Annotated in this window: 50 protein-coding genes, 18 tRNA genes, 1 rRNA gene and 1 riboswitch (1 of these 70 running past the window's edge); of the genes, 49 read left to right on the plus strand and 20 right to left on the minus strand. The window is 43.4% G+C overall.

Going from position 1 to position 57,671, the window contains the following annotated elements; translation table 11 throughout:
• Window positions 1-213: 213 nt before the first annotated feature.
• The 20 genes from rrf (at window position 214) to HDC33_RS13855 (ending at window position 2,716) form a co-directional block, all read left to right on the plus strand.
• Window positions 214-329, plus strand: a 5S ribosomal RNA gene (rrf, locus tag HDC33_RS13760).
• Window positions 330-374: 45 nt separating this feature from the next.
• A tRNA-Asn gene (locus tag HDC33_RS13765) sits at window positions 375-449 on the plus strand.
• 4 nt (window positions 450-453) lie between these two features.
• Window positions 454-545: transfer RNA gene (locus HDC33_RS13770), tRNA-Ser, on the plus strand.
• Between the two features lie 22 nt (window positions 546-567).
• Window positions 568-642 (plus strand) — tRNA-Glu (locus HDC33_RS13775).
• A gap of 54 nt (window positions 643-696) precedes the next feature.
• Window positions 697-772, plus strand: a tRNA-Val gene (locus tag HDC33_RS13780).
• A 24-nt stretch (window positions 773-796) separates the two neighbouring features.
• Window positions 797-871 (plus strand) — tRNA-Met (locus HDC33_RS13785).
• Window positions 872-956: 85 nt separating this feature from the next.
• Window positions 957-1,031: transfer RNA gene (locus HDC33_RS13790), tRNA-Met, on the plus strand.
• A 3-nt stretch (window positions 1,032-1,034) separates the two neighbouring features.
• Window positions 1,035-1,110, plus strand: a tRNA-Asp gene (locus tag HDC33_RS13795).
• 15 nt (window positions 1,111-1,125) lie between these two features.
• A tRNA-Phe gene (locus HDC33_RS13800) sits at window positions 1,126-1,201 on the plus strand.
• A 13-nt stretch (window positions 1,202-1,214) separates the two neighbouring features.
• Window positions 1,215-1,290 (plus strand) — tRNA-Thr (locus tag HDC33_RS13805).
• 10 nt (window positions 1,291-1,300) lie between these two features.
• Window positions 1,301-1,385: transfer RNA gene (locus tag HDC33_RS13810), tRNA-Tyr, on the plus strand.
• Between the two features lie 5 nt (window positions 1,386-1,390).
• Window positions 1,391-1,464 (plus strand) — tRNA-Trp (locus HDC33_RS13815).
• A gap of 25 nt (window positions 1,465-1,489) precedes the next feature.
• Window positions 1,490-1,565 (plus strand) — tRNA-His (locus tag HDC33_RS13820).
• Between the two features lie 34 nt (window positions 1,566-1,599).
• Window positions 1,600-1,675: transfer RNA gene (locus HDC33_RS13825), tRNA-His, on the plus strand.
• Between the two features lie 29 nt (window positions 1,676-1,704).
• Window positions 1,705-1,780, plus strand: a tRNA-His gene (locus HDC33_RS13830).
• 10 nt (window positions 1,781-1,790) lie between these two features.
• A tRNA-Gln gene (locus tag HDC33_RS13835) sits at window positions 1,791-1,862 on the plus strand.
• 4 nt (window positions 1,863-1,866) lie between these two features.
• Window positions 1,867-1,941 (plus strand) — tRNA-Gly (locus tag HDC33_RS13840).
• A gap of 8 nt (window positions 1,942-1,949) precedes the next feature.
• Window positions 1,950-2,023 (plus strand) — tRNA-Cys (locus HDC33_RS13845).
• Between the two features lie 38 nt (window positions 2,024-2,061).
• Window positions 2,062-2,142: transfer RNA gene (locus tag HDC33_RS13850), tRNA-Leu, on the plus strand.
• Between the two features lie 106 nt (window positions 2,143-2,248).
• Complete coding sequence (locus tag HDC33_RS13855) at window positions 2,249-2,716, plus strand: SRPBCC family protein (RefSeq protein ID WP_179393161.1); 468 nt, start codon at window positions 2,249-2,251, stop codon at window positions 2,714-2,716.
• A 1,595-nt stretch (window positions 2,717-4,311) separates the two neighbouring features.
• On the opposite strand, the gene HDC33_RS13860 is transcribed toward HDC33_RS13855, so the two are convergent.
• Together HDC33_RS13860 and HDC33_RS13865 are read right to left on the minus strand one after the other, a co-directional pair.
• A complete protein-coding gene (locus tag HDC33_RS13860; RefSeq protein WP_179393162.1) occupies window positions 4,312-4,827 on the minus strand; it encodes a hypothetical protein in 516 nt (171 codons plus the stop codon).
• A gap of 29 nt (window positions 4,828-4,856) precedes the next feature.
• Window positions 4,857-5,549 carry a B3/B4 domain-containing protein gene (locus HDC33_RS13865; RefSeq protein ID WP_370457479.1) on the minus strand — a complete coding sequence of 231 codons (693 nt, stop codon included), beginning with the start codon at window positions 5,547-5,549 and terminating at the stop codon, window positions 4,857-4,859.
• A gap of 56 nt (window positions 5,550-5,605) precedes the next feature.
• Between HDC33_RS13865 and queG the strand changes: the two genes are divergently transcribed.
• From queG to HDC33_RS13880, 3 genes are all read left to right on the plus strand, one after another.
• On the plus strand, window positions 5,606-6,745 hold the full coding sequence (gene queG, locus HDC33_RS13870; RefSeq protein WP_179393163.1) for a tRNA epoxyqueuosine(34) reductase QueG: 1,140 nt from the start codon (window positions 5,606-5,608) through the stop codon (window positions 6,743-6,745).
• Window positions 6,746-6,762: 17 nt separating this feature from the next.
• A complete protein-coding gene (trmL, locus tag HDC33_RS13875) occupies window positions 6,763-7,236 on the plus strand; it encodes a tRNA (uridine(34)/cytosine(34)/5-carboxymethylaminomethyluridine(34)-2'-O)-methyltransferase TrmL (RefSeq protein WP_179393164.1) in 474 nt (157 codons plus the stop codon).
• Window positions 7,237-7,556: 320 nt separating this feature from the next.
• Complete coding sequence (locus HDC33_RS13880) at window positions 7,557-7,859, plus strand: hypothetical protein (RefSeq protein ID WP_179393165.1); 303 nt, start codon at window positions 7,557-7,559, stop codon at window positions 7,857-7,859.
• An 88-nt stretch (window positions 7,860-7,947) separates the two neighbouring features.
• Here HDC33_RS13880 and HDC33_RS13885 read toward each other — a convergent pair whose 3' ends face one another.
• Window positions 7,948-9,249: an NCS2 family permease gene (locus tag HDC33_RS13885; protein WP_179393166.1), complete on the minus strand. Its 1,302-nt coding sequence runs from the start codon at window positions 9,247-9,249 to the stop codon at window positions 7,948-7,950.
• Window positions 9,250-9,405: 156 nt separating this feature from the next.
• On the opposite strand from HDC33_RS13885, the gene HDC33_RS13890 reads away from it, so the two are divergent.
• Complete coding sequence (locus HDC33_RS13890) at window positions 9,406-10,230, plus strand: aldo/keto reductase (RefSeq protein WP_179393167.1); 825 nt, start codon at window positions 9,406-9,408, stop codon at window positions 10,228-10,230.
• Between the two features lie 640 nt (window positions 10,231-10,870).
• Here HDC33_RS13890 and HDC33_RS13895 read toward each other — a convergent pair.
• From HDC33_RS13895 to HDC33_RS13905, 3 genes are read right to left on the minus strand one after another with little or no spacing between them, the layout of a single operon-like run.
• Window positions 10,871-11,716, minus strand: coding sequence for an RluA family pseudouridine synthase (locus HDC33_RS13895; RefSeq protein ID WP_179393168.1), 846 nt, complete (start codon window positions 11,714-11,716; stop codon window positions 10,871-10,873).
• A gap of 29 nt (window positions 11,717-11,745) precedes the next feature.
• A complete protein-coding gene (locus HDC33_RS13900; RefSeq protein WP_179393169.1) occupies window positions 11,746-12,225 on the minus strand; it encodes a thioredoxin family protein in 480 nt (159 codons plus the stop codon).
• A gap of 1 nt (window position 12,226) precedes the next feature.
• Window positions 12,227-12,652 (minus strand): disulfide oxidoreductase, encoded by a 426-nt coding sequence (locus HDC33_RS13905; protein WP_179393170.1) that lies wholly within the window; start codon window positions 12,650-12,652, stop codon window positions 12,227-12,229.
• A gap of 131 nt (window positions 12,653-12,783) precedes the next feature.
• On the opposite strand from HDC33_RS13905, the gene HDC33_RS13910 reads away from it, so the two are divergent.
• Window positions 12,784-14,328, plus strand: coding sequence for a bifunctional GNAT family N-acetyltransferase/carbon-nitrogen hydrolase family protein (locus tag HDC33_RS13910; protein WP_179393171.1), 1,545 nt, complete (start codon window positions 12,784-12,786; stop codon window positions 14,326-14,328).
• 58 nt (window positions 14,329-14,386) lie between these two features.
• On the opposite strand, the gene rsgA is transcribed toward HDC33_RS13910, so the two are convergent.
• Window positions 14,387-15,466: a ribosome small subunit-dependent GTPase A gene (gene rsgA, locus HDC33_RS13915; protein ID WP_370457487.1), complete on the minus strand. Its 1,080-nt coding sequence runs from the start codon at window positions 15,464-15,466 to the stop codon at window positions 14,387-14,389.
• A gap of 408 nt (window positions 15,467-15,874) precedes the next feature.
• On the minus strand, window positions 15,875-17,194 hold the full coding sequence (locus HDC33_RS13920; RefSeq protein ID WP_255457436.1) for a hemolysin family protein: 1,320 nt from the start codon (window positions 17,192-17,194) through the stop codon (window positions 15,875-15,877).
• Window positions 17,195-17,376: 182 nt separating this feature from the next.
• Here HDC33_RS13920 and chrA point away from each other — a divergent pair, with 182 nt between their 5' ends.
• The 3 genes from chrA (at window position 17,377) to HDC33_RS13935 (ending at window position 22,655) form a co-directional block, all read left to right on the plus strand.
• The gene (gene chrA, locus HDC33_RS13925; protein WP_255457437.1) at window positions 17,377-18,558 is read left to right on the plus strand and encodes a chromate efflux transporter; all 1,182 of its coding nucleotides are present in this window, start codon (window positions 17,377-17,379) and stop codon (window positions 18,556-18,558) included.
• Window positions 18,559-19,156: 598 nt separating this feature from the next.
• Window positions 19,157-20,896, plus strand: coding sequence for an ABC transporter ATP-binding protein (locus HDC33_RS13930; protein WP_179393174.1), 1,740 nt, complete (start codon window positions 19,157-19,159; stop codon window positions 20,894-20,896).
• A 1-nt stretch (window position 20,897) separates the two neighbouring features.
• Window positions 20,898-22,655: an ABC transporter ATP-binding protein gene (locus HDC33_RS13935; RefSeq protein WP_179393175.1), complete on the plus strand. Its 1,758-nt coding sequence runs from the start codon at window positions 20,898-20,900 to the stop codon at window positions 22,653-22,655.
• Window positions 22,656-22,772: 117 nt separating this feature from the next.
• Here the strand turns inward: HDC33_RS13935 and HDC33_RS13940 are convergent, their stop codons facing one another.
• Window positions 22,773-23,600 (minus strand): carbonic anhydrase, encoded by an 828-nt coding sequence (locus tag HDC33_RS13940; protein WP_179393176.1) that lies wholly within the window; start codon window positions 23,598-23,600, stop codon window positions 22,773-22,775.
• A 359-nt stretch (window positions 23,601-23,959) separates the two neighbouring features.
• Entirely contained in the window at window positions 23,960-25,342 is a 1,383-nt protein-coding gene (gene pdxR, locus HDC33_RS13945; protein ID WP_179393177.1) for a MocR-like pyridoxine biosynthesis transcription factor PdxR, read from the minus strand.
• 132 nt (window positions 25,343-25,474) lie between these two features.
• On the opposite strand from pdxR, the gene HDC33_RS13950 reads away from it, so the two are divergent.
• The 3 genes from HDC33_RS13950 (at window position 25,475) to HDC33_RS13960 (ending at window position 27,924) form a co-directional block, all read left to right on the plus strand.
• The gene (locus HDC33_RS13950; protein WP_179393178.1) at window positions 25,475-26,101 is read left to right on the plus strand and encodes a LysE family translocator; all 627 of its coding nucleotides are present in this window, start codon (window positions 25,475-25,477) and stop codon (window positions 26,099-26,101) included.
• Window positions 26,102-26,176: 75 nt separating this feature from the next.
• Window positions 26,177-26,800: an FMN-binding negative transcriptional regulator gene (locus HDC33_RS13955; protein WP_179393179.1), complete on the plus strand. Its 624-nt coding sequence runs from the start codon at window positions 26,177-26,179 to the stop codon at window positions 26,798-26,800.
• A gap of 186 nt (window positions 26,801-26,986) precedes the next feature.
• Window positions 26,987-27,070: riboswitch (cyclic di-GMP riboswitch) on the plus strand.
• 17 nt (window positions 27,071-27,087) lie between these two features.
• The gene (locus tag HDC33_RS13960; RefSeq protein WP_179393180.1) at window positions 27,088-27,924 is read left to right on the plus strand and encodes a GGDEF domain-containing protein; all 837 of its coding nucleotides are present in this window, start codon (window positions 27,088-27,090) and stop codon (window positions 27,922-27,924) included.
• A 202-nt stretch (window positions 27,925-28,126) separates the two neighbouring features.
• Here HDC33_RS13960 and HDC33_RS13965 read toward each other — a convergent pair whose 3' ends face one another.
• Together HDC33_RS13965 and HDC33_RS13970 are read right to left on the minus strand one after the other, a co-directional pair.
• A complete protein-coding gene (locus HDC33_RS13965; protein WP_179393181.1) occupies window positions 28,127-28,279 on the minus strand; it encodes a hypothetical protein in 153 nt (50 codons plus the stop codon).
• 52 nt (window positions 28,280-28,331) lie between these two features.
• Window positions 28,332-28,535: a YheE family protein gene (locus HDC33_RS13970; protein ID WP_179393182.1), complete on the minus strand. Its 204-nt coding sequence runs from the start codon at window positions 28,533-28,535 to the stop codon at window positions 28,332-28,334.
• Window positions 28,536-28,612: 77 nt separating this feature from the next.
• On the opposite strand from HDC33_RS13970, the gene HDC33_RS13975 reads away from it, so the two are divergent.
• From HDC33_RS13975 to HDC33_RS13995, 5 genes are all read left to right on the plus strand, one after another.
• The gene (locus HDC33_RS13975) at window positions 28,613-28,996 is read left to right on the plus strand and encodes a ferritin-like domain-containing protein (protein WP_370457480.1); all 384 of its coding nucleotides are present in this window, start codon (window positions 28,613-28,615) and stop codon (window positions 28,994-28,996) included.
• 68 nt (window positions 28,997-29,064) lie between these two features.
• Window positions 29,065-30,222 carry a DUF445 domain-containing protein gene (locus HDC33_RS13980; RefSeq protein WP_370457481.1) on the plus strand — a complete coding sequence of 386 codons (1,158 nt, stop codon included), beginning with the start codon at window positions 29,065-29,067 and terminating at the stop codon, window positions 30,220-30,222.
• A gap of 11 nt (window positions 30,223-30,233) precedes the next feature.
• Window positions 30,234-30,581 (plus strand): YlbF/YmcA family competence regulator, encoded by a 348-nt coding sequence (locus HDC33_RS13985; RefSeq protein WP_179393184.1) that lies wholly within the window; start codon window positions 30,234-30,236, stop codon window positions 30,579-30,581.
• Between the two features lie 114 nt (window positions 30,582-30,695).
• Entirely contained in the window at window positions 30,696-32,204 is a 1,509-nt protein-coding gene (locus HDC33_RS13990; RefSeq protein ID WP_179393185.1) for a coproporphyrinogen III oxidase, read from the plus strand.
• A gap of 69 nt (window positions 32,205-32,273) precedes the next feature.
• A complete protein-coding gene (locus HDC33_RS13995; RefSeq protein WP_179393186.1) occupies window positions 32,274-33,053 on the plus strand; it encodes an enoyl-CoA hydratase in 780 nt (259 codons plus the stop codon).
• A gap of 801 nt (window positions 33,054-33,854) precedes the next feature.
• Here HDC33_RS13995 and mgsA read toward each other — a convergent pair.
• Together mgsA and HDC33_RS14005 are read right to left on the minus strand one after the other, a co-directional pair.
• Window positions 33,855-34,259, minus strand: a complete 405-nt coding sequence (gene mgsA, locus HDC33_RS14000) for a methylglyoxal synthase (protein WP_179393187.1) — start codon at window positions 34,257-34,259, stop codon at window positions 33,855-33,857.
• Between the two features lie 74 nt (window positions 34,260-34,333).
• Entirely contained in the window at window positions 34,334-34,519 is a 186-nt protein-coding gene (locus HDC33_RS14005) for a YhzD family protein (protein WP_179393188.1), read from the minus strand.
• Window positions 34,520-34,699: 180 nt separating this feature from the next.
• On the opposite strand from HDC33_RS14005, the gene HDC33_RS14010 reads away from it, so the two are divergent.
• The 6 genes from HDC33_RS14010 to HDC33_RS16405 all read left to right on the plus strand — a co-directional run bounded on the left by HDC33_RS14010 (window position 34,700) and on the right by HDC33_RS16405 (window position 44,186).
• On the plus strand, window positions 34,700-35,599 hold the full coding sequence (locus HDC33_RS14010; protein ID WP_179393189.1) for an ABC transporter ATP-binding protein: 900 nt from the start codon (window positions 34,700-34,702) through the stop codon (window positions 35,597-35,599).
• Window positions 35,592-36,857: an ABC transporter permease gene (locus HDC33_RS14015; protein WP_179393190.1), complete on the plus strand. Its 1,266-nt coding sequence runs from the start codon at window positions 35,592-35,594 to the stop codon at window positions 36,855-36,857. Before HDC33_RS14010 ends, HDC33_RS14015 begins: the two co-directional genes overlap by 8 nt.
• Window positions 36,858-36,951: 94 nt before the next feature.
• Window positions 36,952-38,172, plus strand: coding sequence for a metallophosphoesterase family protein (locus HDC33_RS14020; protein ID WP_179393191.1), 1,221 nt, complete (start codon window positions 36,952-36,954; stop codon window positions 38,170-38,172).
• 9 nt (window positions 38,173-38,181) lie between these two features.
• Window positions 38,182-41,082 carry an ATP-binding protein gene (locus HDC33_RS14025; protein WP_179393192.1) on the plus strand — a complete coding sequence of 967 codons (2,901 nt, stop codon included), beginning with the start codon at window positions 38,182-38,184 and terminating at the stop codon, window positions 41,080-41,082.
• Window positions 41,079-42,017, plus strand: a complete 939-nt coding sequence (gene yhaM / locus HDC33_RS14030) for a 3'-5' exoribonuclease YhaM (protein ID WP_179393193.1) — start codon at window positions 41,079-41,081, stop codon at window positions 42,015-42,017. The genes HDC33_RS14025 and yhaM overlap by 4 nt, the downstream gene beginning before the upstream one ends.
• 2,013 nt (window positions 42,018-44,030) lie before the next feature.
• The gene (locus HDC33_RS16405) at window positions 44,031-44,186 is read left to right on the plus strand and encodes a hypothetical protein (protein WP_218843289.1); all 156 of its coding nucleotides are present in this window, start codon (window positions 44,031-44,033) and stop codon (window positions 44,184-44,186) included.
• A gap of 950 nt (window positions 44,187-45,136) precedes the next feature.
• Here the strand turns inward: HDC33_RS16405 and HDC33_RS14035 are convergent.
• Window positions 45,137-46,018 carry a peptidylprolyl isomerase gene (locus HDC33_RS14035; RefSeq protein WP_179393194.1) on the minus strand — a complete coding sequence of 294 codons (882 nt, stop codon included), beginning with the start codon at window positions 46,016-46,018 and terminating at the stop codon, window positions 45,137-45,139.
• Between the two features lie 145 nt (window positions 46,019-46,163).
• Between HDC33_RS14035 and HDC33_RS14040 the strand changes: the two genes are divergently transcribed.
• A complete protein-coding gene (locus HDC33_RS14040) occupies window positions 46,164-46,256 on the plus strand; it encodes a YjcZ family sporulation protein (protein ID WP_179393195.1) in 93 nt (30 codons plus the stop codon).
• Window positions 46,257-46,338: 82 nt separating this feature from the next.
• Here the strand turns inward: HDC33_RS14040 and HDC33_RS14045 are convergent, their stop codons facing one another.
• From HDC33_RS14045 to HDC33_RS14065, 5 genes are all read right to left on the minus strand, one after another.
• Window positions 46,339-46,524: a hypothetical protein gene (locus tag HDC33_RS14045; RefSeq protein ID WP_179393196.1), complete on the minus strand. Its 186-nt coding sequence runs from the start codon at window positions 46,522-46,524 to the stop codon at window positions 46,339-46,341.
• A gap of 60 nt (window positions 46,525-46,584) precedes the next feature.
• Entirely contained in the window at window positions 46,585-47,193 is a 609-nt protein-coding gene (locus HDC33_RS14050) for an HTH-type transcriptional regulator Hpr (protein ID WP_179393197.1), read from the minus strand.
• A 366-nt stretch (window positions 47,194-47,559) separates the two neighbouring features.
• Window positions 47,560-47,922, minus strand: coding sequence for a YtxH domain-containing protein (locus HDC33_RS14055; protein ID WP_179393198.1), 363 nt, complete (start codon window positions 47,920-47,922; stop codon window positions 47,560-47,562).
• A 124-nt stretch (window positions 47,923-48,046) separates the two neighbouring features.
• On the minus strand, window positions 48,047-48,571 hold the full coding sequence (locus tag HDC33_RS14060) for a tryptophan transporter (RefSeq protein WP_179393199.1): 525 nt from the start codon (window positions 48,569-48,571) through the stop codon (window positions 48,047-48,049).
• 113 nt (window positions 48,572-48,684) lie between these two features.
• Window positions 48,685-49,110 (minus strand): HIT family protein, encoded by a 426-nt coding sequence (locus HDC33_RS14065; protein WP_179393200.1) that lies wholly within the window; start codon window positions 49,108-49,110, stop codon window positions 48,685-48,687.
• A gap of 168 nt (window positions 49,111-49,278) precedes the next feature.
• Between HDC33_RS14065 and HDC33_RS14070 the strand changes: the two genes are divergently transcribed.
• From HDC33_RS14070 to HDC33_RS14095, 6 genes are all read left to right on the plus strand, one after another.
• Window positions 49,279-50,028, plus strand: coding sequence for an ABC transporter ATP-binding protein (locus HDC33_RS14070; protein ID WP_179393201.1), 750 nt, complete (start codon window positions 49,279-49,281; stop codon window positions 50,026-50,028).
• A complete protein-coding gene (locus HDC33_RS14075) occupies window positions 50,012-51,223 on the plus strand; it encodes an ABC transporter permease (protein WP_179393202.1) in 1,212 nt (403 codons plus the stop codon). The genes HDC33_RS14070 and HDC33_RS14075 overlap by 17 nt, the downstream gene beginning before the upstream one ends.
• Window positions 51,224-51,362: 139 nt before the next feature.
• On the plus strand, window positions 51,363-51,599 hold the full coding sequence (locus HDC33_RS14080; protein WP_179393203.1) for an IDEAL domain-containing protein: 237 nt from the start codon (window positions 51,363-51,365) through the stop codon (window positions 51,597-51,599).
• A gap of 255 nt (window positions 51,600-51,854) precedes the next feature.
• Complete coding sequence (gene uvrB / locus HDC33_RS14085; protein ID WP_179393204.1) at window positions 51,855-53,837, plus strand: excinuclease ABC subunit UvrB; 1,983 nt, start codon at window positions 51,855-51,857, stop codon at window positions 53,835-53,837.
• Window positions 53,838-53,843: 6 nt separating this feature from the next.
• A complete protein-coding gene (gene uvrA / locus HDC33_RS14090; protein WP_179393205.1) occupies window positions 53,844-56,717 on the plus strand; it encodes an excinuclease ABC subunit UvrA in 2,874 nt (957 codons plus the stop codon).
• 85 nt (window positions 56,718-56,802) lie between these two features.
• A protein-coding gene (locus tag HDC33_RS14095) for a DUF4097 family beta strand repeat-containing protein (protein WP_179393206.1) crosses the window boundary here: on the plus strand, window positions 56,803-57,671 show its 5' portion. Its footprint extends 334 nt past the window's final position; the window shows 869 of its 1,203 coding nt (coding positions 1-869); it begins with the start codon at window positions 56,803-56,805; the stop codon falls past the right edge of the window.

Genomic DNA, 57,671 nt, shown 5'->3' on the forward strand with positions numbered 1-57,671 from the left:
GATAGGTCTGGGGTGGAAGCACGGCGACGTGTGGAGCTGACGGATACTAATCGATCGAGGACTTAACCATATTTGAAAAGGGCTTGATTACCCTGATTCATGCAGCACAATGTCTGTTTCATTCAGTTTTGAGCGAACAAAATTAATTATTTTGAAAAAACGCTTGCAATATTCAACGGACATGATATAATAGTTATTGTCTTGTGAAGATAGTCCAGTGACGATGGCGAAGAGGTCACACCCGTTCCCATACCGAACACGGAAGTTAAGCTCTTCAGCGCCGATGGTAGTTGGGGGTTCCCCCCTGTGAGAGTAGGACGTCGCTGGTCTGTTATTCCCAAAGAACATACTTAATGTATGATCTGTATTATTATTCCGCAGTAGCTCAGTGGTAGAGCAATCGGCTGTTAACCGATCGGTCGTAGGTTCGAGTCCTACCTGCGGAGCCATTTAGGAGAGCTGTCCGAGTGGCCGAAGGAGCACGATTGGAAATCGTGTAGGCGGCTAACGCTGTCTCAAGGGTTCAAATCCCTTGCTCTCCGCCAGATTTATATTTTTAACATTAATGGCCCCTTGGTCAAGCGGTTAAGACACCGCCCTTTCACGGCGGTATCACGGGTTCGAATCCCGTAGGGGTCACCATTATTTTTTCATCACTCGTAGCGTGTTGGAAAGAGCCAATTACTATTTATACCCGGAGGATTAGCTCAGCTGGGAGAGCATCTGCCTTACAAGCAGAGGGTCGGCGGTTCGAGCCCGTCATCCTCCACCATTAATTTATTTTCATAACTATTGTCGCGGGGTGGAGAAGTGGTATCTCGTCGGGCTCATAACCCGAAGGTCGCAGGTTCAAATCCTGCCCCCGCAACCAAATTTTCATGACGATGCGAAATGAATATCTGTCTTGCAAGCCGACAGTTCAAGCTCATCTTTATAGTAATACTTCATATTGTTGTCGCGGGGTGGAGAAGTGGTATCTCGTCGGGCTCATAACCCGAAGGTCACAGGTTCAAATCCTGTCCCCGCAACCAAATGGTCCCGTGGTGTAGCGGTTAACATGCCTGCCTGTCACGCAGGAGATCGCCGGTTCGATCCCGGTCGGGACCGCCATTTTTTATAATATGTGGCTCAGTAGCTCAGTCGGTAGAGCAAAGGACTGAAAATCCTTGTGTCGGCGGTTCGATTCCGTCCTGAGCCACCATTTTAAATAACTTGCCGGAGTAGCTCAATTGGTAGAGCAACTGACTTGTAATCAGTAGGTTGAGGGTTCAAGTCCTTTCTCCGGCACCATACACCTATTGGTGGGGTAGCGAAGTGGCTAAACGCGGCGGACTGTAAATCCGCTCCCTCCGGGTTCGGCGGTTCGAATCCGTCCCCCACCACCAGTTATAGGGGCATAGTTTAACGGTAGAATAGAGGTCTCCAAAACCTTTGATGTGGGTTCGATTCCTACTGCCCCTGCCATTTTTTTATTTAACCTACTATCATGGCGATTGTGGTGAAGTGGTTAACACATCGGATTGTGGTTCCGACACTCGAGGGTTCGATTCCCTTCAGTCGCCCCATTTATACATCCAAAAAATCAAACTAACTATCATGGCGGTTGTGGTGAAGTGGTTAACACATCGGATTGTGGTTCCGACACTCGAGGGTTCGATTCCCTTCAGCCGCCCCATTTATAATTAAATCAAAATAGATATCATGGCGATTGTGGTGAAGTGGTTAACACATCGGATTGTGGTTCCGACACTCGAGGGTTCGATTCCCTTCAGTCGCCCCATTTATCTTTTTGGGGTATAGCCAAGCGGTAAGGCAACGGACTTTGACTCCGTTATTCGTTGGTTCGAATCCAGCTACCCCAGTTTCGCGGAAGTAGTTCAGTGGTAGAATACGACCTTGCCAAGGTCGGGGTCGCGGGTTCGAATCCCGTCTTCCGCTCCATTTTCTACGGCGGCATAGCCAAGCGGTAAGGCATGGGTCTGCAACACCCTTATCACCGGTTCGATTCCGGTTGCCGCCTCCATTTTATAAATATGGATTTTGCGAAATGAATAGTAATATGCCCGAGTGGTGGAATGGCAGACACGTCGCACTCAAAATGCGATGCCGCGAGGCGTGCCGGTTCAAGTCCGGCCTCGGGTATCAGATGAAAAAAGCACAACTTCGGTTGTGCTTTTTTTATGCTTAATTTTAATTATGATCTAGGTATTCAACATTTAATGTAAGAAGATTGAGTGGGGGAATCAATATGCCGTTAATAGAACATCAGGAATTCATACAAGCCTCTATAGAACGCTGCTTTGATCTTGCGCGAGATGTGGATATTCATACTCGTACTACAGAAAGTACGAAGGAGAAAGCCGTCGGTGGAGTTACGACAGGTTTATTGTCGGCTGGGGATAGTGTCACATGGGAGGCGGTTCATTTCGGTATAAAGCAAAGGCTGACCGCAAAAATAACAATAATGAATAGGCCCTATATATTTGAAGATATAATGGTGCAAGGTGCATTCCATTCTTTTACACATATTCATGAGTTTGTTGAGAAGGATACTGGCACCTTGATGATTGATCGCTTTCAATATAAATCGCCTTATGGACCGATTGGAGTTATCGCGGATAAGTTGTTTTTGGAAAGCTATATGAGGAAGTTTATTGTGAATCGAGCACAAGCTCTAAGACGAATTGCAGAATCTGAAGAGCAAGTGTTTCATTAATGAGAAATGGCTTGAAAATTATTATTGCTATCTATTATAGAGGGGGAAATAAGGGTTTTCCATAATGTACGCTTCGGCTACCACATGAAAGGCGCCTTCGCTGGTTTTTCCTTGGTATATTGGAGGCACCGGGAGTGTTCACTGTTATAGAATTGGGATAAGAATGTCCCATCATATACGCTACGGCGCTTGCGGATGCCTCCCGCGATAAGCCGGGCAGAAAACCACTGCCAGTCTTATCGCTTCGGCTACCGCTGTAAGACGCCTTCGCTAGATTACCTGTAATATTTATGACTGCATGATATAGTCATAATTCCTGTCTATATACTCTGCACCATTAATTTAGAATTCAATAGAAACAGTAACAATCGACTTATACGATGTACGACTCCAGCGAAGGAGCGACAAGTGTGAGCCGGAGTAATGAGACAGACAGTGATCTTCTGGCGGGCTCATTACGGAAGGCCATCACCGAGCGACGAAGCGGTATTGGAAACTACTTTCTAGTAATAATCACAAATAACTCTCATACTTTCCATTTAATCAGTGCCGAGTATATAGACTGAACTAACGATTTTCCATACTACACGCTACGGCGCCTTACAGCGGATGCCTCTCGCGATAAGCCGGGCAGAAAACCACTGCCAGTCTTATCGCTTCGGCTACCGCTGTAAGGCGCCTTCGCTAGATTACCTGTAATATTTATGACTGCATGATATGGTCATAATTCCTATCTATATATTCTGCACTATTAATTTAGAATTAAATAGAAACAGTAACAATCGCCTTATACGATGTACGACTCCAGCGACGAAGCGGTATTGGAAACTGCTAACCAGTACTAATCACAAATAGTTCACTTAATTTCTACGTGTCAAATGCTGAGTATATATAAGTATTCAATAGAAACAGTAACAATCGCCTTATACGATGTACGACTCCAGCGAAGGAGCGACAAGTGTGAGCCGAAGTCATGAGACCGACAATGATCTTCTGGCGGGCTCATTACGGAAGGCCATCACCAAGCGACGAAGCGATATTGAAAATTGCCTCCTAGTAGTAATCACAAAAAAATCACTTACTTTCCATTTGTTAAGTGCAGAGTATATAGACTGAACTAACGGTTTTCCATACAACACGCTTCGGCGCTTTGTGGATGCCTCCCGCGAGAAGCCAGGCAGAAAACCACTGCCGGTCTAATCGCTTCGGCTACCACAGGAAAGGCGCCTTCGCTGGTTTTTCCTTGGTATATTGGAGGTACCGGGAGTGTTCACTGTTATAGAATTGGGATAAGAATGTCCCATCACACATGTTTCGGTGCTTTATGAATGTGCCTTGTAAGACTGCCTCCCACGCTGTATTCATATGTTCATCATATATAAACAAAATCGCTCCTTGCCGCCGAAGCGGAAGGAGCGATTTTCATAGAGGGAGACCAGGCGATGCTACTAAGGGTTTGTCCATTGCAATTGCCTTGGTTGGTCATTGGGGATTGGTCACAAAGTAAATGGTGACGGGTCATTGGTTTGCCTGTAATTTAAATTGGATTGGTCCCCACTCCATGCCTTGGTAAGGAGTCTCACCTGACCAAGGAGTTAGAAGTATTTTGCGTCATCAAAAGCCAACACGATTGAATAGTTTTTAGCATTAATGGAATTGGATAATTTGTGTGCATCTTTTTCGGCTTGTAAAGACTTTAAACGATAGTCTTCGGGATCGAATAACGCGACCCGGTAGACAATAGTACCTTCAGAGTAGCCGTACTGGATTTCTTCCTTTTCTGACATGGATAGCTCTTTGTAAAAGCGGGCTTTAGCGCGTAATTGTGTGGCAAGTTCAATCGCTTCCACAATGGCAAGCTGTTGCCCTTGGAATTCGATTGTATGATCGATATTGGCTCGATACATCAGACGATCAAGCAAACGGCTATCTGAACGTACTTCATCCAATTCGCTTTCTACAACAGTAAGGGGACGCGGGCCGATTACGGGATTGCTGCCTTTTTCTACAGTTGTAAAGGCAACGCGTCTCATTTCAACTTCCAGCTCATGAATACGTTTTGTTAAAACACTTTTCAGTTTTACCGCTTCGGCAAGAGTTATGTTGCTCATTTAGTCATTCCCCCAATTCAGAAACAATATCAGTCTACTATAATGGAAGATTGTCCCTCGTGCAAAACATATGAACGGACGTCACCACCGCTAATGCTACTGAACATGTTGCCGCATGCCGTTGTCAGTTCAAGAGCTTCCGTGGCATCCATGGATGGGCGAAGGAAGAATACATGAAGTGCTTCGGTCGTTTCTTCTGTTACGGCGGTGCGTATAGAATCGACATATGGACTACCGAATGGGCTATAATCATCTTTTAACAGTAGAATGTTTGTTAATGAATTAAAACGGCCGTTCAATCCATCGTATCCGTCTTCATCTGTGCCTAATGTAACCGATACATCGCCGACAATTTTTTCAAGGTCGTAGATGCCTGCTGGGATTTCGTGTTGTAAGGAAAAGAAGTTGTTCAAATCGACGGCAGAATGGAAAGGATTAACATAGTTCTGCTTCTTGATTCGGCGCATGAGCGCTTCTGTGGAATGACGGTATCGATTCGGATCAGCGCCGAATGCTTTCCATACAGCGCGCCATTCTTTTATGCCTGAAAACTCGGAGACAGGCTTGTTCTCAAGTTCAAAGAAAAGTTGCTCTTGAAATAATTGTAATCGTCCTTTTAGCATTTGAGGCGATTCTGACACCGTAATTTTGGTATAATGGATAATGCCTAATTTTAATCCGGGTACAGCTTGTAAAAGATCTGTAGCCATTTTAATATTCAATAAACTCACCCTTTATATAGTTTTATTCAATAGTAGCATAATGGAGGCGATACAGTGTGAATGCTGTTCAACTGCAAAAGTCGGTTAGGGACTATGCGGAGTCAATCGGCATCGACAAGATTGGTTTTACAACAGCCGCCCCGTTTCGAGAACTGAAAAATCGTTTGAAACGGCAGCAAGAACTCGGCTATCAGTCGGGTTTTGAGGAAAAAGATTTAGATAAACGGACGGAACCTGCACTTTTACTTGATCAAGCGGAAAGTATCATAGCCATCGCTGTAGCCTATCCGTCCAAAATGGCAGATTCTCCGAGAGGTAAAAAAGGTGAGAGGCGGGGAATCTTTTGCCGTGCATCATGGGGAACGGATTATCATACAGTTCTGCGCGAGAAGTTGAGGCTTCTTGAGGGATTTATTTTGGAACACGCACCTGCTGCAAGAGTACGGTCGATGGTCGACACGGGTGAACTATCCGATCGTGCTGTCGCGGAACGGGCAGGCATCGGCTGGTCGGCAAAAAATTGTTCGATTATTACACCGGAGTTCGGTTCGTATGTGTACCTTGGTGAAATGATTACAAATATCCCGTTTGCGCCGGACGTTCCAATGGAAGATGAATGCGGTGACTGCACACTTTGCCTGGATGTATGTCCTACGGGAGCTTTGATTCAGGGCGGACAATTGAATGCCCAGCGCTGCATCGCTTTCTTAACGCAGACAAAAACACCTATTCCAGAGGAGTTCCGTACGAGAATTGGAAACCGATTATATGGATGTGATACGTGCCAGACGGTTTGTCCGAAAAACAAAGGGAAGCATAATTTGCATCAACAGGCATTCCAACCGGATCCAGAATTGGCCAAACCGCTTCTGCAACCGATACTTAGCCTGTCAAACCGTGAATTTAAAGAGAAGTTTGGTCATGTCTCCGGCTCTTGGCGAGGGAAAAATCCGATACAACGAAATGCGATTATCTCTCTAGCCCATTTTAAGGACGAGTCTGCAGTTCCTGAATTGATTGTCATGTTGGATAAAGACCCGCGGCCAGTTATTCGGGGGACAATTGCGTGGGCACTTGGTCAAATCGGTGTAGATGAAGGCTTCGCGGCAATTAAAGAAGCATTGTTGAAAGAAGAAGATCTGGACGTGCGTGCTGAATTAGAAAAGGCAACGGATAGCCGAATAGAAAAAGTTTAAGTGGAGGAAGTGTTGAAATGGTCATTCATGTTGCATTATTTGAACCGCTCATCCCAGCAAACACGGGAAACATCGCACGGACATGCGCAGGGACGGGAACGAAATTACATCTAGTAAAGCCGCTCGGTTTTTCGACGGATGATAAAATGTTGAAACGAGCAGGACTCGATTACTGGGAACACGTCGATATTACGTACCATGAAGGGATCCGAGAACTTTTTGCGGCGAATCCGGAAGCGGTATTTTATTTTTTGACGAAGCATGGAGACAATCCGCATACGGCATTCGATTATTCCGATGTATCGAAGGATATATTTTTTGTCTTCGGTAAGGAAACAAGCGGACTGCCTGAAGACATTTTACAGGAGAATAAAGAGAGGTGCCTGCGACTCCCGATGAACGATAAGATCCGATCGCTCAACTTATCAAATACGGCAGCCATCCTTATTTACGAGGCGCTTAGACAGCAATCTTATCCAGGATTAGTATAAAAAAACGGGACAGCCAGAAGGCTTGTCCCGTTTACTTATTATTATTTTCTTTGACCAGGTATCTTAACTTTGCCAGGTTTATCATCATATCCACCCGTGAAGATTGCAGATAGGAATGCAAAGCAAACACCTATAATTAGAATTAATGTCATGTTAGGTACCTCCTGTAAATTCATTAGTAGCTACAATAAGTATACCCTATTTTTAGTGGAATTGAAATGACAGCCGGGAAAAATTGTGACAGACCGAAGAAAAATGAAACTTTCTGCTTGCTTGTCCGTAAATAATAGAACGACTTAAATAATACGGAGGTTATATAGATGAACTTTTCAACTGGCATGAAATGGGTGACAGCGATAGCGGAAGGTTTTCTGGCGATTCCACTTATCGGGGGCCTTTATGTAATTAGCTCTGGCTATTCTATACTAGGAATCATGTTTGTTTTACATGCCATTACGTTACTTCTTTCAATTCGGGAAGGGCAAGGGAAGGCTGCTTCAATCCTCGGTCTTGTGACGAGCGTTGTGAGCGCCATCCCGTTTATAGGCTGGTTCATGCACCTTATCACGTCAGGAGCGCTCTTCCTGTCGGCCATCACTTCTAAACGCAGAGTAAAAGTATGAAAAAAGCCCTTCCGAGGATAAACGGAAGGGCTTTTTTATAGAGATAAGTTTTTTACTTGGATCGGTGTCTAGACTCCAGGCGCTTTTCTTAATGCGGTAAAAAGAGCAGTTGATAAGTGAATAGTACCGCGAAAATATATAAGAGGACAGGAACTTGTTTCCCTTTTCCTTTCACGACTTTTAAAAGCGGGTATGTGATGAAACCAAGAGCGATTCCTGTCGCAATACTAGACGTGAGGGGCATTGTCAAGATGACAAGGAAGGCTGGGAATGCTTCATCGAAGGAATCCCAATCAATGTCTTTAATCACGCCGATCATCAAGCTCCCAACGATTATCAAAGCAGGAGCGGTAATTGCAGACACACCTGACAATGTACTGACAAGCGGACCGAAAAATGCCGCAACGATGAAGAGGACTGAGACGGTCAGCGTTGTCAATCCAGTCCGTCCGCCTACCGCAACCCCGGATGACGATTCGATGTACGCCGATGTCGGACTTGTTCCGAACATGGATCCGATTGTTGTTGCAACAGAATCCGCAAGTAAAGCATGACGTGCACGGGGGAGTTTATTGCCTTTCATCAGGCCTGCCTGTTTTGCGACACCGATCATCGTGCCGGTGGTATCGAACAGGGTAACGATGAGAAAGGCGAAAACTACGCCATACAAACCATGTGAAATGACGTCACCAAATGCAGTAATTGGATTCCAGACAAGAATCCCTTCCGGCAAGTGAGGCAGTTTCCATAGGGCACCTTCAAATTTGAGCTGCCCTGTAATGGTTGCAACGATACCCGTCAAAATCATTCCGATGAAAATCGAACCGTAAACATTCAATGTCATAAGAATGGTTGTCACAAGAAGTCCAAACAAAGCCAACATGACAGGCGGAGAAGTGAGGTCGCCCAGCTTCACAAGGTTTGCTTCGTGGGGGGCAACAAGTCCCGACAGCCGTAAACCGATGAAGGCGATAAATAATCCTATCCCCGCCGTAATTCCAAGCTTCAAACTTTCCGGAATGGATTCGATCAGTTTTTCACGGAAAGATGTCAAGGATAACAAAACAAATAATAGTCCTGCTACGAATACCGCGGAAAAGGCGGTCATATAATCGAGTTGTCCATCAGATGCAAGCACAACCGATGTAAAATAAGCGTTCAAACCCATTCCTGGGGCGATGGCGATCGGATAATTGGCGAAAAGCGCCATCCACAGCGTACCGATAACCGCAGCGATAATCGTTGCGATAAATACTTGTTCAAACGGTACACCAGCGTCAGCAAGAATAATCGGATTGACGATGACGATATAGGCCATTGTCAAAAAAGTCGTCATACCAGCCAATACTTCCGTTTTCACAGTGGTATTATGTTTTTTTAAATGAAACAACGGAATTCTCCTTTCAGAATACGAACGAAATGAAGTACATTTACAATAATATTCGTTTTTAGGTCAAAATTCAACTCTGAAATATAATCCGGGAATTCGTAATATTCGAATGTCGCTTGTACAATTGAAGTACAAGAAACGAAAGGGGAAATTCAAATGTCAAAACGATTCACCGGAACAATTGAACTTGCAAATGGTGTGAAAATGCCGCAATTAGGACTCGGCGTCTATAAGATGACGGATTCCGGGCAGACGGTCGAAGCAATTACATACGCAATAGAAACAGGATACCGCGCCATTGATACGGCGGCAATCTACGAGAACGAAAGAGAAACCGGGGAGGCAGTCCGTCATTCTGGTGTTCCACGGGAAGAGCTGTTCATTACATCGAAAGTATGGAATACCGATCAAGGATACGACTCGACATTACGTGCATTCGAGGAATCATTAGAGAAACTGGGTCTCGATTATTTGGATTTATATTTGACGCATTGGCCTGTGTCCGAAAAGTATGTTGAAACGTATAAAGCGATAGAACGGTTGTATGATGAAAAACTCATTCGAGCCACGGGCGTCTCCAATCATCATGCCCATCACCTAGAAAAAGTCTTCGTAAAAGCAAATGTCGCTCCGATGGTGAATCAGATTGAGCTTCATCCGCATCTAACACAGGAATCGCTGCGGGCATTTTGTAAAGAGAACGGCATCGCCGTGACTTCTTGGTCACCGCTTGCACGCGGAAAGCTGCTTGCAGAACCGACGCTTCTTCATATCGGCGAACATTACGGAAAAACACCTGCCCAAGTAATCATTCGTTGGCATTTGCAAAATGATCTTATCGTCATACCGAAATCAGTGACGCCTGAACGAATCCGGGAAAACAGTGAAGTTGCTGATTTTGAATTATCATCCGAGGAAATGGCTTCAATTAATGAACTTAATCGTAATGAGCGGGCGGGTACTGACCCGGATACGTATTAATATTGAGAATAGTTAAGTTGAAATAAAGAACCCCATTGAATCCGCTTGGCGCTTTGGGGATGCCTCTCGCCGTAAGCCTGGATTAGGCGCTTCGCATCCAGTCTTACGGCTTCGGCTACCCCTTTGCCGCGCCTTCGCTAGGGTGTTCATTATCGAAAGGGTCATGATTTTGAGATGTATTGGCTGAGATTATAATGTGATTACTAGTTGATACTAATTTAATTCAAGAAAGAAGCACTACAGGTGCAGGTTTAATTCCCGATAATGAAATGTGCTTTCTTACATAGACCATCCAGCGCAGGCGCGACTTCGTGGTAGCCGGAGCGATAAGACTGAAAGTGGTCTTCTTTCTGGCTTATCGCGGGAGGCATCCACAAAGCGGCGAAGCGTGTATTATGGTCAATCCTAATTCGATTCTATAACGGCGGACTTTTTCAGTGACCTCCCCTAAGCCTAGCTGCTGCGCTACTAGTCTTACGTCTTCGGCTACCCGGTGTCCAGTCACTGACAAAATTCATGTCCTAGGAATTTTGTCAGCAGCTGGCACCGAATAGCGCCTTCGCTTGGTTTATATAGTTTTTAATTTGTTCAATAAATATAGAAATGCCATAGAGAAATAATCTCCATGGCACTTTTTTACCTATTTCATTTCAATAAGTGTCTGTTCTTCTGTAAATGGGTGAATGAATGATACCGCGGTTGCGGTTAACCGGTACTTTCCATCTTCCGTTTCGCTGCCCTCATAGAGTGTATCGCCTGTAACGGGATGTCCGAGATGCGACAAATGTACGCGGATCTGGTGTGTGCGTCCCGTCTCAAGATCTGCTTCGACAATTGTCGTATTCTCTTTGCGTTCAATCATCCGGAAGTTTGTAATGGCAGATTGGCCGGACATTGAAACAAGTCGTTTTGCCGGATGATGGCGGTCCCGCCCGATCGGGAGTCTGATTGTGCCTTTAGGCCTTTTCAAGTAGCCATCCACTTCCGCAATGTATTTCCTTGAAATATCGTTGTTTTCAATCATGCGGTCGAAAAGTGATTTTGAAATCGGATGCTTCGCAATGAGAACAACGCCCGAAGTTCCTTTATCAAGGCGATGGATATGCTCTGCATAGTCACCGCCATTTTTTTGAACATATGCCATGACGGCATTCATCAGTGTCCCGGTGTCACGCGGTCCATCGGGGTGCGTTGATATGCCGGCAGGTTTTACGACAGCCAGGATATGTTCGTCCTCAAAGAGGACGGTTAATTCAACATTATCGTCAGGTACATATGTTGACGTTGCATCGGGAAAGGTAAATACCAATTCGGTACCTGCCGCCAGTGGACCTTTCCAATCGTCTACCGGCTCGCCTTTTGCATCCAGCACACTTTTCGCCATACGCATAAGGTGGACCGTCTTTTTCCCGCCTAGCCATTTGTCTTTGAGCAAATGCTCGACCGTCATATTATCTTCTTGGGTTTTATAATGAAATAACGCCATTCAAATCATTCCTTCCTGTACGTTCATCATTACTTACCTTCGAATTCATTGAAAAATGCACGGATATTCTCTTCCGGCTGTGCGCCGACCATCCGTCCTACTTCTTTTCCGTCCTTGTAGTGGATGAGTGCAGGCCATGATTCGATTTTATACTCCGTATCCATTCCAACTCTATCGCCAAATTCAAGCATATTGTATTGCTGTACATTGACACCCATCTCTTTCGCTATTGGCATCATGACAGGCGTCATTTGCATGCAATATTGGCATTCCGGGTGGAAATAGTATGCGGTCACCGATTTACCGTCCTCGATTTGTTTGAAAAGGGTATCCGGCAGGACGATATTGTTGTAGTTTTCATCACCGATCAAATCGATTGTCGGTTGTGCAAGGTTTTTCGTTCCGTATGGATTGTCTTTCAGCTTCGACTCATTCGATTTGTTCGACAGTACGACGACAAGAACGAAGATGGCGATAATGACACCGCCGATGATCAATAATTTTTTCATGTTACTTCGACTCCTTCTGCCATTTCATCATGAAAAGGCTTGTGATAAAGATGACTAGAAATGCTGTAAGCGCCAAGAAAGGAATGGTGATAAAACCAAGATAGTTAATGTACTGTCCGGTGCAAGATACATTCCCGCATGCCGGCGCGCTATCACTTAGAAAACTGAGCTTTTGAATTCCGTAATGATAAAGGGAAATACCTCCTCCTACAACAGAGAAAACTGCTGTTGTCAAAGCGATCCGTGCATTTTTTTGGAACAGGGCAACGCCTGAAATAAGGACAATTGGATACATCAGAATCCGCTGGTACCAACAAAGCGTACAAGGCTCATATCCGCGCACCTCTGAAAAGTATAACGAACCGAGCGTCGCAACCAATGAAACAGTCCAAATAAAAATGAGACCGTTTTCCATACGTTTTTGCATTTTATCAACTCCCGCTTGTGGAACTACATATACACTTGATTATAGGGGGTCGTATTAAGCAAGTAAAATATTATTAACTGTAGGGACAGTACGATATACTGAAGAGAAACAGGTGGGAAGAGGTGTATCGAATGAGCGAAGAATTTGATTTGTCTGAGTTTGAAATAAGCATGGTTATTCGTCAGATGGAGTTTAGTGATATAAAGAAGCTTTTAAGTATGCAGGAATTATGTTTTCCCGGGATGGAACCTTGGGAAGAGGGACATCTGAAAAGCCATTTGGAGACTTTTCCAGAAGGGCAGATGGTGGCTGAATTGGATGGGGAAATTATCGGTTCATGCTCCAGTCTTATCATCAACTTCGATGAGTATGACGATCGCCATACATGGGATGATGTAACGGATGAAGGATATATTACAAACCACAATCCCGACGGCTATAATATGTACGGCATTGAAGTGATGGTGCACCCCGACTACCGTCGCATGAAGGTCGGGCAGCGTTTGTACGAAGCGAGAAAAGAGCTTGCAAGAGAGCTCAATCTGAAGTCGATCATCCTTGGCGGCCGAATTCCGAACTACCATAAATTCGCTGAAGAAATGTCGCCGCGTGAATATGTAGATTCTGTGTCGCGCCATAAAATCTATGATCCTGTACTGACATTCCAGCTGATGAACGATTTTACATTGATGCGTGTCAATCCGAACTACTTGCCGGACGACAAAGCGTCTAAGAAATATGCAACGCTTATGGAATGGAACAATGTTGATTATAAACCGGTGACGAAGCGCCATTTCAAAACAAGTTATCCTGTACGGATTTGTGTCGTCCAATACTTGATGCGTAAAATTTCTTCGTTCGAAGAGATGGCTCATCAGTGTGAATACTTCGTTGACGTCGCATCCGATGCCAACTCCGATTTCGTCGTCTTCCCGGAAATATTCACGACCCAGCTCATGTCATTTATGGATGAAATATCACCGAGCCAGGCAGTTCGTAAAATGACAGAGTATACACCGCAATATATAGAGCTGTTCATGAATCTTGCAGTGCGTTACAACGTCAATATTATCGGCGGATCTCATTTTGTCGAGGAAGAGGACGAAGAAATCTATAACATCTCCTATTTGTTCCGCAGAGACGGTTCGATTGAAAAACAATATAAGATTCACATCACTCCAAACGAACGGAAATGGTGGGGAATCAGTGCCGGGGATGCGGTGCGCGTGTTCGATACAGACTGCGGGAAAATCGCAATCCAAATTTGCTATGACATTGAATTCCCAGAATTGGCACGTATTGCGACAGATGCGGGTGCGAATATTATCTTCACACCGTTTTGCACGGAAGACCGCCAAGGCTATTTGCGTGTACGGTATTGTGCACAAGCACGGGCGGTGGAGAATCAAATATATACCGTCATATCCGGAACGGTCGGCAACTTGCCGCAGACGGAAAATATGGACATCCAATATGCCCAATCAGCGATATTCGCTCCGTCCGATTTCGAATTCGCTCGTGACGGCATCGTCGGCGAGACGAATGCCAACTTGGAAATGGTGCTGATTGGTGATGTTGACCTTGAAATTCTACGACGCCAACGTCAGGATGGGACGGTCAAGCAGTTGAAGGACAGAAGGCATGATGTATATCGTATTGAGTATAAGAAAGATTGAATGTGAAAAACAGCCACGTATATCGGGAAATCCGAGATACGTGGCTGTTTTGTCTAGTTTATTTCTTCTTTGAAGGATGTTTTCGCATGCTTTTCGTTATCTTTTTCCACTTATTACGTTCCTCTGCTTGCGCGGCGGAGTCCATTTTTCTCTCGAGGAATGCCAATTCTTTTTGGAGTTTCAGATAACTGGCATAGCGATCATCAGGTAAAGCACCATTGGAGAGTGCTTCCTGTACTGCGCATCCCGGTTCATTGTTATGTTGGCAATCGTTAAATTTACATGCTTCAGCAAATGCTTCCACGTCTTTAAAACCTGAATCGAGGCTCTCGCTATTGTCCCAGAGCTGGAATTCCCTCATGCCGGGCGTATCGATAAGTACACCGCCATCTGGAATCTTAACAAGTTCCCGATGGGTCGTAGTATGCCGGCCTTTATCGTCATCATCACGGATATCTTGAACAACCATCGTTTCTCCGCCGCAAATGGCGTTGGTGAGGGATGATTTTCCTACACCTGAAGAACCTAATAACGCCGCAGTTTTACCGTCTTTCAAAAGTGCAGTCAGTGCATCAATGCCTTCACCTGTGACGTTACTCACCGCAAAAACATCTGCACCCAATGCTATATTGCGTGCTTCTTCAATATAATGGGAAGGATCATCGCACACGTCTTTCTTGGTCAGCACGATGACGGGAATTGCACCAGAATCATAGGCGGCAACCAGATACCGTTCCAATCGTCTTGCATTGAAATCTTTATTCATCGACATGACTAGAAAAACGATATCAATGTTTACCGCGATTATCTGTTCAACAATCGTCGTGCCGGCCGCTTTCCTGGAGAACAGCGATGTTCGCGGTAAAATGGCATGGATGATGCCGCGTTCTTCGCCCGGCATCCTTTCCACTGCGACCCAGTCGCCGACAGCCGGGAAATCCCGTCGATCATCGGCTTCATATTGCATTGTCCCCGAACAAACGGAAAGCCACTCACCTTCGTTTGTAACAACACGGTACATTCTTTTATGTTCGAGCGTGACCCGTCCAGGGACGCATTTCTTTACTTTTAAGTTTTCGTTCAACTCTTCCCAATTCGCTTCGTGGGATGTATTCCAACCGTACTCGTTTATAGAAATCAATTTGTTTTCCTCCTATTATGTGCATACTTGAATAGCGCAAGGTGCCCACTTATGCCCTGAGCGTCTGGCACCTATGGCTAGACAATAAAAAGCCGTGAGTCCTGATCGGACACCACGGCTTTCACGCGCATAACAGAATAAGCATGCTTAAGATGAAAGCATGGCAGGTGAAAGTATGGGTCCGATCGAATTTACAATAGGTACAATGATAATAACCATAAAACTTCACCTGCTTTCTGTAAGATGAATTAATACTATCAAAACGAAATAAATAAGTCAATACAGATTTTTCAATCAATGGATAGAAGACAACATACCGAGTAAAGAAAACAAAGTTCTCCTGAAACTTCGCAATGAACCGGAAAAAAGAGCGACCTCCAAATAGGAGACCGCTCTGTGTTGGGATTACATCGACAATTCCGCAGCATCGTCGGTTTCTTCCGCTTCATTTTTCATAACTTCCAGGTAGAGGATGTGATGACCTTCCACATCTTTCACTGTGAATTCAAATCCTTGTTCGATGATTTTTTCACCTTGGATCGCTTCGAAGCGTTGGGTCATGAACCAGCCGCCGATTGTATCGATATCCTCTTCGTCGATTGAAGTACCAAGAATATCGTTAACATTTTCGATACGCATCTTCGCGTCAAAGATATAATGGTTTTCTCCGAGATTTTGAATATCAGGTACTTCATTCATGTCAAATTCATCTTGAATATCACCGACAATTTCTTCGAGAATGTCTTCAATCGTAACAAGACCTGAAGTTCCGCCGTACTCATCCATCAGAATCGCCATATGAATACGCTCCCGTTGGATTTTAAGGAGTAGATCGCCGATGGGCATTGTTTCAATTACATGTATGACTGGCTGCATATAGTTGGTAACTGGCTGAAAACCGGCTGTATCCGGTTCCTTAATGAAAGCGGTCAGTAAGTTTTTCATATTGACGAGACCTATGATATGATCTTTATCACCATCTGTGACAGGGTAGCGTGTATATTGTTCGACACCCATCACTTCGAATACTTCGCGTAATGTCATGTCTTTTTCAATCGTTATCATTTCGGTCCGGGGGGCCATGATTTCCTTGGCGATCCGATCGTCAAATTCGAAAATCTTATTTACATATTTATATTCGGCCTGGTTGATTTCACCGCTTTTCAAACTATCCGATAAGATCATTCGAAGTTCTTCTTCTGTATGAGCGACTTCCGATTCGGACATGGATTTGTATCCGAAAAGTTTAATAAGGAATTGAGCGGAACCGTTCATTCCTCTAATGATCGGGTAAGCGATGCGATAAAAGATGGCCAGGGGTTTTGAGAAGCGCAATGTAATTTCTTCCGCTTTTTGTATTGCAATTGATTTTGGAGCCAATTCACCTACAACCACATGTAAAAATGTGACGATTGAAAAAGCAATAATGTACGAAATGATGCTTGACGTACTGGCTGAAATATTCAAGTTCGCCCAAAGAGGTGCTAGCATGAGTTTGACAGTAGGTTCTCCAAGCATCCCGAGACCAAGGGCGGTAATGGTAATACCCAGTTGACAAGCGGATAAGTACTCGTCCAGGTTACCGACCACTTTTCTCGCAACTATTGCGCGTGGATTTCCTTCCGCGATAAGTTGGTCGATCCGTGTTGTTCTAATCTTCACAATTGCAAATTCACTCGCAACAAAAAATGCGGTGAGGGCGATCAAGACAGCAAACGCTGTCAATCGTATGGCAATTTCCAAATAATTACTTTGTTCCAAACCCAGATGAGGGGGAGAACAAAGTGTACACCTCCCGTGGTAGTAAAATCGTTAGTTAAGTCTATGATAATTTATTTACAAGAAAAAAACAATTAGATAGGCTTTTCTTTTGTATACTTGTAGGAATGACACTAGAAGGAGGACATATGAAAAAAGATAGTAGAAAGTACATAGAAATTGTTCAAGCGTCAACGAAGCTAGGGTTGACTTCGTTCGGCGGACCCGCAGCACATATCGGTTATTTCAGGGAAGAGTACGTGAAAAAAAGGCAATGGCTGGACGATAAAATGTATGCGGATCTTGTTGCACTCTGTCAATTCCTGCCGGGACCAGCGAGTTCACAGGTCGGTATTGCGATTGGATTGATGCGCGGGGGTATGCTTGGAGGGGTTTTGTCGTGGATCGGTTTCACGCTACCGTCTGTCTTATTACTGATGGGATTTGCTTGGCTTATTTCGTCGACAGGTTCATTTGACAGCGGTTGGATTAGCGGATTGAAAATTGTGGCGGTTGCTGTAGTCGCCCATGCACTGATTGGGATGGGGAAATCCCTGACACCTGACCGGCAACGAATTACAATTGCTATGGCTGCCGCGATTTTGACACTGATGATTCCGACTGCAATCGGTCAAATAGCGGTCATCATCGGGGCGGGTTTCACGGGCTATATGTTATACAGGAAAGAGGAAGCGCCGAAACCTGTAACCATCCCGCTTACATTTGGTAAACGGACCGGTATTATTGCATGGAGTATTTTTTTCGTGTTGTTGATCGGAATTCCGTTACTCCGGCCGTTTGTACAGTCGTCGTTGTTTGCGATTTTCGATATTTTCTACCGTGTCGGTTCGATTGTCTTCGGAGGCGGTCATGTCGTGCTGCCAATGCTTGAGCGTGAAGTCGTACCGGCGGGATGGATGGACGCTGAGACGTTTATTGCCGGGTATGGGGCTGCACAAGCAGTTCCTGGTCCACTCTTTACATTGGCCGGATATCTTGGTCAATTGATGGACGGACCTTTGGGGGCTGGAGTTGCAGTGTTCGCAATGTTCCTCCCATCATTTCTGCTAGTTATCGGCACACTGCCATTCTGGTCGATTATTCGTTCGAAGCCTGCAATCCAAGCAGCGCTAAAAGGAGTTAACGCGGCTGTTGTCGGTATTTTACTCGCTGCACTATACAATCCGGTGTTTGTCAGTTCAATCGGCAGTGCTGCCGATTTTGCAGTAGCTATTGTGGCGTTCACATTGCTATTCTTCTATAAATGGCCGCCGTGGATTGTCGTTTTGATTTCAGCTCTGCTAGGAGCCGTCGTGCATTTCGTATTTTAGAATTGAAAAAGTCTATATCAACCATTTTATTCATAGTCTTAAAGAAGTTTAGGGGAAATGATTATATTTTCAAAAAGTATTGACATGAAGGAAATGGAAATGATAATCTGAACATAGTTAGATACTCGAAATAGAAAGGGAGGTACGTAAAATGAAAAACGTTAACATTTCACTAAACAATTTCATACTGAAACCGTGCCTATCCGCATACTAGTTTTCTTTAGCTAATTAAATACGGGAGCGCGCTATACTGTTCCCTTTTTTATGAGCACACGCTTATGGTAAGAGGCGTGTGCTCTTTTTGGGTTTAGTTTAAAGAATATTCGGTGTTTCCACGCTTTGCGTGTTGCATAAAGTTGGACTTATTAAGTAGGGGTGATTTTCCCCTACTTAATTTAGCCCAACCATTCGGGCAATTAGAAGTCGTACATTCCCCACTTTAAGAAGTGGGGAATGTTACGAATTTTTATTGCGGGATAATAACAGAGAAAAGGAGTGTTTATGATGGTAATCATCAAACAGCAAAGGAAACTATTGAAAAAGGAATCTCTCGAAAGTGGATAGTTATGGGAGAAACAGGAAGAGGGCTGATTGACTCATGTTTTCAGTATTATTTAAATTAAAATGGTTTTTTAAGGAAAATAGGAAAAGATATACGGTCGCGCTAATCTTGCTGATGGTGACGAATGTTCTCGTCGTTATTCCACCATGGTTGATTGGGCAGGCGATAGACTCGATTTATACGCAGTCGTTGACGGCTAAATTGCTTGTCGCTTTCATTGGCACCATGATGTTGATCATTATTTTCAATTATGCGATTAATTATGTTTGGCAATACCAGTTGTTCGGCGGTGCTTATGTGATTGAACGGCAATTACGCGGGAAACTCATGCACCATTTTTTGAAAATGAACCCGACGTTTTATGAGAAAAATAAGACGGGCGACTTGATGGCCAGGTCGACAAATGATTTGCGGGCCATATCAGAGACTGCAGGTTTCGGCATTATGACGCTTGTCGACTCAACACTTTACTTATTGACACTTGTCTTAACAATGGGCTTTATCGTGTCATGGAAATTGACACTCGTAGCGATTTTGCCGCTTCCGATTTTAGCGTTCATTATGCAAGTGCTAGGAAAGAAAATACACGAAAGATATATGACGGCACAGCAAGCGTTCGGTGATTTAAACGACAACGTTCTTGAAGCGGTCGCGGGTGTACGGGTTGTTCGTGCCTATGTTCAGGAGCGTGCGAGTGAAAAAGGATTTGCTGATATGACGGAAGATGTTTATCAGAAAAACATGCACGTCGAAAAGATTGACGCACTGTTCATGCCGATTTCAAAGGTGCTGACGGGACTGACGTATATGATCGGTCTCGGCTATGGTGCTTACCTAATATCGATTGGGGATATGACGCTTGGAAAGCTAGTTACCTTCAACGTCTATCTCGGTATGATCGTGTGGCCGATGTTCGCAATCGGTGAACTCATTAACGTCCTACAGCGTGGGAATGCATCACTTGACCGTGTGACGGAAACACTCGAATATGCGGAAGATGTAAAAGATCCCGCTCAGCCGGTGCGTGTCGACCAGCCGGATAGTGTCGGTTTCCGGGATGTCACTTTTACGTATCCGACGTCTCATTCGGTCAACTTGGATGCCATTGACCTTCATTTGAAACGCGGAAATACACTCGGTATTGTCGGGAAAACGGGTAGCGGGAAGACGACCTTCGTCAAGCAACTGTTGCGTGAATATCCGGCAGGGGAAGGGGAAATCGTCTTCTCCGGAGTGCCGCTACAGTCCATGACAAAAGGTCAGGTGAGGGATTGGATCGGTTATGTGCCGCAGGATCATGTCCTATTTTCACGTTCGGTCAGAGATAATATTCTATTCGGACGACCGGAGGCTACAGAAACGGATATTGCGGAAACGATTCGTCTGTCCTATTTTGAAAAAGATCTGGAAATGCTTCCAGATGGCCTAGATACGCTTGTCGGGGAGAAGGGTGTGGCGCTATCCGGAGGGCAGAAACAACGGATATCCATTGCGCGTGCACTTGTGAAAGATCCTGAAATACTAATTTTGGATGATTCGCTTTCAGCAGTCGATGCAAAAACGGAAGCGAAAATCATTGAAAACATACAAGCGGAACGTTCAGGAAGAACTACAATCATTACAACACACCGTCTGTCCGCCATTCAGCATGCGGACTGGATTATTGTTCTTGACGATGGCCACGTCATAGAAGAAGGAACACATGAAGACCTGCTTGGAATGAACGGCTGGTACAAAGAGCAATTCGACCGCCAGCAGATTGGAGAGGTTGAATAATATGACTACCGGCAAACGTTTAGTGAAGTATGCACTTGATTATAAAAAGCTGATTATTATAGGTCTTATTCTTCTTGGTTTCGCAGTGGCAGCGGATCTTACGGGACCGATGATCGCCAAGAAAATCATCGATGACCATATTGCGGGGGCTCCGGGCGGGGGAATCGATTTCAATCCGATTATTAAACTGCTGGCCATCTTCTTCGGGCTTGCCGTCGTCACTGCATTTATGAGGTATTTTCAGTATTTGCTGATGCAAAAAGCGGCTAACCGTATCATTCAAAAGATGCGAAACGACTTATATGAACATATTCAGACATTGCCAATCCGGTATTTCGATAATCTACCGGCGGGAAAAGTCGTGGCACGGATTACAAATGATACGGAAGCGATCCGGAATTTATATGTAACGGTTGTTTCACAATTTGCCATCAGTGGAATGTACATCACTGGAATTTTCATCGCCATGTTCATCCTTGATCCTAAAATGGGGGCAATCACGTTATTCGTCCTGCCGATTTTATATATTTGGATGAAGACTTACAGGAAATTTGCTTCGAAAGTGAACCATATCATCCGGGGAAAAGTAAGTGATATGAACGCGATGATCAATGAATCAATAAATGGCATGACGATTATCCAGGCTTTCCGTCGAGAAAAACAGATGGAGGATGAATTCCAGGAGTTGAATGATGAGCACTTCCGACACCAAAACAAGTTGTTGAAGGTGGAGGCGGCAACGTCACATAATCTTGTCGACGTTATCCGGTCATTGACATTCGTTTTCTTCATCTGGTATTTTGGCGGCGCATCGATGTCCGCTACTAGTGTCATTTCAGTCGGTATGCTCTATGCTTTCGTTGACTATATTACACGGTTATTCAATCCAGTTACGGGTATCGTCAACCAGTTCGCGAATCTAGAGCATTCGCTCGTCGCCGCCGAGCGTGTATTCAAATTATTGGATCGTGAAGGGGAACCGGTGAGCGACGATAAAATCGCACGCTACAGCGGCAACGTCCAGTTCGAAAACGTCTGGTTTGCTTATAACGATGAGGAATTTGTTTTGAAAGACCTTTCTTTCGAAGCAAATCAAGGAGAGACGGTTGCCCTGGTCGGCCATACAGGATCGGGGAAAAGTTCAATCATGAACTTGCTGTTCCGTTTCTACGATGCATCAAAAGGGAAAATTACGATTGATGGCATAAACATCGACGACTTGCCACGCCAGACAGTACGTGATCATATGGGCATCGTTTTACAGGACCCGTATTTGTTCAGCGGAACGGTCGAATCGAATATAAGCTTAGGTGATTTGCGTATTACACGTGAAAAGGTTCAGCAATCACTTGATGCAGTTGGCGGGGATCGTGTTTTGAATCATATGCCGAACGGGATTGATGAGGAAGTTGTGGAGAAGGGGAGTACGCTATCTTCCGGGCAGCGCCAACTGATTTCATTCGCACGGGCTCTTGCATTTGATCCGGCAATATTAATTCTGGATGAAGCGACATCCAATATTGATACGGAAACGGAAGAAATTATTCAGCACGCAATGGATGTACTGAAAAAAGGGCGGACGACATTCATCATCGCCCATAGGCTTTCAACCATTAAAAACGCGGATCGTATTTTAGTATTGGATCGCGGAGAAATTGTGGAACAAGGATCACATGATGAATTGCTCGAATTTGGCGGGCAGTATGCACAGATGTATAAATTGCAGGCGGGGACTTCGAGTAATTCGAAGGTTGACTGACAATAATATGCCGAAAGGGACTTCCGCATAAGTGGGAAGTCCCTTACTAATAGATGATGATAAATTTAAATATACTTTGCCTGTAGTAAGGATTGATTATTAACAATACGCATTTGTTTACATACTAGGTTCAATTTCTACTTCACGGTCGTTTAAAGGTTGAACTGGGCGATGATTGTCCTCGAAGATTTGACGGAATAAATCAATTTGTTCCTTAGACATTTCAATTGGCTGCTCCAAGACGACCCATTGAACTTCTTCTGAACATGGAGGAGTAGTTAAAGAACCTTCATAACGGAAATTTTGCTTGTTTTCCGGTAAAAGTCTCATTAAATCGATTGCCTCGGTTACTTTTACATCTTTAGTTGTTACTTCTTTAGGAAGGAGTTTCCACGATTCTTCTAAAGCGGAGTTAGCCGCACCTTCATTAATCATTAAACCGATAACGGCTAATTCATTACTGGCACTCTTATGTACAAGATGCAGTTCCATATCAAAATTCTGGCCGTTAAATTGGTGTTCGCTCGGAGTATGGAAATGGAATTGAGCTAACTTGTACTCTTCGCCGTCTACGACAATGGAATTATCTAGTGCTGCTGGATTTCCTTGAATCGTATGGCCGTTGTTAGCTAAAGAAAAGTTTGTTGGGGCATAATTAAATTCCAGTTCCCTAACTTCGCCTTCCTTCTCTGTCTTTTCCACTTCGATGTTAATCGGAGACTGTTCCTCGCCGTTCGTACAGACAGCGTTCGTAGGATCTAAATCCGCCCAATATTCCGGACCGGTTTCTCCTTCATAGGACCAGTGAGCTGGTTGAACCTCTGTTGTTTGCTTCTCTTCTTGAACCTTTTCTTCTTTCGGCACATCGGCTGTGTTAGAAGAACAAGCAGCTAGTGATAACAAAAGACAAGTCGACAAGATTGGGAAAATAATTTTTTTCTTCATTTTTTTTGTAGGTCCCCCTTTATTATTATAGTCTATATTAATTTAATATAGATTATATAGTATACTTCATTTGGGAAGAATTTTCATCTGAAGTTAATAATTGGTCATAGATTACTGTCAAAGTGAATGGCGTAAACAAGACCGTACAGCGATCGAATCGGTGTATTTAAGGTTGGTCTTATGTAGCTTAGGGAGCTCTTTTTTTATTGAACTAACGCAACAAGTTACTTAAACAAGAAAAATAAAAAGCATTCTATATTTTGAATGCTTTTTATTTTTATGATAATTAGATTATATACTAGAGTTTGTTAATGTGTTGTGTCCAATACTTTTTCAGTAAAAGTCATAAAGTAATAATATTAGCCTCCCCAAGCCTCTTTTAAAAGCTTCACTCCTTCTTGAATTTCATCAAAGGTAAGATTACTGAATCCAAGTTTAATAATTGCTTCCGAAGAATGATTATCTATGAAATAGATGGAGGTAGGATACACTTTAACCCCATAAAGGGCAGCACGCCCGATTAACCATTCTTCTGAACGATTTAGATGTACCTTAACTAAAACGTACAAACCAGACTGCTCCCCAATAATGGAAATATGTTGTTTGAATTGTTCCTTTAATTCTGAAACTATACACTGCATTTTTCGCTTATAGACGAGACGCATCCGTTTAATATGACGGTTCCATTCTCCCTCTTCCATAAATTTAGCCATTGTAAACTGGCTAAGAAGGGAAGTAGTACTCTCAAAATACTGATAATGTTTTATATAAAGGTCTAAAAGAAATTGTGGCAGTACCATATAACTTAGACGAATTCCTGGAAGAAAGGACTTTGAGAAATTCCCTAGGTAAATCACTCTCTTTGAATCGATGGAAGCAAGTGCCGGAAATGGTTGTTGTGTATAGCGAAATTCACTATCATAATCGTCTTCAATAATATATCCTTTTCTCTTGGTAGCCCATTGAATGAGCTTTTGCCTTTGTTGAATGGACATGCTTATACCCATTGGGCTTTGATGGGAAGGTGTCACATAAATTAAGCGTGACATCATATTTTCTAATTGTGAAAATTCAGCACCTGTTTCATCAACTGGTAAAGTTTCAAGTGTAAAACGATGGAATAGAAATGCCTCTTTTGCTCCATCATACCCTGGGTCCTCCAAGATTACGCTTGGGAAATCATCCTTTAGGATTTGTCCAAGATTAATTAACATTTGCTGTGTGCTGCTCCCAATGATAATTGCATTTGAATCTGTCTTTACCCCGCGAGATTGGAGTAAATAGACAGCAATTTGTTTACGCAAACACATTTCACCAAAAGGGTCCCCGTATAGAAAACTCTCCTGTAATGTCAGTACTGAATTACTAATTCTTCTCCACGCTTTTAGAGGAAAGTTCGTTTGATCTACAGCCCCTGCTTTAAAATCAACGAAAAATGTTGTCACCGGCTCAGTTTGCTTGCTCGGAATAGAAATGGCTTCCTCCTGAAATAAATGAGGCTCTAATTCATTAACAAAGTAGCCTACTCTTCCTTCTCCCCGTATATAGCCTTCTGCCACAAGCTGATCATAAGCCATTAATGTTGTATTACGACTGACGTACAGGGAATCAGCCAGTTGACGTATGGATGGTAATTGTTCGTTTTCCGGTAGGTCCCCATGCTCAATTAATAATTTAAATCGTTCATATATCTGTTTGTATTTGGAAGAGTAATCGTCTAAAGCAAAAATAATATTTTTCATTATAAATCGCCTCTGACATGTCTATTTTATTTAAATTGTACCTTTTTATATGTCAACTATTATATTACTATGTTGAGTAACCGATATCCATAAGCTTTAAAAATAATCAGAAAAATAGTAGGAGGGAATTCGATGCTAACTATTGCTGAGTTGAGCGCATTTATTCTGGTAGTCTTCGGATTGTTTTTAATACCAGGTCCTGCTGTCTTGTTAACGATCACTCGATCGGCTCATGAAGGGACCAAAACAGGGATTATAACCGGTCTAGGCATTGCAACAGGTGATTTCATTCATGTGTTAGTAGCAGCTGTTGGATTTTCAGCTATTCTTATGACTTCTACTGCCGCTTTTACTATTATAAAAATCACCGGAGCAGCGTATTTGTTATATATGGGTATTCGGACGTTATTGGCAAAAGCATCATCAATAAAAATGCCTGATGTTGTACAGGAGTCACTACTTAAAGTTTACAGGCAAGGAATATTGGTAGAAGCCTTGAATCCGAAAACAGCACTTTTCTTTTTAGCTTTATTTCCGCAATTTGTCAATGCAGAGAGCGGTACAATCGTAACGCAATTTTTAATTTTAGGTGTAATATTTGTTGTATTAACTGTTATTTATACAACGATTTTAGCCATCTTTACTGGAACAATTGGACAATTAATCAAGCGGGGGACCGGAATAAATAGGTGGGGTCAAAAAGTTTTAGGTCTGCTTTATATCGGTCTAGGCTTGCAAGTATTACTCCTAGGTTCATAATCGTTTTTTGAAGATTATAAGAACTCCTACTAAAGGTTTCAGTAATTCATTTTAAAATAAAAGGAGCACGCTATTATGTATATTCCAAAGTATTTTCAAGTCACAAATATTAATGAAATTATAGAATTTATTGAGAGGAACTCATTTGCTACAATAGTTACAACTAAAAAAGGGAAACCCATTGCTTCCCACCTTCCATTAGGACTTCATAAACATGGAGAGGATTATTATTTAACCGGACATATGGCATATGGAAATCCTCAATGGAGAACATTTGAAACATGTGACGATGTTCTAGTCATATTTCAGGGACCACATGGTTATATTTCTTCTTCATGGTACGAGCATGAAAATGTACCCACATGGAATTACCAAGCAGTACATGTATATGGCCAAGCGAGTATAGTAGGTGAAGAAGAGTTGAAACAAGATCTATCAGAGCTGCTAGAGAAGTATGAAAAGCAACGTGAAAACCCAGTATTATGGGATAAGTTATCGCCTCAGCTATTAGAGAGTCAACTAAAAGGGATTGTTGGCTTTAAAATAAAAGTGCAAGAAGTACAAGCGGCTTATAAATTAAGTCAGAATCGAAATGAAGAGGATTATCATAACATTATTGAAAAATTACAAGAAGAAGAAAATCTAAATTCCCATCCATTGGCAGAAGCGATGAAAAAGATAAAAAATAAGGGGAATTGAGAGGTTAGTTTGTGAAGATTTTCACTTAAAATAACGGGTGCTTTACTTCAAGAAGAAGTAAAGCTTTTTTTCTTATTGAACGAAAGCGGTAGGTTAGTTTATTAAGAAACCATAGACACCGATGAAAATCAGGTAAATTCACCTTGGAAGAGTCTAACTGTTGTATACTTATTTACTTAGCAACTCTATTGAAAAAGGCAAAATTATCGAAAGGTAATGACGCAAAACCACAGGTCTAAAGCATTGAGCTACGATGGCTGGGTTGCCGGAAGGAGTAAGGAAAGTAATTGAATAGAAAACGTTTTATATACTCATTAGTCTTTTTATTTACTGTTATCCTTGTTTTTATTGATACGATTTTGACCGAGGAAGCGAGTGGACATTATCCATTTATATGGTCACTCGCTCTTATTCCCATTATTTATATTATAAATATGTATCCTAAATGGAAAGTAATTATAGGGTCTGGAGTCTTTTATAGCTTTTTGAAGTACACGACAGAGTTTAGTCAGAAAATTAATCCTAGTAATAGCGAGATAAATGCACTTATTTTAGGTTCGCTCATTAATTGGTCTATTGCTCTAACTATGGGATACTTCATAATCAAATCACATAAATTATTTCTAAAAGTAGAAGAGCTGACCATTATAGATTCATTAACTGGTGCTTATAATCGAAGATATTTAGAACTTTTTATGGAAAAAAGTATTCCTATTAGTAAAAGGACGAACAGTTCATTAGTTTTTATGATGGTAGACATAGACCATTTCAAAAAAGTTAATGATAATTATGGTCATCAATGTGGGGATCAAGCTCTTAAGCATACTTCAAGTATTATTAATAATAACGTAAGAAACACTGGTGTATTCGTTCGTTTTGGCGGAGAAGAATTCGCAGTTATTCTGCCAAACACCGATGTTGCTGAAGGGCTGATAATAGCAGAACGTATACGTGAGGCTGTAGAAAAATCAGAGTTCATTTATAAAAGTGAACGTATCCATTTTACAATCAGCATTGGCGTATCTATTTACAATGGTGAGAACGTAGAGGAGTTTATAGAGAAGTCAGACAGTGCGTTATATAAAGCAAAAGAAAACGGTAGAAATCAAATAGCAATTAATTGATAGAACTTTTGCTACTAATTATTTTGTAGGAGCTTACGATTTTGAGTGAAAACTCTTTTTTCACTAACTAGGTGATCGAATGATTAGTATGACCTTTTCCAATGATTTGTGGGGAGGCATTCCCGAAGCGGATTGTTGGCATTGAAGAAACTTGAAACGTGGAATAACAAAACTCCCTGCACATCGTATGCAGGGAGTTTTGTTATTGGCCTCTTTTAAATTGCGTTTCTTTCCAAGCATTTTGCTCGTTGGGAACCCGGCTTTTATCTTCAAAAGTATTTTCGGTTTTTTGGTCCTGTACTTTCAACTGTTCCTTTTCTTTACGCAACTCTTCAGGGGATTTTTCTTTACTCATACTGCGCCTCCTTATTCGTCATGAAGCGTAGTATTCCCGAAGTTATCAAAAATCAGTCGTAAACGTGAAAAATCATCAGTTCATGAATCATTTTTTTCAAATTATCCTCTTCGGGCGGCGTTTCCCCGGTCCATTCGATAGTCCCATCAGGCAAATAGTCCCCTGTATATCTCTTCGTACGGAAGAAAAATGAAAATGTCCATCCCGGTAATTCTGTATTGTCAAACATCGGTTTGAAACTGAAATGCTGCAGCATATGAATAACTCCTTTCATAAGACGTTGTCCGAACGCATAAAATCAAGAAAAGAAAGCGAAAGGGTGCTGACTTGTTTGTGGATAAGTTAAAGCAGGCCATTGAAGCCGAGTACAAAGATTATTATTTTTATAAATCCATGCACGGCATGACAAACGATCCGCTTTGGCAAGACTTCCTCACACATATGTATGAAGACGAAAAAAGCCATTATGAAATGTTCCAACAGCTCTATTATATGATGACCGGGGGATTTGTACAAAACCCTAAGAAACCTTTACCGTGTTACAACTTGAAAGAGTGTGTCCAGCGTGCGCTGGTAAACGAGCTTGAAGGAGTTGAATTGTACAAGGAAATGCTTCTTACTGTACCTTTTCAACAAGCATATAATCCATTATTCATCGCTATGCACGATGAAATGGAGCATGCGATCCGGATGTCGACGATGTACAGCGCACTTTAGATAAAGTCTTCGGATTTTTCCGTTCGGTTTTGTTCTGGTATAATTGGAACTTAACAACACGGAAAAAGGTGAAAAAATTGGGTTTTATATGGACTTTGTTATTCATGGCCTTTATCGGCGCGCTAATCGGGGGATTCACAAATCATCTTGCGATTAAAATGCTGTTCAGACCGCATGAAGCGAAATATATTGGGAAATACCGTTTGCCATTCACGCCGGGGCTGATACCGAAACGGCGCGATGAATTGGCGATGCAACTCGGCAAGACGGTAACGAATTATTTATTGACCCCGGAAACGTTCAGGAAGAAATTTTTGACGCCCGACATGGAGAAGAAAGCGGAGAATTTCCTTCAGCAGAAACTTGAGCAACATATCCTTCTCTCCAAGAAATCACTGAATGACTGGCTTGATATTGCCGGTGCGACAAATGTCGCGGAGAAAGCCGAACGGAAAGCGTTGGAGGTACTTGATACCCAGCTTAACGCCGTTCGTCTAAAATTGACGACGGGATCGGTAGAAGAGGTGCTACCGCAAAAGTGGCGGGTTGAGGCAGCAGGACGCATTCCCGATGTGACGGCTTATATTTTAGGCAGGTCTGAACAATATTTTGAATCGGATGAAGGAAAAGCGATGTTTCGCAAAATGATTGATGATTTCCTCGCGTCAAAAGGTACATTTGGCAACATGGTGAACATGTTTTTTGGAGAATCAGAATCACTTGTTGGAAAAGTGCAGCGCGAAGCATTGAAGTTTGTCGCGGCACCGGGCACTTTTGATTTAGTTAACACAGTCATACTTAAAGAGTGGGAAAAACTTCAAAAACGGCCTGTAGAAGAACTACTTTCTGGTTTTGATTGGGATGGATTGTTCGATTCAATCCGGTCCTATGCAAAAAAAGAACTTGTTTTGGAGGAACGCTTGAATAAGACAATTAGCGATTATTGGCCGCAAGGGGCGGAATGGACAGCTGTCAATGTAACACCGGCGCTGACCGGTTTTGCATTCAAACAAGCCGGGGATCAGCTGGAGATTTCGCTCCGCAAATTAAAAATAGATGATATGGTTAGAGAGCAAGTCGATACGTTTCCGGTCGCGGTACTGGAGGATCTCGTTCTTGGGATTTCAAGACGGGAATTCAAGATGATTACCGTACTTGGAGCCTTGCTTGGTGGTATAATCGGAATCGTTCAAGGGCTTATCGTCTTTGCGACAAATTTATCCTAGGGGGACTTTACATGACAGTGAACATTTACGATGATTTAAACAATTTGGAAGCAACATTCCGAAAAACAGCAGAATTTTTGGAAGTACAACAAGCGGTTGAAGATGTAAAAGCGGATAACGATTCACTTGAATTGTTCAAGAACTTCCGTAAAATCCAGTTGAGTCTTCAGGAGAAACAAATGCAAGGTGAAGAGCCGGTTGCTGAAGAACTTGAATATGCTCAAAAAACAGCACAACTCGCACAACAGAATCCGAAAATCATGAAAATGCTCGAAGCGGAAATGAAGCTGAGCGGCTTGATTGAAGAAGTGAACCGTGTTCTTATGAAACCGGTGCAGCAACTATACGAATCCATCTGAAACCGGCCTAGGCCGGTTTTTCTTCTTTCAGGGATGAAATTTGTTATACTGTACGGTAAGTGCTAATTTCGAAAACAATTAACGGATTTATCAATAGAAAGTTGGGTACCTATTATGCAAAAAATCGTCATGAAAGATAAATTCGAACAAGGCTGGATCAGGATGTTCACGCATCTTGCAAATCTTTTTTTCGAACAGTCAAAAGTAGTCGAAGAGGACGATGAAGATGCGATATACGCAAACTTGACGCTGGAGCGGACGCCTGATGGACAACTTGTCGGGAAGGCAATCCTGACGTGGGACGGCGTTGTTTATTCTGCTGAGTTTTCTGAGACAGAAGAAACTGGCGATGAAAAAGTGATTACCCGTCAGTTAAAGCGGATTTATTCACATGTATTTCTTGAAACGCTTGAACAAGCAACAGGGATGCAGCAATCGTGGGGAATTCTTACCGGGATCCGACCGATGAAGCTCTACCATAAATACCGCCGCGAAGGACATAGTACCGAAGAGGCTCAGCAATTGTTGAAGGAACGCCACAGACTTTCAAGTGAAAAAAGTGAGCTCCTCGCAAAAATTGCGAATGTGCAGTTGCGTACAGTACCCGATCTACATGAGTTGAAAAATGAAGTGAGTATTTACATCGGCATCCCGTTTTGCCCGACAAAATGTGCGTATTGCACATTCCCCGCTTATGCAATTCACCGTAAAAATGGACGGGTTGAGTCGTTCCTTGACGGGTTGCATGATGAAATCCGTGAAATGGGAAAATGGCTGACAGAGCGGGACATGGGCATTACGACAATTTACTTCGGCGGTGGAACTCCGACTTCTATAGAAGCGGAAGAAATGGATGCGCTGTATGAAACGATGTACGCTTCATTCCCGAACATGGATAACGTCCGGGAAATCACTGTGGAAGCGGGACGTCCCGATACGATTACCCCCGATAAGATCGATGTGCTGAAGAAATGGGGCATCGACCGGATCAGTGTCAATCCCCAATCGTATACGGATGAAACATTGAAAGCGATCGGCCGTCATCATACTGTCCAGGAAACGGTTGATAAGTTTTGGTTGTCGCGTAATATGGGGATGAAAAACATCAATATGGACCTTATCATCGGTTTGCCGAATGAGGGCATCGAGGAATTCAAGCATTCACTTGCAGAAACTGAAAAGATGCAGCCTGAATCGCTGACAGTTCATACGTTGTCCTTCAAACGGGCATCTGAAATGACCCGCAATAAAGACAAGTACAAAGTAGCAGACCGTGGGACAGTCGAGCAGATGATGAAACTCGGTGAAGAGTGGAACGCAGCAAATGGCTATGAGCCGTACTATTTGTATCGACAAAAAAATATTTTAGGCAACCTTGAAAACGTAGGCTATGCTAAACCTGGTGAAGAAAGCATCTATAACATCATTATTATGGAAGAAGTGCAGACAATCATCGGTGTCGGATGCGGGGCTTCAAGCAAGTTCATTGATCCCCGAACGGAAAAAATAACACAGTTCTACAATCCGAAAGATCCTGCGGCCTATATTTTGACATATGAAGACTCGATTCAGAAGAAATTGGCTCATCTTGATGCAATTTTTCCGGAATCTGTTAAAAAATAAAGGGTTTTTCGAAAAAACACCGAATCTAGGAAGTGAATGGGAATTCATTTCTAGAAGGGGTGTTTTTTTATGTATAAAACTGTCGAATTGAAAAAAGAGGGGCGTCTTGCGCGTCTAACGTTGAATAGACCAGCGTCGATGAACGCGATGGATAGTGTCATGATGAAGGAAATTGCGGATGTTTTTGAATCATTGAAAAGTGATATGACAGTCCAGGTTCTGGTGATCCAAGGGGCTGGCCGTGCATTTTCTGCGGGCGGGGATATTAAAGCGATGCTAGATCCTGACAGTCCAATGGATATTGGGAAAGTGATGAAAGATGTGTCACGTCTTGCGATGGCACTCTATTCTTTGCCGCAAGTTACGATTGCGGTCGTCCATGGAGCTGCGGCGGGACTTGGGTTTAGTCTTGTACTTGGCTGTGACCATATCATTGTGGAAGAAGAGACTAAACTGGCGATGAATTTTATCGGTATCGGTCTTATTCCGGATGGAGCTGGTCACTTCTTCTTAAAAGAACGCGTTGGTGTTCCTCAAGCGAAAAGTCTCATTTGGTCAGGTAAAGTGATGAATGGTCAAGAAGCGCTTGAAAAAGGGTTGATTGACGAAGTGGTAGCAGAAGGAAAGAGTACTGAACGAGCTGAGCTGTTTGCGCATAAGCTGCTTGCCTCGCCGATTGCAGCAATGATTGCATCGAAGAATATTCTTCATGCACAAAAAACAAAGGAACTTGAAAGTGTGCTGGAAATGGAAAGCGAAGCACAAGTAGAGATGCGGAAAACAGCAGATCACTTGGAAGGAATCCAGGCATTTGTTGGGAAGCGTAAACCTGAGTTTACGGGGAAATGATTTGTCAGTAATATAGATGCTGGTTCTATATAAGTTGAAATAATGAAGTCCTAAATCCGCATCGATGCTAGTATTTCTCAGATATATATGAGGTATTGTTAATGTTCACGTCCACTAATAAAGGGTGGGATATGGAGCTTCCGTAATACACGCTGTGGCGCTCGGGGATGCCTCCCGCCATAAGCCGGACAACTTCGTCGTCAGTCTTATGGCTTCGGCTACCCCTGTGAGGCGTCTTCGCTGATTTCTCTTTAGTAGATTGGAGCTACTGAGAAAGTTCACGTCTACTATTATAGAGTGAAATAAGGGGCTCCCGTAATACACGCTGCGGCGCTCGGGGATGCCTCTCGCCATAAGCCGGACAACTTCGTAGTCAGTCTTATGGCTTCGGCTACCCCTGTGAGGCGCCTTCGCTGGTTATTGCTGAAAAGCATCCACATATAAGGCATGCATGTATTATGGACAATGCTAAGTCCAGCCTATAAGAGTGAACTTTTTCAGTGTCTTTCATATTCTTAGGGAAAACCAGCGAAGGCGCCTTTCATGTGGTAGCCGAAGCGATAAGACTGGCGGTGGTTTTCCGCTTGGCTTATCGCGGGAGGCATCCACAAAGCGCCGAAGCGTGTATGATGGAAAATCCATATTCCATATCTATACTAATGGACAATCCCAAAGGCCTTATTACACCCAGGAAGATCCATCGAGTTCAGTCTTAACCTGCTAGCATAAATAAAAAAGTACCAAGCATGTATCCGTTGCATACCCGGGTACGTGCTTGATACTTTTTATTTTGATGAAGTCTTATTTATATTTATCGATCATTTCACGCCAGGAAAAATAACCTTCTTCAACAGCACGGATTAATAGCTCGGCTGTTGCAATATTCGTAGCAAGCGGAACGCCATATACGTCGCAAAGGCGCAGTAATGCACTCACATCAGGTTCATGTGGCTGTGCCGTCAATGGATCACGGAAGAAAATGATTAAATCCAGATCACCCATTGCAATCATGGCACCAATCTGCTGATCGCCTCCTAAAGGTCCGGACATCAGTCGATTCACGGAAAGTCCTGTTGCTTCCATAATTCTTTTGCCGGTGGTACCAGTTGCGTATAGTTTATTTTTTGAGAAAATATGTTCATAAGCAATGGTGAAATTCACCAACTCATTTTTCTTTTCATCGTGCGCAATTAACGCTATTTTCACTTCTCAACACCTCGTTTATAGGTAGGATGATAGCGTTCCATCCCGATTTATAAATCACTTCGATGTACTCCAGTTCAAGAATGGAATAATAATAACTTCCCGGCAGGAGATGCAAGGCGGTGTGTTTTTCCGAGAAGGCTTTTCTCCTCGAGCATCACTTGTCCTTTTTCTTTTGCTGCATCGTCCGTTTCAGCAGTAAATGTTTCTTCTGTAATTATTTCCCCCGTTGGTTCGAAAGCTGTCAGTTTATATGTTCTCACATAATTCACCCTTCCCACTCTATTTCATTCATTATACTACGAAGGACGCGGAAAAGAAATTTGTAAATAATCACATTATTTGGGAAGGCTGACACCACTTTTTTTATAGAAGAAATTAAGTTGAAACTTCAGTGCGATAGAAACGTATAGTTACTATGGAGAAAAGGAAGGGGTAATACAATGTCATTGCTACTTGAAAATGTAACGAAGCGGTTCGGGGATTATACTGCGGTGGATGATTTGACACTGTCTGTTGAAAAAGGCACGATGTACGGATTTCTAGGGGCAAACGGGGCGGGAAAGACTACTACGTTCCGCATGATACTCGGCCTATTGAACGCAAATGAGGGGAAAATTACTTGGAACGGAAAAGCGATTTCTTATGCGACGAGTCCCGAAATCGGTTATTTACCCGAAGAACGCGGACTTTATCCGAAAATGAAAGTAGAGGAGCAACTCATTTTCCTTGCGCAATTGCGCGGTATGAAAAAGTCGGACGCAAGGATGGCAATGAATAAATGGCTGAATCGAATGGAAATCACTCATTATGCCAATAAAAAAGTTGAAGAACTATCCAAAGGGAATCAGCAGAAGATCCAAGTAGTTGCTTCCCTTATGCATAATCCTCAACTCTTGATTCTTGACGAGCCGTTTTCGGGTTTGGATCCGGTTAACGTCGAAATGTTGAAAGAGGCAATCCTTCAATTTCGCAACGATGGGGCAACAATTGTATTCTCAAGCCATCGTATGGACCATGTCGAGGAGTTATGTGAGCAACTAAGCATCATCGACAAAGGGAAACAAGTTGTCAGCGGTACACTCCGCGATGTGAAACGGTCATTCGGTAAGCAGAATGTACGCATAAATTCAGACAATGATTTAGCGCATCTGGAAGCTATTGCAGGTGTTACATCCGTACAGAAATCGATTGAGGGTGCGCTTTACCAAGTCGAGTCCGAACAAGTTGCGAATGATTTGCTGACAGCGGCGTTGAAATCAGGTCCGATTCGTCATTTTGGAATTGAAGAACCTTCGCTACAAGAGATTTTCATCGAAAAGGTGGGGAAGCAACATGCGTGAATTCATGATCATTTTTAAACAGGCATTTATGACAAAAGCGAAAACGAAATCTTTCATCATAACGACATCAATCATGATTGCGGCGGTCTTCCTATTTGCAAACATGGAGAAAATCATTGATACAGTTAAAAGTGTGACGGGTGGAGATGGAGATACGTCGGAAGTAATGCAAGTGCTTGATGAAAGCGGTGTTCTGGCTGAACGGTTAAAAGTGCAACTCGAGTCAAGTGAATCAGACATTCAGATGGAACTATCCGGAAAATCGGAAAAGACACTTACGGATCAGGTGAAAGAGGGGGAAATCGATTCCTTCCTTACGCTTGCACTTGACGATACAAATACGATTCAAGCAAACTATACATCGATGAGTGCCATGGAAAGTGCTCTTCCGATGATGCTGCAAGATGCACTCCAGTCGATTCAAACGGAAATGAAAGCGGAAGAATTATCATTGACCGGCGAACAAGTGCAGACACTATTTGCACCCATTCAATTCGAGCTGCAATCGGTATCTGCATCGGCAAAAACGGAAGAAGAGCTGAGCCAAGCGCGCGGACTTGTTTATGTGCTCATGTTTCTGATCTATTTTGCAGTCATCATTTATTCAAGCATGATTGCAACAGAAGTAGCGGCAGAAAAATCATCCCGTGTGATGGAAATTCTTATTTCAAGCGTGTCTCCTGTTAAACATATGTTCGCGAAAGTATTTGGTATTGGTTCGCTTGGGCTGTTGCAAATGGCATTGCTCGGTCTGGCGGGTTATATAGCATTGAAGACGACAACATCAGAAATGGCGGACGGCTTCTTTTCGGTTTTCGGCTTCTCAACTATGAATATGGGGACGCTTGTCTATGCACTCGTCTTCTTCCTGTTGGGGTACTTTCTCTTCGCGACGCTGGCGGCACTTCTAGGTTCACTCGTTAGCAGGACGGAAGATGTACAACAGATCATCATGCCGATGACATTGCTGATTGTAGCAGGATTCATGATTGCTGCAACGGGGCTTGGCAATCCGGAGATGGCGTATCTCAAGTATGCTTCATTCTTCCCGTTCTTTGCCCCGCTCGTCATGTTCCTGCGCGTCGGAATGCTCGACCTGCCAGTATGGGAACCATTATTGTCGATTGCAATCATGCTTGTGACGATTTTCCTTCTTGGTTGGTTCGGAGCTCGTGTTTACCGCGGCGGCGTTCTTATGTACGGACCGTCCCGTTCGTTGAAAGATATAAAAAAAGCAATCCAGCTCGGAAAAGAATAAGCGAGATGTGAAAAGACTCTGTATTTATTCGCAGAGTCTTTTCATTTATGGTAAAATAAGAACAAGTATTCGTTGTGTGAAGGAGGGGGATCGCTTGTCATCAATCCGATTTATCCACACGGCTGATTTGCATCTTGACAGCCCTTTTAAAGGCATGACAGGGTTGCCGGTTGATCGTCTGAACAATTTACGCGATAGCACGTTTACCGCGTTCAATAAATTGATTGAGCATGCAGTCAAAACAAAACCTGATTTCGTCTTGATTGCGGGTGATATTTATGATGGTGAAGACCGGAGTTTGCGTGCGCAGATGAAGTTCCGGGAAGGGATGCGGAAATTGGATGCGGCAAGCATTCCTGCGGTCATTTCGTATGGGAACCATGACCATCTAGATGGAAGGTGGACCCGATTCGACCTGCCGCCGAATGTACATGTTTTCAACGAGAATGTTGAAGCGGCGAAGCTCAGCGTAAACGGGCAGGAAGTAGTCATTTATGGGTTCAGCTATAAGGAAAGGCATATCCGCGACAAAGTGATTGACTGGTATCCTGTTGCTGAACATCATGATGCGTTCCATATCGGCATGCTGCATGGCAGTTTGGCCGGAGATGAAACACATGCAGTTTATGCGCCGTTCACAAAAAGTGAGCTGCTAGCCAAGCAGTACGATTATTGGGCGCTGGGGCATATTCACTTTAGGCAACAGTTGCATGAAGAGCCTCCCATCGTCTATCCGGGCAATTTGCAAGGGCGTCATCGCAATGAGCGCGGCGCGAAAGGGTTTTATGAAGTCGAATTGTCGAAAACGAGTGCGTCACTTCATTTCGTGGCGACATCGGCGATTGTTTTTGATCGGCTAGAAGTGTCTTGTTCGGGTATCCGCCATGCGAATGAATGGCTGACGGCATGTTCGGAAGCGCTAGAATCATTTAGTACTAGAAACGGCGCTGGGATTGTGGAATTGACGATGGTTGATGTTGATAATGGAACAGCGGACCTGTTCTCTCAATCACCGGAGGAAGAATGGCTTGAAGTGCTTCGTGATTATATCGGGGAAAACGAACCATATGTCTGGATTCAGAAGATTGCATTTGCCGGCCAGTTGAATCTTTCGATAGCACCAGGGGCGCTTGTACAGTCTGTAGCCGACATGATTGACGGATGGACGATTGATGATTGGAAAGACGTTTTGAAAGATGTCTATCAGCATGCAAGGGGCGTCAAATACCTCGACGTTTTGTCGGAAGAGGAAATCGCTGACGTCAAAGCCGGGGCGACTGCGTTACTAACGGCAGAAATTACGGGACTGGAATGAGGCATTGCTATGAAAATCGAGAAGCTGATCATTTATGGATTTGGAAAACATGAAAATGTCACACTGGATTTCGGTCCTTCCATCACCGTTTTGTATGGATTGAATGAAGCCGGGAAAACGACTATCCAACAGTTTATCCTTCAGGTCCTTTTTGGATTCCCCCAGAAAAACAGCGTGTTATCGCGGTACGAGCCGAAATCTGGCGGCAAGTACGGCGGTCAACTGCATTTATCGGATGATACATACGGGACATGCATCGTTGAAAGGATTCGGGGGAAGTCCGCGGGAGATGTCACCGTTTATTTCGAGGATGGAAGGAAAGGCGGCGAAGAGGAGTTGAACGCTCTGCTTCGTCAGTATGACAGGGCATCATTTGAATCCATCTTTTCATTCTCGCTTTTACAGTTGCAAGGATTCGAGAAAATGGATGAAAACGAATTGAGCCGGACGCTTCTTGCTTCAGGAACGACAGGCGTCGAATCCCTGTTACAGCTTGGAAACAGGCTGGAAAAAGAATTGGGGGATTTATTCAAAAAGTCAGGAAGAAATCCACGGATGAACCTTAAGATTGCCGAACTCAGGGAATTGGAAAAGGAATTGAAGGATGAACAAGAAAAGATAGCGGAATATACGCCTTTACTTGAACGGATTCAGAAAATCGATGAACGGATTTCAGTAGTAAGAGAACGGAAAAAAGAATTGGCGTTAGAGTCGCAGAAGCTCACCGTTGTGCGGCAGATTCTCCCTCTTCACAACAAACGGCAAGCACTTCAATTCCGGTTGTCGCAAGTAAGAAAGAGTACCTTTCCGGCAGATGGGATACGTCGCTACGAAGTGCTTGCGGGGAAATTGACAGAAGTTGAATCGGCTAAAAAAAGAATGGAAGAAGAAGTATCTGAGTTGGCTGCGCGTTTGCCACGGCAACATGAGCCTGAAAGGGTTGCGGAACTTGAAATCCTTCTGGCGAAAGAATCGGAGTGGCATAAATGGCAAACAGCCGTTACTACAGCGGAAAATGAAATCCGACAGTTAACAAGTTTGAAAGGCCGGCTTCTCGACAGGCTCGGTATGAAAGAAGTGGAAGCGGAGACGGTTCTTTTTAAGGCGGATGTATCAATCCAAAAGGAAGAACAGATGCATCTAATCATTGATAGTCTAACTGAAAACGATCAGCAAATAGGATTTATGAATCGTCAGCTTGTTCAACTGGAAAATGAATTGTCTGCTACAGAATCGGCACTCGTCGGAATCGGGCGTTCCGCCCCTTCCGCGGAAGAATTCGAAGATGCGAGGCAGTGGCCGAGAATACGCCAGCAACTTGCCGAGGCAAAAGCGTATGTTTCATTTGAAGGACGGGCGACGGAACAGAGCTCTTTGATGACACCTGCGATGCTATTGGTACTGGCACTCGCATTCATCGTTTTCGGTTTCATGCAACAAGAATGGTTCGTTGTAGTGGCGGGGGGAATCGTCGGTGCTTTAGGGATTTTCTTTTATTCGAAAAAAGAGGTCCGTTCGAGGGATACTTCGAAGCTTAAGGAAATGGAAAAGATCATCGCCGCATATGATGGGAACGAGCGGCAGATGGAAGAACTTACAGAAAGAATTGGGCTGTTTACGAGAAAGAAAGAAGAGTTGCAAGAAGAGTTTATGGTACTTGAAAGGAACTATCAAACGCTGACATCGGAAATTGAAAGCACCCATAGCGATAGACGTCAGCTAGAATCCCGACTGGCAGCCTTTCTGCGGCTATATGGTTTCGAAGAAATACCATCGACGGGTATTATTCCGGAACTATTCCGTATGATCCGGGAAGTACAAGAAGTCGCGAGGGATTTGAAGGAAGCTATTTCACTCAGACAAACGCTGATGGAGAATATCTCTGGACGGGCTTTACAAGCGGAAAAAGTGTTGCAGAAGTCCGTGTCGCATGAAGCGGTGTATGAGATGCTGCGAAGGGAATACATTCGCTTGAAAGAACAGGCGGAAACGAGTAAGTCGGTGACTTCAGGTTTAGAGCGTAATGAAACGGCGCTGAAAGAAATATCTGAACTCGTATATACATTGCAGGAAAAAGTGCAGACATTGCTTGCAGAAGCGGGAGTGGAAACGGAGGAGGCCTTTTATAGTGCGTATGATACCTTCCAGGAAGCGATTCTTCTAGAGGGGCAACTGGAGGATATCAATGCCCAATTAGCCGTCCACGGTCCTATTGAATCGCCTGACGGTGTCACGGAAGATGAATTGCTGAAAAAAGCGGCCGAAAACAGCGTAGCACTTTCGTCAATAGATGAAGAACTAAATGCGCTCATCGACGAGAAATCCCTCGTCACCGCTAAAATGGAGCAACTTCTAACCGATGAAAATTACGGACGTAAACTGCAACTCTTCGAAATCAAAAAAGCGGAACTTGCAGATTTGGCGAGGAAGTGGTCTGAGCGCAAGGCGATTACTGAAGCGATCGAACGGACGATGTCGGAGCTGAAAGAGAAAAAATTGCCGGAAGTCCTTGAGGTGGCGGAAAAATTGTTCTGTGGGCTGACGGGCGGAAATTATGAATCGCTTACCGTGACGGAAACGGGCCATTTTGAAGTGCTGTCAAAGGAAGGGATGCGTTATCCGATTGTCGAGCTGAGCCAAGCGACAAAAGAGCAGGCATACATATCACTTCGACTGGCACTGGCTGAATCCATAGTTAGTACGGCTCCATTCCCCGTGATGATGGACGATCCATTTGTCCACTTTGACGGAGAGCGACTTTCGCGTATGATTGAACTATTGGACAATCTACAAAACAAGCATCAATTCATTTATTTCACATGCCACGAAGCGATGAAAGATAAATGGCGGGAGGCAACAATACTACATGTTTCCGATATTGGAAGCGGACAGGGAGCGATGGTCTTATGAGAAAAATTGCAGAATACAATGCTGGAGAACCGCTGGACCTTTTCTTGCTAATCAAACAATCGACAAAAGGAGTTACGACACAAGGAAAACCGTTCATGACGTTAATATTACAAGATAAAAGCGGTGATATCGAAGCAAAACTTTGGGATACAACCGATGAGCATGCAAAGACCTATGCCGGCGCAACAATTGTCAAAGTAGGAGGGGAAGTCCACGAATACCGCGGGAAAAACCAGCTGCGCATCAAAAGCATACGCCCCGTCAAAGAGGAGGAAGGCGTGTCGATTTCCGATTTAGTTCCTTCATCGGAAACGAGTAAAGAAGTGCTGTATGAAGAATTGATGCAATATTTCTTTGAAATGCAAAACCCCCATATCCAAAGGATTACTCGTCATCTATTGAAAAAGCATCAGACGGCATTCATGACGTATCCAGCGGCGACTAGAAATCATCACGACTACGTATCTGGCCTTATCGATCATGTTGTTTCCATGCTGAAACTTGGTAAAGCGTTGGCCGATCTGTATCCTACGCTCAATAAGGATTTATTGTACGCGGGAATCATCTTGCATGACGTTGGGAAAGTAATCGAACTTTCAGGCCCGATTGCAACGCAATACACGGTCGAAGGGAATCTTTTAGGTCATATTACGATAATGGTCAATGAAATTTCAAAAGCGGCGGATGAACTTGATATTACCGGTGAAGAAGTGATGTTACTTCAGCATATGGTATTATCCCATCACGGTAAAGAAGAATGGGGCAGCCCGAAACGGCCAATGCTGAAAGAAGCGGAAATGCTTCATTACATCGACAACATCGACGCGAAGATGAACATGTTGAACCGTGCACTCGGTAAGACGACTCCGGGTGAATTCACGGAAAGAATCTTCCCGCTCGACAACCGTTCATTTTATAAACCATCTATTGAATGATAAATCCTCAACGCTGCTACTGAAAAAAAGTCCGCCATTGTAAGGCCGAATAAGGATTGACCGTTATACACGCTTCGGCGCTTGGGGATGCCTCCCGCCATAAGCCAGACAACTTCGTCGTCAGTCTTATGGCTTCGGCTACCCCAGTAAGGCGCCTTCGCTTATTTTATTTTACTATTCAATAATTCAATCTAAAAGGTAGTAAATGCAGAAATACACATGAAAAAAGCTGTCACCTTTAAAGGAGGGCACTGAAAAAGTCCTCTTAGAAATATCATTGCGAGAATGGAAACGACTTATCGTTTTCCATTCTCGCTTTTTTATCTTGGAAGCCATGGATTTCCGTTCCAGACAGGCACTTTCTTACCTCTAATCAAGTAATTTCTAAAAAAATGGTGGAGGGAATTTAGAATATCCCAAGGCAATTGCTTTTCGTTCCAGCGCTCGCTTTCCGCGGGAATGGCTTGAGCCTCCTCGTCCGCTTCGCTCCCTGCGGGGTCTCAAGGCTCATGCTATTCCCGCAGGAGTCGAGCGCTTCCACTACAAGCAACAAGAGAGAGGAATCAAGAAAGAATAGGAATACGAGGGCTCGCCGCTAGAGAAGTTAAGTATCACAAATAGACCTCACGATTGTCTGCTTTTTCGAAAGGTCTTCTACGCTATAGTTTAGATATCCTATTACGAACTGGTTTGGGCTGCTTCGTAATCAAAAAGGACTCTGTGTTGAATAAGGTGAAATGCGATTTTCGAGAACGTATTCACACAAGCAATGACTGCAACCTTATGAGGTTTCCTCTGAGGTTGCTTTCTTCGCGGGAACGGCTTGAGCCAATTGAACAGCGAAGGGTTCGATTTGCCTTGATTTCTGCGTTCTTTGCAGAAATTAAGGCATCTTTCCCCTGTACTCTCAACGCTAACGCTTTTGATCGCAAAAGCCGTTCTACGTGACGGCTTTTCCAGCGGGATCTTCAGCTCGCACTGTTCCCGCTGGAGTCGCCGCCTTCCGTTACATTCAACGAAACTCGTTTAAATAAATGAATAATCGATGATAAAGATTCATTAGTATTCGCTTTTTCAATTGAAATAAGTAATTATGTTATTGATTCACTTACCAATTATTAAATAGTGAGTATGCATGTATAAGTATTCAATAGAAACTATAATAATTTCCTTGTACGAAGAACGACTCCAGCGAAGGAGCGACAAGTGTGAGCCGAAGTAATGAGACTAAGGAAGGATGCAGTTCAATCCCTCCCTAGTGATCTTCTGGCAGGCTCATTACGGGAGGCCATCACAAAGCGACGAAGCGGTATTGAAAACTACTTTCTAGTTATAATCACAAATAACTCACTTACTATCCATTTATTAAGTGCCGAGTATATAGACTGAACTAAAGATTTTCCATACTACACGCTACGGCGCTTTGCGGATGCCTCTCGCGATAAGCCGGGCAGAAAACCACTGCCAGTCTTATCGCTTCGGCTACCGCTGTAAGGCGCCTTCGCTAGATTTCCCTGTAGGAATTATGACTACATGATATAGTCGTAATTCCTATCTATATACTCGGCACTATTAATTTAGGATTCAATAGAAACTGTAATAATCGCCTTATACAACGAACGACTTCAGCGAAGGAGCGACAAGTGTGAGCCGAAGTAATGAGACTAAGTAGGGATGCAGTTCAATCCCTCCCTAGTGATCTTCTGGCAGGCTCATTACGGGAGGCCATCACAAAGCGACGAAGCGGTATTGAAAACTACTTTCTAGTTATAATCACAAATAACTCACTTACTATCCATTTATTCAGTGCCGAGTATATAGACTGAACTAAAGATTTCCCATACTACACGCTACCGCTGTAAGGCGCCTTCGCTAGATTTCCCTGTAATATTTATGACTACATGATATATTCATAATTCCTATCTATATACTCGGCACTATTAATTTAGGATTCAATAGAAACAGTAACAATCAGCTTATACAACGAATGAATTTAGCGAAGGAGCGACAAGTGTGAGCCGAAGTAATGAGAATGACAGTGATCTTCTGGCAGGCTCATTACGGGAGGCCATCACCAAGCGACGAAGCGGTATTGGAAACTACTTTCTAGTTATAATCACAAATAACTCACTTACTATCCATTTATTAAGTGCCGAGTATATAGACTGAACTAAAAATTTCCCATACTACACGCTACGGCGCTTTGCGGATGCCTCTCGCGATAAGCCGGGCAGAAAACCACTGCCAGTCTTATCGCTTCGGCTACCGCTGTAAGGCGCCTTCGCTAGATTTCCCTGTAGGAATTATGACTACATGATATAGTCATAATTCCTATCTATATACTCGGCACTATTAATTTAGGATTCAATAGAAACTGTAATAATCGCCTTATACAACGAACGACTTCAGCGAAGGAGCGACAAGTGTGAGCCGAAGTAATGAGACTAAGGAGGGATGCAGTTCAATCCCTCCCTAGTGATCTTCTGGCAGGCTCATTACGGGAGGCCATCACAAAGCGACGAAGCGGTATTGAAAACTACTTTCTAGTTATAATCACAAATAACTCACTTACTATCCATTTATTAAGTGCCGAGTATATAGACTGAACTAAAGATTTTCCATACTACACGCTACGGCGCTTGCGGATGCCTCTCGCGATAAGCCGGGCAGAAAACCGCTGCCAGTCTTATCGCTTCGGCTACCGCTGTAAGGCGCCTTCGCTAGATTTCCCTGTAGGAATTATGACTGCATGATATAGTCATAATTCCTATCTAGATACTCTGCACTATTAATTTAGAATACAATAGAATCAGTAACAATCGCCTTATACAACGAACGACTTCAGCGAAGGAGCGACAAGTGTGAGCCGAAGTAATGAGACTAAGGAGGGATACGGTTCAATCCCTCCCTAGTGATCTTCTGGCGGGCTCATTACGGGAGGCCATCACCAAGAGCCGAAGCGGTATTGAATGGAATCAATGTCTTAACCTCTATATATTATGTCGGAATTACATGTGTAACCTTTTTGGATTTGAATCATTGAATTAAGTAGTAAATACAGAAATACACATGAAAAAAGCTGTCACCTTAAAACCGAGGGACAGCTTTCTTCATGTGTATTATTTTTTGTCGTCTTTCGCTTCTTTTTCAGCAGGAAGGTATCCTTCAAGTGCACCTTTGAACTCATCATCTTTAATTTCGATATTTGAAGCCTTCAGAAGTTTAACAAGTTTTTCTTCGAATTGAGCTTTTTTAAGTTTGTCTGTGACCTCTGCTTTTAGCTCTTCGTCCGTCTGTTCAAGTTTCGCTTCACGCGTATCAAGCAGTTCAATGACGTGGTAACCGAAGCTTGTCTTAACAGGTTCACTGATTTCACGTTTTTTCAGTGCGAATGCAGCTTCTTCAAATTCAGGTACCATTTTGCCTGGTCCGAACCATCCTAAATCGCCACCCGTTTCCTGTGCTGCTTCTTCAGTGGAGTATTCTTTTGCAAGTTTAGCGAAATCACCGCCGTCTTTCAGCTTAGCAAGAACTTCATCCGCCGTTTTCTTATCTTTCACTAAAATATGGCGTGCATTGATTTCTTTTTTCATGTTTGCGATACCGGCATTGATATCCTCATCGCTTACTTTTATGGACTCGATCATTTTTTGTTGGATCAATTGGGATTTTACGTTTTTCTCAAAAAACTTCTCTGTCATTCCTTGTTGCATTAAAAACATGTCGAAGCTTTCACCGTATTGCTCTTTTTGCGCATCAATCGCTTCTTTCAACTCTTTATCGGAAACTTTATATTCACTTTCAATCGCTTGTTGAAGAACTAGGTTTTCAACAACTTGGACCCCGATTGCATCTTTCATTTCATCATATAGATCCGCTTTTGTAATTTCGCCATTTTTGGAAGTAGCAATGATTTCCTCATCACCGGCATTTTTATCGCTGCACGCCGAAAGTGCAAGGACAGATGCGGCCATTGAAAGTGCTAAAATAGTTTTTTTCATTTTAATTTCTCCCCTAACTTTTATGTGCAACAGTAGTTACTATACCATAAAACGTTCCTAAAACAAAAAAGTTTCCTCCGAATAATCTGCCTACAACGGCTCATTCGCTGTGCATAGGATACATAGAGAGAGAGGGGGTGCTCCTATGAGCGGATATAACCAAGGTTCTTCTGGTTTTGCATTGATTGTTGTATTGTTCATTCTACTAATCATTGTCGGCGCAGCCTTTGTGTACTAAGCAAAGAAGAGCAAATGACGTTCGGCGTCTAAAGCTTCGATAATGAAAAAAGTCCATCCCGTAAAAAGGGAATGGACTTTTTTTATAGTTGTAACAGGATTTCGACGTAAAATGACACGATTAGAATAGTTACAAGAACGTTTACAGTCGTGTATATTTTTGGCTGCTTTTCCTCAGGAATTTCCTTGGACTCGCAAAGCGCATATGTCATTTTGTTAATTTGGAACAGATAAAATAATGAGAACAGAATTGTAATAATAAGGATCAAATCTATTCCTCCCCTTTGACTTACCAAGGTAATCATAGCAGAAACCCTCATGAAAAGAAATTATTTTTCCTCTGCGGCAATTAATGCACTTGTCGGATTTTCATATCTTTTCGAATGGCCAACAGCTACCATTTCTCCGGAGGAGTCATCATATGCTTCTTTAATATTGGTAAAACCGCGTTCGAATATTTCCATAAAATCTTCCCCGTAAATATTACGGACGACGGACATGACTTCGAGGAATTCCGGAAATTTGCCATATAGGTCTTTGATGGGAAGTGAACCATCCAAAATACCGTGTTTAGTGTCATAGTAGTTCTCGTTCATTTCAAGCAATAGTTTTTCGCCTTCATCAGTGACTGCCACATATGTATTTCGACGATCATCATCTTTTTTGTAGAATTGTAAATAACCGCGTTCTTCCAACTTCTTGGAAAAATTGAATGCAGTAGAGACATGCATGACCCCGAATTTAGCGATATCGGAAATTGTGGCGCCTTGAAGATGGTAAGAAATCCATAAAATGTGATGTTCATTAATATTCAAGTCATAAGGTTTTATCCACTGCTGCCAATCTTTTTCAACAGCTTTCCAAAGTGCTTTAGACATCTGCGCAACCCGTTGACTAAAAATCATTGCTTCTTTTGGAGAATACTTATGTTCCGCCATGGAAACACCCACTTCCTTTTTTTATGTTTCTTTTATTATAGCAGGAAAGCAAAGAAGAGAGAAGTGAGAATTGCAAAAAAACTTTTAATTTGATAATAATAAATGCTAAATGCTGTATAATTTTGATTATTGGAAGTCAGTGAGAGAGTTTGCCATTATAGACTGGATTATGGATTCCCCCCATACACGCTCTGGCGCTAGGGGATGCCTCCCGTCCGGCTTATCGCGGGAGATATCCACAAAGCGCTGGAACGTATTCGAAGGATATTCTTACTTCACCTTATAAATGCGTAAAAAAAGCAGTCATGACCGCCAAGTGGGGTTCTGACTGCATTCTTTATGGTCAAACCGCATGTGGTTCACAATTTATTTTTGGTGCTCTGCGACAGTTCGTTCAAGTTCTTCGATGGCTGTCTGGATGGCTGCAATTTCCTTTTCCATACGTTCTCTATTCGGTTCAGTCGATTGTTGCCACTTTTCAACAGAATCTTTAATCCCATCGATTGCTGAAGGAACAGTTTCTTTCGCCTCTTTTTTCAGATGTGAAATGGATTCTTTTAAATCCGCAACTTTCACTTTGACGTCTTTAAACATATCTTTCATATCGATCGAAGCGCTTTTAACAGATGTGCGAAGCTCGCTTCCTGATTGGGGAGTCGAGTATAATACTGTAATTGCTGCCGCTACTGATCCTGTTGCGAGTCCGATGAAAAAAGTAGATGCTTTCATTAAATAATGCACTCCTTCCTAATAATGAATAGTATTCCTTACTATAGTTTAATTAAAACATGGAAGAGAAGTCTGAGCAATCAAAAAAAGCTTTCCTCGTAGAAGGAAAGCATAGGTGACCGTTTTAATTAGATAACGCAGTTTTAAATGAGGAGCGTTTGACTAAGCCTTTTACAATCGGATAGATAAGGAAAAATGCAATACCGTTCATCGCAACAGCGGGAAGTACTACTACTAAGAATAATCCCGTAAACGATAAATCTATGCCGAATATGAAAATGGCAGTGGCTAAAAAGATACTTCCCGACAATACTGTACCAAGACATGTAATGACAGTAGCCCCTATTAAATTACCTGCAAGTTTCTTGAATGTGATGATGACTAAATAGATTACAAATGCAGTGATGAACTTATCAATGACATTCGGAATAAAACCGCCTGGAAGGGATGAAAACATTCCGGACAGGATACCTGTTGTCGCTCCGAGTAAAAATACACTGCGGACTTCAGGGAACAGCAATATGCCGATGAACATCATCGTCAGCATGAAATCGGGCTTCACTCCGCCGGCAATCGGGGGAATGACCAAATACAATGCAGCACCTACAGCAATCAATAATGACATCAACACTAGACTTTTCGTTTTCATTTCTCATCTCTCCTCAGCTCATCTGGTAGTTTGAGTTTCTCCTGACGTATCCTCATGATCGTCAGCGAAAAACTTATTACAAATATTACACTGAATTCAGAAAGTTTGCAAGCTTAATTTTCTAGTTTCGCTCGGATTTGTGCTGCGATTTCTTGAATTCGCTCTGTACTGGATTCTGATTCCTTCGTTTCAAATGTCGGTCGGAATCCATCTGTTTCATCATAACGGGGAATGAAATGCAAGTGGAAATGGAATACAGCCTGTCCTGCAGGTGCACCATTGTTTTGCAATAAATTCAATCCAGCAGGTTTGAATTCATCTTTCAGCGCATTGGCGATTTTCGGTGCGACGGAAAACAGGTGTGCCGCTTCCTCTTCGGTTAAATCATAGACGTTTTCACGATGTGTTTTCGGAATGAGAAGGACATGCCCTTTCGTAACAGGCATAATATCCATGAATGCGAATACGTTCTCATCTTCATAGATTTTTACGCTTGGGATAGTACCTTCAATGATTTTACAAAAAATACATTCAGTCATACTCAACACTCCTTTTCATAATTGGGACAAGTGTAGCATATTTTAACATCATTCAGCAGAAACCTCCGGCGGATATCACCAGGCGTGATTGACTATACCGGATTTATGAAGTAGAAAGCTTTTTGAACCGTTTTTTGCTAAAATGAAATAGAAGAATGGAGGATGGATATGGAAATTCTCGAATTGAAAGATGTCTCAGGCGGCTATACACGCAAGCCCGTCCTGCATGACTTATCGTTTAACATTGGATCTGGAGAACTGGTGGGTCTTATTGGACTGAATGGAGCGGGTAAAAGTACGACGATAAAACATATCATCGGACTGATGAATCCACACAGCGGGGAAATCCGGGTGAACGGGGGTACATTCAGTGAAGATCCCGAAAAATATAGACAGGCATTCACATATATTCCTGAAACCCCGATCCTCTATGAGGAATTGACACTCAAGGAACATCTTGAGCTTACAGCAATGGCGTACGGCCTCGATAGAGATGTTTTTGAAGTGCGATCGGACGAGTTATTGAGGGAATTCCGGATGGAAAAGCGATTGAACTGGTTCCCTGCCCATTTTTCGAAAGGGATGCGTCAAAAAGTAATGATCATGTGTGCATTTCTTGTCGACCCTTCCTTATATATTATTGACGAACCATTTGTCGGCCTGGACCCGATCGGCATTAAATCACTTTTGGAACAGATGACGGAAAGAACAGCAAACGGGGCTTCTATCCTCATGTCGACACACGTGTTGCCGACCGCGGAAAAACATTGCGACAGGATCATTTTGCTGCACGAAGGACGGGTGCGGGCAGAAGGGACGATGGATGACTTGAGAAAGGCATTCGGACGTCCCGGTGCATCATTGGATGATTTGTATATCGCGATGACAGAGGATCATAACGATGAACAATTTGCGTGAAATATGGGGGTCTCGGTTCGTCCATTATATAACTGAGCTCCAAAAATATTTGAAATATGTATTCACCGGCCATTTAGCCATCGTCTTCGTCTTCACGATCGGGGCGGGGGGCTATGCGTACAGTGAGTGGCTGAAGGAAGTGCCAGCGGATTTCCCAGCGGCGCTCTTGACGGCGATCATACTTGGAGTGGCACTGACTTATTCGCCGCCCGTGACGCTGCTGAAGCCGGCGGACACAGTTTATTTCCTGCCGCTCGAAAATAAACTCGGTATGTATATGAAAAAATCGTTACAATGGAGTTTCTTTTCACAACTTCCATTGCCATTCCTTTTATATATTGTAGCTTTGCCATTACTTTCCGCTACGGGGACCGGTTCGAAAACAACGTATATCGGCATCGCAATCTTGATGCTGCTTATCAAGCGGGTGTTCATCGAGTCGGAGTATAACTTCAGACATGCCTTGGATGGAGAAAAAGTTTGGTTGGACAGGACTGTACGTTTTTTACTTGCGGGATTGATTATTTATGTCGATCTTGTTGGAAAAACTATTCTCCTGCCGCTTATAGCAATACTTATCGGAATGTATGCTTTTTATTGGTGGAAAAAGCGGAGGATCAAACCGTTTCCATACGATCACTTCATCTCGCTTGAACAGAATCGAATGATGCGTTTTTATCGTTTTGCTAATTATTTCACGGATGTTCCGCATTTGAAAGGATCCGTCAGCAGAAGAGCGTGGCTAGGATTTGTGACGGGATCGCCGAAATTCGGGAAAACGGTTCCGCAATCATATCTGATTAAACGGACACTTATCCGGACGGATGATATTTTCTGGCTTTGGGTGAGACTCACCGCTTTATCTGCACTTGGAGCGATTTTCATTCCATTCCCAATTGTCGTGTTCATTTTCGCGGGAGCGCTAGCTTTTGCGTCCGCAATTCAGCTGATTCATGCTTTACGCGCGGGAGATGACTTCCGGATGGACATGTTGTTTCCTGAAAAGGAAGAGGCCCGTCCTGCTGCGATCAAGAAAATCGTACGCACCGTTCAATGGATTCAAGCAGCTGTAGTCACAATTTCTGCCCTGTATCTGTATGGCATGTCGACAACCCCCCTTCTTGTAGGAGCGGTCATCCTCATTATCTCTGAGGCTACAATCAGATTGACCGCAGAAAAGATAGAAGAGGAATGACGGGAAGCGGTCCCGTTTGCAAACATGTGCAAACGGGACAATTCTTTTGTCGGAATTAAAAGATGGAATATTCGCAAAAACCTTGCAACTTATCTCTGAATTTAGATATACTAAATAAAAGGCATCAGGGGTGAGAGGGATGGAGAACAATTATTCATATGCCGAATTTTTAAAAGCGGTAGGGAAAAACAGTTCATCGCTTCAAGCGGAAAAATTGCTCAACGAAATTTATTTGGATCTTTTCTTGAAACATATACACAGAGAACAGACAAAGAGCCGGCTCGTAGACTTGATTGATCTTGCGCTTGATCAACGCGATGAAAGCGCCTTCTTCCTGTATTCCGAAAGACTTGTCAAAATCGAAGAGAATGATTGAAATATGGCAGGACGCTACATGTTGAATAGACATGCGGCGTTTTTTTACGTATTAAGTTTGAAGAGAAATGTAGTGAAAAACGTACGTTCGCTTTTTGCTCGTCAAAAGATGGGTAAAGTGATAACATAGTATATAAATTGAAATAAAGAATTCCTTCAAATCCGCTTCGGCTACCCCTTTGAAGGCGCCTACGCTCAGAGTATATAAATAATCATATGTTCAACATATATAGCAATTCATTTAGGAGGGACTACGATGGTCCAAAAATTTAATCTGCAAGCCCCATATACACCACAAGGCGATCAGCCACATGCAATCGCGAAGCTTTTGGAAGGACATAAACGGGGGGAAAAGCACCAGACCCTACTCGGTGCAACCGGAACCGGAAAAACCTTCACTGTTTCGAACGTCTTGACGGAGATCAACAAACCGACGCTCGTTATCGCCCACAACAAAACATTGGCTGGTCAATTATATAGTGAATTTAAAGAGTTTTTTCCAGACAACGCTGTCGAATACTTCGTTAGCTTCTATGATTTTTATCAGCCTGAAGCGTATGTGCCGCAAACGGATACCTTCATTGAAAAAGACTCAAGCGTCAATGATGAAATTGATAAATTGCGCCACTCTGCTACATCTTCATTATTTGAAAGAAATGATGTGCTCATTGTGGCTTCCGTTTCATGTATCTATGGACTTGGTTCGCCGGAAGAATATAATGCTCACGTTGTATCACTTCGTCCGGGCATGGAGATTGGGCGCAATGAACTGCTCCGCAAATTTGTGGACGTGCAATACGAACGGAATGACATCAGCTTCACTCGCGGGACATTCCGGGTGCGGGGGGATGTAGTCGAAGTGTTGCCTGCATCCCAGGATGAACACTGTCTCCGGATTGAGTTTTTTGGTGATGAAATCGAGCGGATCCGTGAAGTGGACTCACTTACAGGAGAAATCCTTGGTGAACGGGAACACGTTGCCATCTTCCCGGCATCCCACTTCGTTACAGGTGATGCAAAGTTGTTGAAAGCAATTGAAAACATTGAAATTGAACTGGAAGAGCGATTGAAAGAACTGCGAGGCGAAGACAAACTATTGGAAGCGCAACGCCTTGAACAGCGGACTCGCTATGATCTTGAAATGATGCGGGAAATGGGGTTCTGTTCGGGCATCGAAAACTATTCCCGTCACTTGACACTGCGTCCTGCCGGGGCGACGCCTTATACATTACTCGACTATTTCCCGGATGATTTCCTGGTCATTGTAGATGAAAGTCACGTCTCGCTGCCGCAAATCCGCGGTATGTACAATGGTGACCAGGCACGGAAAAAAGTGCTCGTCGAACACGGATTCCGCCTGCCTTCAGCGCTTGATAACAGACCGCTCACATTCGAAGAATTCGAAAATCACGTACATGAAGCAATTTATGTTTCGGCAACACCCGGTCCTTATGAAATCGAGCATACCCCAGAAATGATCCAACAGATTATCCGTCCGACCGGTCTTCTCGATCCGACAATTGAAGTCAAACCGATTGAAGGGCAAATTGATGATTTGATCGGGGAAATAAGGGAACGGATCAAGAACAACGAACGTGTCCTTATTACAACATTGACGAAAAAGATGTCTGAAGACCTGACCGATTACTTGAAAGAAATCGGGATAAAAGTTCAATATCTTCATTCGGATGTCAAGACACTTGAACGTATAGAAATCCTACGGGAACTGCGGATGGGAACGCATGACGTTCTTGTCGGGATAAACCTTCTTAGAGAAGGAATCGACATTCCGGAAGTATCGCTTGTCGTGATTCTGGATGCGGACAAAGAAGGGTTCCTTCGTTCAGAACGGGCTCTCATCCAAACGATGGGCCGTGCTGCACGGAATGCTAATGGGCACGTCATTTTGTATGCGGACCGGATGACGGACTCCATGACGAAAGCGATTGGCGAAACGCAACGCCGCCGTGAAATTCAAAAAGAATATAATGAGAAACACAACATCACCCCAATGACCATTAAAAAAGAAATCAGAGATGTGATCCGTGCCACGCAAGTATCGGATGAAGCTATTTCCTATTTGGAAAAAGTGACCGAAGGCAAGAAATTGTCGAAGGAAGAAAAAACAATCCTTCTAGGTACGCTGGACAAAGAAATGAAAGAGGCGGCGAAAGCGCTCGATTTCGAACGTGCTGCTGAATTGAGGGATACAATCTTGGAATTGAAGGCTGAAAGGTAGGATTCTATGAAAAATAAAGAAATCATCATACAAGGCGCCCGGGCGCATAACTTGAAAAATATAGATGTGAATATTCCGCGTGACAAACTGGTTGTCATGACTGGGCTTTCGGGTTCAGGGAAATCATCGCTTGCTTTCGATACGATTTACGCGGAAGGGCAGCGAAGATATGTGGAATCGCTGTCTTCTTACGCGCGTCAGTTTTTGGGACAGATGGACAAGCCGGATGTAGATGTAATTGAAGGATTATCGCCGGCGATTTCAATCGACCAGAAGACGACTAGTCGAAATCCTCGTTCGACTGTCGGGACCGCAACGGAGATATATGATTATCTCCGACTACTTTACGCGCGTGTCGGCAAACCGATCTGTCCGATTCATGGGACGGAAATTTCTTCCCAGACAATTGAACAAATGGTTGACCGCCTGATGACGTTACCGGATCGCGCTAGAATTCAAATTCTGGCACCGATCGTTTCCGGTCGTAAAGGGACACATGTGAAGTTAATTGAAGACATTAAGAAACAAGGGTATGTACGGATCCGCGTTAACGGGGAAATCATCGATTTGGACGATAATATCGAATTGAACAAAAACAAAAAACATACGATAGAAGTTGTCATAGACCGGATCGTAATAAAGGAAGATATAGCAGCACGGCTGAGCGACTCTCTGGAATCGGCTCTTCGTCTTGCGGAGGGGACTGTCCTGGTTGATGTCATGGACGGCGAAGAACTCTTGTTCAGCGAACATCACGCCTGTCCGTTATGCGGTTTTTCAATCGGTGAATTGGAGCCGAGGATGTTTTCCTTCAACAGTCCGTTCGGTGCTTGCCAGGAATGTGATGGACTGGGGACGAAGCAGGAAGTGGACCCGGAACTGGTCATACCCGACCCGACACGTTCATTGAAAGATCATGCGATTGCGCCGTGGGAGCCGACAAGTTCCCAATACTATCCGGAACTGCTGAAAACGGTCGCGGATCATTTTGGCATATCCATGAACGTGCCGGTGAATGAATTGGCGACCGATGAGCTTAATAAATTACTTTACGGCTCGAAAGATGAAAAGATTCGATTCCGTTATACGAATGAATTCGGTGGCACACGTGACAGCAATATTTATTTTGAAGGTGTTTTGGCAAACATAGAACGCCGCTTTAAAGAAACATCCTCGGATTATATCCGTGAACAGATGGAGAAATATATGGCTCAGCGCCCATGCCCGACATGTGCAGGCTATCGCTTGAAGGAAGAGTCGCTCGCGGTAAAAGTGAATGACGTGCACATCGGGAAAGTGACGGAATTATCGATTGTAGAGGCGGATCTATTTTTCAAAAACCTTATACTATCCGAAAAAGATACACAGATTGCGAAACTCATCCTTCGTGAAATCGAAGAGAGACTTGGATTCCTCATTAATGTCGGATTGGATTATCTGTCATTATCCAGGGCTGCAGGAACACTTTCGGGCGGAGAGGCGCAACGGATTCGATTGGCCACTCAAATTGGTTCAAGGCTGACAGGCGTTCTTTATATTCTCGATGAACCGTCTATCGGACTTCACCAACGCGATAACGACCGTCTCATCGGTACGTTGAAAAGTATGCGTGATATCGGCAATACGCTCATCGTAGTCGAACACGATGAAGATACGATGATGGCCGCCGATTATTTGATTGATATCGGCCCGGGGGCGGGTGTTGCAGGCGGAGAAATTGTTTCTGCCGGAACACCTGAAAAAGTGATGAATGATCCCAACTCACTGACCGGCCAATATTTAAGCGGCCAGAAGTTTATCCCGCTGCCTTTAGAACGACGAAAACCGGACGGGCGAAAGATCATCATTAAAGGGGCTTCTGAAAACAATTTGAAAAATGTCAATGTGGACATCCCGCTGGGGCAATTCATAGCGGTTACAGGGGTGTCCGGTTCGGGGAAAAGTACGCTGGTCAATGAAGTACTCCACAAAGTGTTGGCACAGAAACTGAATCGATCAAAGCAGAAACCGGGACAATATAAATCTGTCACAGGTCTTGAAGAATTGGAAAAAGTCATCGAAATCGACCAATCGCCGATCGGGCGCACGCCAAGATCCAACCCAGCGACTTATACAGGAATGTTTGACGATGTGCGGGATGTTTTTGCTTCGACGAATGAAGCGAAGGTGCGCGGTTACAAAAAAGGGCGTTTCAGCTTTAACGTAAAAGGCGGGCGCTGTGAAGCATGCCGCGGTGACGGTATCATTAAAATTGAGATGCATTTCCTGCCGGATGTCTATGTGCCTTGCGAGGTTTGCCATGGAAAACGGTACAACCGGGAAACGTTGGAAGTCACTTATAAAGGGAAAAACATTGCGGATGTCCTTGCCATGACAGTCGATGATGCACTTGTGTTTTTTGAAAACATACCGAAAATCAGCCGTAAGCTCCAGACAATCGTCGATGTAGGACTAGGCTATATTCATCTCGGTCAGCCGGCAACGACACTATCAGGCGGGGAAGCGCAACGGGTGAAACTGGCTTCCGAACTGCATAAACGCTCGTACGGAAAATCATTTTATATTCTGGATGAACCGACGACAGGCCTGCATGTCCATGATATTGCAAAGCTGCTTATCGTGTTGCAACGACTCGTGGAAACAGGGAATACGGTGCTCGTGATTGAACATAATCTCGATGTCATCAAGACTGTCGATCATATTATCGATTTAGGGCCTGAAGGCGGCGATAAAGGCGGGCAGATCATTGCGACGGGCACTCCGGAAAAAGTGGCTGAATCCGGCGTTTCATATACAGGTTTTTATTTAAAACCGATTCTTGAACGTGAAAAGAAACGGATGACAACGAAAATTGAAGAGGCGGAAAAAGTGAAAGGATGAAACCTTTTCCACATTCACTCGTATATATAGTCAGTTGTTAACTAACGGAGAAATCCGAAGTAGGACATTACTAGGAGGCGTAAAGATGCAAAACGAACGGAAACGGATTTTAGCAATGCTGGAAAACGGTACAATCACGACCGAAGAAGCATTAACACTTCTAGAAACATTGGGACAGAAGAACCAAGCGGAACAGCCGACTCAAGCTAACAAGAAAGCGCAAGACACATCCGCGCCTACGGAAGAGGAAACTGTTCATGACACACGACCAGAACCAGAACCATTCGAAAAGGCAGAACCTGCTACTGATCATAAAGAACAAGGCCACCCATCCATGGATGAATTCCTGGAAGATTTACGAAAGGATTTCACCAATGTCGGGGACAGGTTCATGCAATTCATGCAGACTGCCGTTCAGAAAGTGAAATCATTCGATTTTGATTCGCCGTTCGGCAATGCCGTTACATTTAATCATACAATGGCAAAGAATGCTGAGGGCATCGAAGAACTCATCATCGATCTGGACAACGGTAAAGTAACGATTCATACCGGTGAAATGGAAGAGGTACGTGCGGATTTCACGGTTAAAACATACAATAGTGAGTCGGTGGAAAAAGCGAAAAGTGATTTCCTTGATAAATTACTGTTCGTTGATGACGAAGGGAAACTAAGGATTTCAAGCGACATGAAAATGGTTCAAGTGAATGTTGAATTATTCATTCCGACAAAGGACTATGCTCGAATCTCAGCTCGGCTATTGAACGGTTCGTTCAAAATGAAAGGTGCCGCCGCGGAGATAGTGCGTGTGAAAACTGCAAATGGAAAAATTGAAATTGCTGGAATGACGTTCAAAAACGGGGAATTCGAAACCGTTAATGGAGCAATCGCCCTCAACGGTGTGACGGGTACTTCACTCGAAGCGGAAACATTGAATGGACGCGTATATATCGACGG

Source organism: Sporosarcina sp. JAI121 (assembly GCF_013408665.1).
Taxonomy (GTDB): domain Bacteria; phylum Bacillota; class Bacilli; order Bacillales_A; family Planococcaceae; genus Sporosarcina.

Excerpts from the sequence above, each read along its gene's own strand:
- HDC33_RS13855 (WP_179393161.1), top strand. The coding sequence starts at position 2,249 with ATGCCGTTAATAGAACATCAGGAATTCATACAAGCCTCTATAGAACGC.
- HDC33_RS13860 (WP_179393162.1), bottom strand. The coding sequence starts at position 4,827 with ATGAGCAACATAACTCTTGCCGAAGCGGTAAAACTGAAAAGTGTTTTA.
- trmL (WP_179393164.1), top strand. The coding sequence starts at position 6,763 with ATGGTCATTCATGTTGCATTATTTGAACCGCTCATCCCAGCAAACACG.
- HDC33_RS13880 (WP_179393165.1), top strand. The coding sequence starts at position 7,557 with ATGAACTTTTCAACTGGCATGAAATGGGTGACAGCGATAGCGGAAGGT.
- HDC33_RS13890 (WP_179393167.1), top strand. The coding sequence starts at position 9,406 with ATGTCAAAACGATTCACCGGAACAATTGAACTTGCAAATGGTGTGAAA.
- HDC33_RS13895 (WP_179393168.1), bottom strand. The coding sequence starts at position 11,716 with ATGGCGTTATTTCATTATAAAACCCAAGAAGATAATATGACGGTCGAG.
- HDC33_RS13900 (WP_179393169.1), bottom strand. The coding sequence starts at position 12,225 with ATGAAAAAATTATTGATCATCGGCGGTGTCATTATCGCCATCTTCGTT.
- HDC33_RS13905 (WP_179393170.1), bottom strand. The coding sequence starts at position 12,652 with ATGCAAAAACGTATGGAAAACGGTCTCATTTTTATTTGGACTGTTTCA.
- HDC33_RS13910 (WP_179393171.1), top strand. The coding sequence starts at position 12,784 with ATGAGCGAAGAATTTGATTTGTCTGAGTTTGAAATAAGCATGGTTATT.
- chrA (WP_255457437.1), top strand. The coding sequence starts at position 17,377 with ATGAAAAAAGATAGTAGAAAGTACATAGAAATTGTTCAAGCGTCAACG.
- HDC33_RS13930 (WP_179393174.1), top strand. The coding sequence starts at position 19,157 with ATGTTTTCAGTATTATTTAAATTAAAATGGTTTTTTAAGGAAAATAGG.
- HDC33_RS13935 (WP_179393175.1), top strand. The coding sequence starts at position 20,898 with ATGACTACCGGCAAACGTTTAGTGAAGTATGCACTTGATTATAAAAAG.
- HDC33_RS13940 (WP_179393176.1), bottom strand. The coding sequence starts at position 23,600 with ATGAAGAAAAAAATTATTTTCCCAATCTTGTCGACTTGTCTTTTGTTA.
- pdxR (WP_179393177.1), bottom strand. The coding sequence starts at position 25,342 with ATGAAAAATATTATTTTTGCTTTAGACGATTACTCTTCCAAATACAAA.
- HDC33_RS13950 (WP_179393178.1), top strand. The coding sequence starts at position 25,475 with ATGCTAACTATTGCTGAGTTGAGCGCATTTATTCTGGTAGTCTTCGGA.
- HDC33_RS13955 (WP_179393179.1), top strand. The coding sequence starts at position 26,177 with ATGTATATTCCAAAGTATTTTCAAGTCACAAATATTAATGAAATTATA.
- HDC33_RS13965 (WP_179393181.1), bottom strand. The coding sequence starts at position 28,279 with ATGAGTAAAGAAAAATCCCCTGAAGAGTTGCGTAAAGAAAAGGAACAG.
- HDC33_RS13970 (WP_179393182.1), bottom strand. The coding sequence starts at position 28,535 with ATGCTGCAGCATTTCAGTTTCAAACCGATGTTTGACAATACAGAATTA.
- HDC33_RS13985 (WP_179393184.1), top strand. The coding sequence starts at position 30,234 with ATGACAGTGAACATTTACGATGATTTAAACAATTTGGAAGCAACATTC.
- HDC33_RS13990 (WP_179393185.1), top strand. The coding sequence starts at position 30,696 with ATGCAAAAAATCGTCATGAAAGATAAATTCGAACAAGGCTGGATCAGG.
- HDC33_RS13995 (WP_179393186.1), top strand. The coding sequence starts at position 32,274 with ATGTATAAAACTGTCGAATTGAAAAAAGAGGGGCGTCTTGCGCGTCTA.
- HDC33_RS14010 (WP_179393189.1), top strand. The coding sequence starts at position 34,700 with ATGTCATTGCTACTTGAAAATGTAACGAAGCGGTTCGGGGATTATACT.
- HDC33_RS14015 (WP_179393190.1), top strand. The coding sequence starts at position 35,592 with ATGCGTGAATTCATGATCATTTTTAAACAGGCATTTATGACAAAAGCG.
- HDC33_RS14025 (WP_179393192.1), top strand. The coding sequence starts at position 38,182 with ATGAAAATCGAGAAGCTGATCATTTATGGATTTGGAAAACATGAAAAT.
- yhaM (WP_179393193.1), top strand. The coding sequence starts at position 41,079 with ATGAGAAAAATTGCAGAATACAATGCTGGAGAACCGCTGGACCTTTTC.
- HDC33_RS14035 (WP_179393194.1), bottom strand. The coding sequence starts at position 46,018 with ATGAAAAAAACTATTTTAGCACTTTCAATGGCCGCATCTGTCCTTGCA.
- HDC33_RS14040 (WP_179393195.1), top strand. The coding sequence starts at position 46,164 with ATGAGCGGATATAACCAAGGTTCTTCTGGTTTTGCATTGATTGTTGTA.
- HDC33_RS14050 (WP_179393197.1), bottom strand. The coding sequence starts at position 47,193 with ATGGCGGAACATAAGTATTCTCCAAAAGAAGCAATGATTTTTAGTCAA.
- HDC33_RS14055 (WP_179393198.1), bottom strand. The coding sequence starts at position 47,922 with ATGAAAGCATCTACTTTTTTCATCGGACTCGCAACAGGATCAGTAGCG.
- HDC33_RS14060 (WP_179393199.1), bottom strand. The coding sequence starts at position 48,571 with ATGAAAACGAAAAGTCTAGTGTTGATGTCATTATTGATTGCTGTAGGT.
- HDC33_RS14065 (WP_179393200.1), bottom strand. The coding sequence starts at position 49,110 with ATGACTGAATGTATTTTTTGTAAAATCATTGAAGGTACTATCCCAAGC.
- HDC33_RS14070 (WP_179393201.1), top strand. The coding sequence starts at position 49,279 with ATGGAAATTCTCGAATTGAAAGATGTCTCAGGCGGCTATACACGCAAG.
- HDC33_RS14075 (WP_179393202.1), top strand. The coding sequence starts at position 50,012 with ATGAACAATTTGCGTGAAATATGGGGGTCTCGGTTCGTCCATTATATA.
- HDC33_RS14080 (WP_179393203.1), top strand. The coding sequence starts at position 51,363 with ATGGAGAACAATTATTCATATGCCGAATTTTTAAAAGCGGTAGGGAAA.
- uvrB (WP_179393204.1), top strand. The coding sequence starts at position 51,855 with ATGGTCCAAAAATTTAATCTGCAAGCCCCATATACACCACAAGGCGAT.
- uvrA (WP_179393205.1), top strand. The coding sequence starts at position 53,844 with ATGAAAAATAAAGAAATCATCATACAAGGCGCCCGGGCGCATAACTTG.